Source organism: Prochlorococcus sp. G5PB11 (assembly GCF_059772425.1).
In genome coordinates, this window is record NZ_CM186287.1 from 1,792,112 (window position 1) to 1,847,919 (window position 55,808).

Here is a 55,808-nt window from a genome sequence, read left to right on the forward strand (position 1 = left end):
CATCAACTTGAATTGTCTGGCCAGTTATGTAAGCTGCTGATGGATCTGCTGCAAGAAATCTCACTGTTCCTGCAACGTCCTCAGGATTTCCGAATCGTCCAAGCGGAATAGCAGAAAGAATTGATTCACTGTTTAGATCCTTTGTCATATCAGTTGAAATAAAACCGGGTGCGACTGCATTTACAGTAATTCCTCTGCTTGCGAACTCTTTCGCAGCACTTTGCGTAAGACCTATTACTCCTGCCTTGGCTGCAGAATAATTTGCTTGCCCTGGGTTGCCCATTAACCCCACCACAGAAGTTATGTTGATAATCCTTCCTTTTTTTTGCTTCAACATTTGCCTAGAGACAGCTCTTGTACAATAAAAAACACCACTCAAGTTAAGATCTAAAACTTTCTGCCAATCGTTAGTTTTCATTCTCATAAGAAGTCCATCTTTAGTTATCCCTGCGTTATTGACCAAAACATCAATTGTATTATTTTTCCCCAAAACTGTTTTGATTAATTCATTTACCGAGTTTTCATCAGAAATATCAGCTTGAAGAGGGTATGCCTTCCCTCCAAAAGAGCTTATTTCTGCTACCACTTTATTTGCATTCTCCAAAGATGAAGAATAATTGATGATTACTTCTGCTCCCTCTTTTGCTAAAAGAATTGCAATAGCCTTACCAATACCCCTGCTAGCTCCAGTAACAATTGCAGTCTGACCTTCAAGTAATTTTGATAATGTCATAATTTTATGGTTTTAAAATTGTTAGAATCGAATACTTATTTTATTTAACTTACTATTGAGTCACTTGCTTTTTGAAAAGACTTTAAGCTAAGACACTAAAAATAGTCATTTTTACTGTCGAATATATTAAATAGATAATCAGTAGAGAGGAATTAGTTGTGCATTTGTTAATTGCTGCTGCAGGAAGTGGGAATCGAATGGGTGCTGATAGAAATAAACTCCTTTTGAATGTTGCAGGTAAAACGGTTTTAGAGTGGACTTTGAAAGCAGCTTTCGACTCTAAAACAATTACTTGGATTGGAATAATTGGACAACCGAAAGACAAAAATTCAATATGTTCAATTTTTGATAACTCAGTAAAGTCAATTCAATGGATTAATGGGGGATCAACAAGACAGCAGTCAGTTCAGTTGGGATTAGCTGCTCTTCCAAGTGATGCTAAGTCTGTCCTGATTCATGATGGAGCAAGATGCTTGGTGAAATCATTAGTTTTCGATGAAATCTCAAAGATTGTTTCCAAGGGTCAAGCTGTTATTGCCGCTTCAAAAGTAACGGACACAATTAAAAAGGTTGATAAAGATGGTGAGATTATTGAGAGCCCTCCTCGCTCAGATTTGTGGTCTGCGCAGACACCTCAGGGTTTTCCCGTAAACAAACTGAAGCATGCGCATAGTGAAGCAATTGCAAAAGGGTGGGATGTAACCGATGATGCATCCTTATTTGAACGATTGGAATTACCAGTGAAAATATATGATGCTGGACCTTCGAATATTAAAGTGACAACTCCATTTGATCTTGTGATTGCAGAGTCTTTATTGTCTACTTTAAAAGACTAAGACTCCCTAAGTCGCCATTCAAGATAGCTTGCCTACCTAGTGGAAGTGATGCATTCCCACAGCAATGCCCGATTGGCAAATTTGAAACAATTGGAATTTTAAGATCTTGTGTTCGATCTTTGAAAATATCAAGAAGCTCAAACGTCTTAGTTTCCTCGACGTCTATCTCGTTATCACAATAAGTAAACGAGCCAAAACCTAGTCCAGACAGCTGTTGTAAAACTCCAGCCAATCTTAAGTGAGTTAGCATTCTGTCGATTCTATACGGAGCCTCTCCTATATCTTCGATGATTAGTATTGATTTGTTGAAATTTGGTAGATGTTGAGTCCCTATCAAGTGAGTGAGTACAGTGAGGTTGCCAACTATTAGGTGCCCCTTTGAGATACCACCTCCCCATGGGTCTCCATAAATATCTGGTACAGAATTACCAAACAAAATGGATTTAAGTCTGTTTTTACTCCAGTCTGGTTCGGAACCCAAGGTTGTAATAAGGGGACCATGAACTCCTCCCTGAAACCCACCTGCGAGCCGTGCAAGAAGTATTGAAGTTAAATCAGAAAATCCAATCAACCAGCCTTCTCTCCATGGTTGTTTTTTTTCAAGCAATCTCGCCGATCCCCAGCCACCTCTAGCAAAAGCTAAAAGAGGGTAATGATTATTTGAGTGTAAGTTATTGAATCTAACTTCATCATTGCCTGCTAAATACCCCCATGATCTATCTATTGCATCGAAATCGTTGCATATTAAACCCCAATCCTCAAGGACTTTTATTCCGGATAGTAGATCTTCTTTTTTACTTATTGGCGAACTTGCGGCAACTATGTGGAAAAGATCGCCTTTTTTTAGAGGGGCAGTCATTTGCGAATATCGATAAAGAGATTGATTAAATAAGCTTGCTTAACACCATGCCGAGAAGTAAAAAGCTGCCAATTCGAACTTGATTGCTGAAATGCGAACCTGAACTTTTAATACCTTTTGGTTTTGAATTTAATAAGATGACCTCTCTTTGCATTGCCAATGTTGCTATCAACCAAAAAGGCCAAAACGTTAATCCTAAATTTGCTTTGAAAGCACCAAAAGCTAAAAAGAAACATGTTGAAAAGTAGCAAAAAGAAACGGTTTTTATTGACCCTTTACCAAGACTGATAGCGCTACTGTTTAGACCAATTAATTTGTCATCAATCTCATCGGCCATCGCGTAAACAGTATCAAAGCCAAAAGTCCAAAATATTGTTGCAAACCAACAAAACAACAATGGTAGCCCTCCTGCTAATGAGGATTCACTTGCTGCCCAGGGAATCAGAACTGAAAATCCCCAGCAAATTGAGAGAATAAGTTGGGGAAATTTAAACCATCTTTTTGCTGATGGATACAGAAGAATAAAAGGTAATGAAAGTGTTGCAAGTTGAAGGCATAAATTTCTACTTTCTGTCGGGATATATAAAACTACGATAAGACTAAAAAACAACATTGAAATTAATAGTATCCATGCAGCCTTAAGAGATACCTTCCCATTAGCTAATGGTCGTTCTTTTGTCCTCCTCACCTTTTTGTCAAATTTTCTGTCCCAAATATCATTTGCAATACATCCAGCACCACTTACAAATAATCCACCTAAAATTACTAATCTCAAAATAAATATGGATGGTGGAGCTGAGGGGGCTAACCAAAGAGACCAGCCAGCTGGAATTAGAAGTATCAATCTTCCGCTGGGTTTATTCCATCTAAGAAGTTGAAAATAATATCTCATTTTTTTTGCAAGAAGATTACTCACGAAAATTTAAATTGATAATCATTTATAAGGCCTTCTCAATGGGGTGCTGAGAGTGTCAGAGTATTGAGGTTAAACCTACTAATATATGTTAGGCGACTCAATAGATAATTCCTCTAAACGGAATATTATCGAATTGGATCTTGGGGAAAATCAAGAAACAGAGTTATGCCGTGTAGCAACAATAGATATTGGCACCAACTCAACGCATCTCTTAATTGCAAAGCTTGAGCCAAAATTAAATACTTTTAGTATTGAACTTGCTGAGAAATCAACAACAAGACTTGGCGAGAGAGATCCTGCTAATGGTGAACTTACATCCATTGCTATGACTAGGGCATTCTCAACATTAAAGAGATTTAAGGACTTATCAGAAAGCTATAAAGTTGAGAGCCTTCTTATTGCTGCTACAAGTGCGGTTCGAGAAGCACCAAATGGAAAAATCTTTATATCTGAGATAAAAAAGAAGATAGGCTTAGATGTTGAATTGATAAGCGGAGCAGAGGAAGCAAGATTGATTTATCTAGGTGTCCTTTCTGGGATGCAATTTGGGAATAAACCCCATTTAGTTCTTGATATTGGAGGAGGTTCGACAGAATTAATCCTTGCTGATAGATCTGAGGCTAGAGCATTAACAAGTACCAAGATTGGAGCAGTAAGATTACAAAGAGAATTTATTAAAAAAGATCCAATATCTTCTCAGACTGAATTATTTTTAAGGTCATTTATTAGAGGCTCTATGGAGTCTGCAATTGATAAGATATCTAAGAGGATTGAAGTAGGTGAAAAGCCCGTCTTAGTGGCAACTAGTGGAACTGCCATGGCTATTGGGGAATTAATATCTAACAAAGAAAATCATATTCAGTCAAAATTGCAAGGTTATAAAATTTCCAAAAATAATTTAGATATTATTGTAAGTCAATTAATAAAAATGACACCTTCTGAAAGGAGTAATTTATCCTCATTAAGTGAAAGAAGATCTGAGATTATTGTCCCGGGGGCTTTGATTTTGCAAACGATAATGAATATGGTGAATGTTAATGAGATTGTTTTAAGTGAAAGAGCACTACGTGAAGGTTTGGTAGTTGATTGGATGTGTCGTAATAATTATTTAAAAGATCAGTTGGGCTTTCAAGGGTCAATAAGAGAAAGAACAGTCATACATCAATCAAAAAGATTTGGTGTTAACTCAAAAAGATCAAAAAGAGTTTCGGAATTTGCTCTTGCTTTTTATGATAAGACCCGAGGGGTTTTGCATCATGATAATGGTGAAGGTAGAGATCTTTTGTGGGCAGCAGCAAGGCTTCATGCCTGTGGCAAACACATAAATATTGGAGCTTATCATAAGCATTCGTGGTATTTAATAAGGCATGGAGAACTCTTGGGCTACTCTCAAGCTGAGCATTTGATGGTCGCGGCTATTGCTAGGTATCACAGGAAAAGTTTTCCTAAAAAAAGACATGAATCTTGGCAATCTTTGATAGATGAAAGACATAAAAACTTAGTAAATGAAATGTCTTTACTCCTTCGTCTTTCTTGCGCTTTGGATAGAAGACCTGAACCTTTGATATCAAAGATAGTGATTGAAGCTAATAATAACAAAGTTGATATAGAATTAATTCCTAATGACTTAGGCCAGAATTTAGATCTTGAGAAATGGAGTTTTAAGAAGGCACTTTTACTAATCAAAAAAGTTAAAGATGTTGATATAAATATACTTTAAAAATATGTTTTTCTTTCCAATAACAAGATATTACTTTGCTGGGGATAATTGATTGAATCATTTTGAAAACTTTGTATATATTTTAGTGCAATTACTGAAGTAAATAATCCTAGGACTCCAGACAAAATAACAAAAACAAATGGGTTGAAATGTTTTTTCTTCCTTGCATTTTTCTTTTTAATTAATGGAGTCTGCTTCGCTACATTTTTTTTCTTGTCATTCAGTTCATCAAGAACAAAACTTGTATCTAAGTTCAATTTCTCAGCTATCCGTCGAACCATTGCTCTTATAAAAACCTTTTCAGGAAGTGATTGTTCATCACCTTCTTCAAGTGCGACCAATTGTTCTTTCCCAATTCTAAGTGATGAGGATAAATCCTCTACTGAAAGATTTCTCCCTTGCCTTGCTTCCCTTAGGAATTCACCAACTTTTTGTAAGGGAGATTTTTTATTTGCGATATAGGAATTATCGCTTTTGATGCCATCACTTTGTTCCAATTAAAAAACTTTTTATTGTTGATTTTATTCTAAAGGGTTTGTAAAGTCGTACATCTCAAAAAATAATTTAAATCTATCTTTGAATACTTGTGAAATAGGTTTATTACTTCTTTCACTTTAGTTAGGTCTAAATAAATGAGAATGTGTGGGACTATAAAGTTTTGATCTTTTATTAGCTTGCTTTAATGTTGGACTAATTATATATAACGTTGTTCTAATTAATTTTTTTTCTCTAGAGGTTTTTGCCATTTCAGTCAAAGGTATAACTTTTGTCCATTCGTCTGGCCAAGTTACTCTATAAGCAATAGCGACAGGAGTATTAGCAGGGTAATACTTTATAAGGATAGATTGAACTTCTTCTACATGTCTTGCACTTAGGTAAAGACATAAAGAAGACTGAATAGATGCTAGCTTTTGAAGGCTTTCCTTCTCTGGTTTACCTGTTCTGCCATCTGCTCTACTGAGTATTATTGTTTGTGTTAAATCTGGAATTGTTAGCTCGAATCCTAATTTTGCCGCTGTTGCTTGATAGGCACTTACTCCAGGAACTATTTCTACCTCAATACCTTCATCATTTAATCTACATATTTGTTCTGATATCGCTCCATATAAGCAAGGATCACCATCATGCAGACGAACAATTTTTTTACCTTCCCTGTGCTTTTTAATTAAGATTGAAATGATCTCCTCAAGAGTTAATGAACTTGTCTTTATTTTTTCACAATCATCTTTAACAATTTTTGTTATTTCTATAGGAATTAGAGAGTCTGTCCAAACCAAAACCTCAGCTGTTTTTAACCTTTCTTGAGCTCTGATTGTCATCAAGTCTAAAGCACCTGGACCAGCTCCGACAATTGAAATTGAACTCATATCTTTCTCTCATTAATTAATGAAGGATCGGGAAGTGCTTTTTTTGAAATATAAAGTCTCCATATCCCCAACAAACCAGCACTCATTAAAAATAAGCTAATTAATTGTGCCATTCGAACACCGCCTTCGCAAAAAGGGGCTGTTCCTCCTAAACAGAGAGGGTCTATTCTTAAGGCTTCTATCCAAACTCTTCCTAAGCTGTAGCTTATTAGATAAATGCAACTTAGGCTGCCAGAGGGCAGCCTAAGTTCATTGTTGTTTGACCTTTTAAAAAGAAAAATTAATGTTCCAAAAACAAAAATATTCCATAATGATTCATAAAGAAAGGTAGGGTGAAAATAAGTCTGTGAAGAGAATATTTCAGGTCTAAATTCATAAGGTATAAATAATTTCCAAGGTAAGTTAGTAGGAATTCCAAAAGCTTCGTTGTTAAAGAAATTTCCCCATCTACCTATTGCTTGGCCTAATGCAACTGAAGGAACTAAAACATCAATAACATCCCAAAAAGATTCTTTACGCCAACGGCAAAAAAATATTACGGATAATGTTCCCATTATCAGAGCACCATGAATTGCGATTCCTCCTCCCCATATCTCCATAGCAGTTGGTATTGGTATATTGAAATTGAAAAAATTAATTGAACTCCAGAAATTTCTACCTGTGTAGTTTTTCCATTCAAATGCTACATAATAAATTCTTGCACCGATTACTGAAGCCAGAACTAAAATAGGGAGTAAATCATTTATTAGACTTTTTTTTAATCCTTTTCTGGTTGCTAATTCACCAGATAGATTAAGGCCTATCAAAACTGAAATAGCTATTAATAAACCGTACCACTTCAATGAAAAAGGGCCTAGATGAACAAACTCTGGCCCAGGTGATCTAAGCGCTATTAATATATTCTCCATCAATTATTTGAATTTATATTCCTTCTGCAGCTTGTACTTTTTCTACCTGTTTCTTTTTAAGCACAAGCATTATTTGTGATAACCCAACTCCTATAAAGAAAATTATCATTCCAATAACTCTTGCTTTACTTTGTAGAACAATTTCTTTGTCAAGTTGACCAAAACCTCCAACGTTAGGGTCTTCAGTTAATCTTTCACCTTTCTCAATAGTTTCACCTTCTTTTATTAATAATGAAGTCCCTGCAGGAAGATTTTCAGTGAAACTTTCGCCTTCTTCATTGCTTAGATTAATTATTTTTGTTCCATCTTCATTAGTTTCTATTGAAGTGATTGTCCCTGAATTTGTTGCAGTGAATAAGTTATTATTGCTCTTTTCACCAGTCGGATAAACTTGACCTCTTCCTCTATTCCCTCCTACGTGTATTGAATACTTTCCAAAATTATAATTTTTGTCTTTTCTTGGATCAGGAGATAAAACAGGGAATACAATTTCCCTGTTTTGGTCTCCAGGTAAAGGACCTACTAAAAGTATATTTTCTTGTTCCTCGCTGTATTGAGTGAAGTAAACACCTTGTGTCTCTTCTTTTATTTCATCAGTCCATCTATCTTGAGGAGCAAGCTTAAATCCATCTGGAAGCATTACAACTGCTCCAACTTGGAGAGGAACTTTGCTTCCATCAGCTCCAATCTCTTGTAAGTCCTTTTTATAAGGTATCTCTACTACTGTTTTGAAAACACTGTCAGCAGCAACTGCCTGAGGTACTTCGGCTCTTGTAGGCATACTTGCCACATGACAATTAGCGCAAACAATTTTTCCCGTTGCCTCTCTGGGATTTTCGAATTTTTGTTGAGCCCAAAAAGGGTATGCCCAAGTTGGTTGAGGAACTATAAATATTGAAAACCCAAGAAAAACAGAGAAGAGAAAAAGTTTTAATGAAAGACTCATGGTTTTAGAAATAGTATTGAAGTTACTTTTCATTTATTGATCAACCCCACCAAGGATCAGTACCAGTTCGAAAATCAGTTTCTGTCCACTGACTTACGAGAACTTGGTCATCCTCAACTGAAACATGAGCTATTGCTAGAGATAATGGTGCTGGACCTCTAACTACTTTCCCTGTCGAATCGTATTGACTTCCATGACATGGACACATGTATTTATTTGCTCCGCTATTCCATGGAACTACACAACCTAGGTGAGTACAAATCGCATTAATTCCGTAACTAGTAATTGCATCTTCGCCTTCAACTATAAGGTAAGTCGGATCACCTTTAAGTCCTTGCACCAAGCTCCTATCACCAACTGGATGGGTTGATAACCAACCACTTGCACTTACATTATTACCTAGCTCATCCTTTGCATTCGTTCCACCGCTGCCGCCGCCTGCCCTATATGGGGTGAAATATTGAGCTACTGGATATAAAGCTCCTAAAGCTACCCCTGTAACCGTTCCAAAGGTAAGCAGATTCATGAACTGCCTTCTGCCCATTGAGGGCACATCTGCAGTTGTCATTTGTGTCATTACAGACGTTCACCTATACATAGATATTAGACCAGAATGGACACATAAAGGGTTATTAATCTCCGCTAAGACTAGGTTTTGAAATGAGTTTTGAATTTAATTCGTCAAATTCTGGTCGTTCCTCTTCTTTAACTCCACTGGAGCCAGAAGAAGTAATGCAGTGCTTAAGAAGGCGTTGGGGCGTAACATATGATTTGAGATTGTTAATAAAAAGAGACCGGATTTATTTACAAATGATGTGGGGGTTCTTAGAACAACAATCTTTCCCGCTGGATGAGGAGACTTATAAAGAAAATTTGAATCGAACCTTAGAAATTATTAATCGAGCAGGTCAATCTGATTTTGTAAGGAAATGGTTAAGAAATGTTCAAGCAAAACCAAGACTAGGCAGAGCTATAACTTTACCTTTGCCTATGGATCCGAGGATGGATGAATTTGTCCTTTGAGGTTTGTTGTTAAAGCAACTAACCCAATTCCAACAAAAAACAAAAAAGTTATCGATGTTGATAGAAGAAGCATTGTTATTGGATCAGTGGATGGAGTTAAAACAGCTCCTGCAATGGCTGAAGCCATAACAACTAATCTCCATGTAGATAACATCTTTTTCCAGGAAATTATTTCAAAGAAACCTAAAATAAATTGAAGAATTGGCAATTGGAAGGCTAACCCAGTTGAAAGCATAAGTAGAAGGACAAAATCTAAATATTTTTCTATTGACCAGATTGGCTCAACCACATCGGCACCATAACTTATTAAAAACCCTAAGGCTGCAGGTATCAAAGCTTTCCAGGCAAAGAAAATTCCTAAGAAAAATAAAATTGCTGAACCTGCAACTGAGGGAGCTATGAGAAGTTTCTCTTTTTTAGTTAGACCAGGAAGGATGAATTTTAAAAATTGGTAAAGGATGAATGGGAGAGAAATAGTAAGCCCGCCATAACCTGCAACTTTTATTGAAGTAAATAAAAATTCGCCCGGTGCTACCTGTAAAAATTGTATTTTTCCTGCGGGTATCTCTAATGCCTGTACAAGTTTCCTGACAAATAGTAAGCAAAAACCTGAAGATAGAAGAATTGCAATGAGACTCTTTAGTATCCTTTGGCGAAGTTCTTCTAGATGATCAACTAAAGGCATCTCAAGTGATTCAGATACCTCAATTGAACTCTCTTTTCCTTTTATCCTGATAGGAGGAGGAGCTTTAAAAATATTTTCTTTTTTGTTGGAGCTATTCAGGTTAATTTAGTTAATAGACTTATTTTAGTAGAAAATTGAGTTTTCAAGCATGTAATAAATTTTATCTAGATATTTAAAAAAATTATTTATATAAACTTTTGCTCATTAGTCAATAAGGGCAAATTAATTTATTTGGTTTTTGTTGGGTCTGGCAATATAAAAGGAGGGCAATCATTCAGCGATGATTCACCATAACTAGCATATTCTTTGTAGCCACCCATTTTTCCATTGGTTTTCATTAAAGCGCTGGTAAATGCTAATAAAAGGAAGACTGTTGGAGCTCCAATAATTAGTGCTGCTCCAAATGCATATCCAATTAAAAATTCGGGGAAAGAATGATTACCTAGAAATTCATGAGTCCCCAGCAAAAAGTCAATCATTTTTCATCTTGTCTAATGAAGTTGATATTAATTCATTGAAGTTCACTTGTGGTGGAAATATTTCTGTGCTCGCTCTGCTTTCCCCCAAATCACCTTGCCTCCTCTATGGCTAACCGTTCCAGGTAAGGCTCCTGAAATTCGTTGTAGATTTTCAATTGGGGTCATTATAATTGGAACTAACTTGTTACCTCGGGCCCTGCTACAAAAAGAAGCCAAATCAGCAGCTAATTGAATATCTTTTTCATCTGCAAGTCCATTTGATGATTTAAGTACAATGTGGCTTCCAGGTATTTCTTGAGCATGAAACCAAATATCTCCTTTTTTCCCTTTCTTTAAACTTATTAATTCGTTTTGCCTGTTGTTAGATCCTATTTGAATTGTTAGGCCGCTAGGACTTTGGATCTCTTTTATGTTTGATGAGCTTCCCTTCTTTTTACTTAATTGAAATTTAGAATTATTTTTTTTGATGCAAACATATTCTTCTACTTCTTCTTTAAGTTCAATAATTGAATCTAGTTTGTTTTTTAGATCCTCATTTTTTTCGTATATAAATGAATCAAGAAATGATTCACAGTATTCAATCTCTGATATTTTTTTCTTGTGGAAATCGATTCTATTCAAAATTGAATCCCTAGATCTTTTTTTCCTTTTAGCTTCTTTGAAGAGAGTTTGAGCTTCAATTATTTGCTTTTTGGTTGGAGATTGTAAGTTGAGAAGGTTTCTTGCCTTGCTTTGCATGGTTATATATTCAGAAATATTTTTAATTAGGAGTTTCTGAACATTTAGCTTCCTGATTTCATCAACTTTTGATTTCTCGAGATCTTGCTTTAGTTTTTCTCTAATAGAATTTATTTTTCTTTCTGCAATCTTATTTGAATAATAGATACTAAGTTTTAGCCCTATTTTTGTATCTTGAGGATTTGATTTTCTTTGCCCCCACACAATGAAATCAGTTGGGCCTTTGAAATTAATTGTGAAATTATTATTCTCAATATCTAATAGCCACTTTTTCCATTTTTTATATATTGCTTTCCATGTTTTTAATTCAATACTCGTTACTGGTTGATTTATAAGTTTAAGTGCATCGTTATAACTATTGCTTGCAATTTGTAATGTTAAAGCAGGACTTATTCCTTGATAAGTATCTTTAAGACTATTCTTAAATGTTGATGGTACTAAGCATATATTATTTTTCCATGAATAGAATGATTCAGAGTATTCAGGTGTTAATCCTTTAAGAGGTGGAGGTGACGTATAGATATCTCCTGTTCCTATTGGCCTTAATCTTGATTGACTCTCTTTTATTTTTTTTCCAAGTGTAATTACTTTACCTGTTCTGTCTAAAAGTAAAATATTACTGTGCCTACCCATCAGTTCAACTACCAATTCTTTTTCTATTTCCTCCCCAGGTCTACTAGAAAATCTAAACCTTACTATTCTTTCGAAACCATTTTGCTTTATTTCAACTAAAGCTAAATTGACTAATAAATGTTTTAATTGTTTCGCTAATGTGCTTTTTTCACCATATCTTTTTGGAGGCGGTATTGATACAATCCTTGGGGATTCAGCAAGCCAACTTATTTCTATCCATGTGAGTCTTTCAATGGTTCTAAATCCTAATTGAACAGTATTTGAATCAATTTGCTGTGCATTTTCAAATCGACTTGGAACTATATCTTGGCTAAGTTCAAATACAACCGCTTTAAGGGTTGTTAAGTCCATTATTTGAATTGGAACTTTGTTCATCTATCATCCTTTTAATTTAATAGATAATGTAATTAACCTTTGGTAGGTAAATTAGATATCATTCAGTTATGACTTGTTTAGGAAATCTTACTGTTATTACTGGCCCAAGCGGGGTAGGTAAAGGAACAATTGTTAGGAAAATCCTCGAAAGTCATAATGATGTATGGCTTTCAATTTCTGCTACTACTCGCCAGCCAAGATCTGGAGAAATAGAGGGAGAGCATTATTTTTTCTTAGAAAAGACAAATTTTCAAGAAATAATAGATAAAAAAGGTTTTCTGGAATGGGCTTCATTCTCAAATAACTTATATGGGACTCCCAAAAAAATAGTTAAAGAAAAAATAGAAGAAGGAACTAATGTTCTTCTTGAAATTGAATTAGAGGGTGCTCGACAAATTCGAAAATCTTTTCCTGAAGCATTACAAATATTTTTAGCACCACCAAATTTATCAGAACTTGAAAAAAGAATTAGAGGTAGAGGAACCGAGACTGAAGAATCTATTAGGGATCGTTTAGCAATAGCAAATAAAGAGCTTATGGCGAAAAAAGAGTTTGACGCAGTAGTTATCAATGAAGACATAGAAAAAGCCTTCAAGGAAATTGAAGGCCTAATGGGATTAAAAACTTAAATCTAATTAATTGGATTTTAAAAAGACATTGGGTGGAAAAGTAAGTCAGGAACAAATCTATTGAATTCAACAATGATACTTGCTGTAATAAAGATCCAAATTGTTGCTACCACTGGAGCGGATCTAAACCATTTGGTACGGAATAATTGAAACATGATTGAAAAATTTCAGGTGATTTTAAATTGATAAATAATTATTTATCATCTTGGACCATTAAGAGTGACATTATTGTCTCTTTCTCTTAGCTCACCATTCTTGCCCTCTCTATTAGCTTGTAAAGGCCAGGCAGCGCCTCTTTTTAAGCATTGCCAAGCTAAATCGGTGTCTATAATAATTTCGTATTCTGCAGCATTCTTTTTCCCCCTAACAGCTCTTACATATTCCCTTCCTGACCAACCAATAATTCCAGCTATGTAAATGAACATTACTCCTGGAATGAGAAGATCTCCCTCATGACCTCTGTTAAACCATGCACCCCAGGGCTCAATAGGAGGACCAATTATTAAATGAGGAAGTCCGTCATCGCCGCATAGAGCTTTGCTATATCTTTCAAATCTTTTTATTGCCTGATCTGTTGTAGCTGCGCTTGCTCTTTCTTGGAAACGGGCATTCTCAGAACAAGATACTAGAGCAGAAGCTGTAAAATCTGTAGGAGCTCTGTCAGCATTTAGTGCTGGTCCTGGCCTAGCGATAGCTACTGGTGCTATTCCTAAGAAAAGGAATGTTGAAAGCAGAATTGATAAAAGACGACTCATGAGTTCAGATTTTTATCTGTTGCCCTGTTTTAATGGGATTTCAGTATTAAACTTAGTGGATAACTAGCGATAAATGTCAATAATTTTATCCCTCGAAACAAGTTGTGACGAGTCCGCGGCAGCTTTAGTTTCTAATGAAAAAGGAAAAATTGATTTGTTGGCTAATGAAATAGCTTCACAAGTTGAGGAACACGCCAATTGGGGTGGGGTGGTTCCAGAAATTGCATCAAGAAGACATTTGGAAAATCTTCCATTTTTAATTGAAAAAGTTTTTGCAAAATCAAAACTACAGATAAAAAATATTGATGCGATAGCAGCAACTGTTACTCCAGGATTATCAGGTTCGCTTTTAGTTGGATCAATTACGGCGAGAACTTTAGCTAATTTGCATCAAATTCCATTTTTAGGAATACATCATTTGGAAGGCCATCTTTCATCAATTTATTTATCGGAAAATCATCCACAACCTCCTTTCCTAGTCTTATTGGTAAGTGGAGGTCATACTGAATTAATCAAAGTAGATGCTCAGCATAAGTATCAACGTCTTGGTAGAAGTCATGATGATGCGGCTGGTGAAGCTTTTGATAAGGTTGCTAGACTTCTAGGACTGTCTTATCCAGGGGGACCAGCTATTCAAAAAAAAGCTGAATCTGGAGATCCAAAAAAATTCTTATTTCCAAAAGGTAGAGTATCTAAGCCAGGCGGTGGTTTTTATCCATATGACTTTTCTTTTAGTGGTTTGAAAACTGCTGTTTTTCGCCAGATAGAAACGCTTAAGTCGGAAAACAAAAAATTACCAGTAGAAGATATTGCTGCGAGCTTTGAACAGGTGGTAGCTGAGGTTTTAGTCGAGAGGAGCCTGCGTTGTGCTCTTGATCAAGGTCTAAATTCTCTTGTTTTGGTTGGAGGGGTTGCGGCAAATGTGCGATTAAGGAAAATGATGATTTCCCAAGCATCTAAAAATTCAATTAACGTTGCTCTTGCCCCCATGGAATTTTGTACTGATAATGCTGCAATGATTGGGGCGGCAGCTTTGTTAAGATTATCATCAAATAGCACCAAAAGTTCAATGGAATTAGGTGTTTCAGCTCGATGGCCTCTAGAAAAATCTAATTTGCTTTATGATTCCAAGCCTCCTTTTTAATTAATACTTTGACGATTTAATTTTTTCTTATGTCTTTAAATAAAGGAAATGAAAAACATAAATCCACTAGGCCTGCAAGCTCAAGTGAAATTAATTCTTGGAAAAGAGGATTCACTCCTCAAGCTGAAATATGGAATGGTCGAATGGCTATTGCAGGTTTGATTATTTTATTGACTATTCTTCTAGGATCTAATTTGATTTTATCTAGCTAGAAAGATAGTTTAAATTAATAGTAATGATTTAGGGTTAAGTTTTTTTGTCATTTTGCTTATTTAGTAAATGCAGTTACTATCGATGGATCTTAAAAAGAGAATCTTTGACTGGTAATAAGACGGTAGTTTTTATCGGCTTAAATCCTTCAAATGCTAATTCATCTAAGAATGATAGGACTCTTACAAGGATAATTAATTTTTGTTCAAGATGGAATTATAAGAATATTTATGTAATAAATTTATTCGGGTTAATTACAAAGTCTCCTTTGCAGTTATCAAAAAGCAAAGATCCTATTGGCAGAAATAATGATTTAATTACTCTAGCAACATTACAGTTTTGGCAGAAAAATATTAATTGTGATTTGTGGTTGGGCTGGGGTGATAAAGGTCAATTAAATGGACGTGATCATGACGTACTAGAAATGATTAAACATATTTCAAATTTGAAGTCCACTGAAAATAATTGTCCTAAACGTATTTTAAGTTTGGGTCTAAGTAAGAAAGGAAACCCTTTGCATCCTCTTTATATGCCTAATGAATCATTTTTAAGACCATTTGGCCAGAAATTTTAAATTTTTTTGTCAGGTGTTTTTTAAATTAGAATGTATAAACAATATAAGGATTGAAAGTATTGCTATTGTAGAAGAATATGTAATTAAAACTATCTTATTAACTTATTTATTTTCTTAGGCAGATTTAATGGATACTCTCTTATGCCTTCATTGCTAGTTATTTATGACTCCTGAGAGGCTGGGCTTGCTCTGGGGGATCACAGTTTTTTCTGGGGCTGGAGCAAGACTGTTATCAGTCATAACAGGTCTTCCTGGGGTTGTTTTGTTATTGCTATCTGGGTTGTTGATAGGGAGATCAGGTCTTGGATTAGTTGAACCATTAGATCTTGGGAAGGGGTTGGAGACAATAGTAGGTTTGCTAGTAAGCCTTGTTTTATTTGATGGTGGTTTAAACCTTCGATTTCCTGGAGGTGCTATCAAGTCAATAGTTTTAAGAATTTCTTCAATAAGATTAATCATTTCATTAGCAGCTGGTTTCTTTGCTGCTCATTGGTTTTCTGGACTTGGCTGGTCAGTAGCAGGGGTTTACAGTGCAATTGTTCTTGCTACCGGACCAACAGTTGTAACTCCATTGGTTCGACAAATTCGACTTGCATCCCCACTAAGTGATGTTCTTGAAGCTGAAGGGTTGATACTCGAGCCTATTGGAGCAGTGCTGGCACTTTTGTTGTTAGAGCTTGTTGTTGGAGATTTGCATGGCTGGAGAGAGCTACTCTTTGGATTGCTTTCAAGGCTTGGAGGAGGAGTCTTATTTGGATCAATTGCAGGCCTTTTGCTTTCAGAAGGATTAAAACGCTTACGATCTGAGCCTTATATCGGGATCAGGTTGCAACTAACTCTTGGTGTCATCTTCTTGCTTTATGGAGTATGCGAATGGTTATTGCCTGAATCAGGATTGCCTGCATCTGTTGCAGCAGGATTTGTTGTAGGACAAAGGCCCTCTACAGAGGCGAATGAACTTGATAAATTAATTAGAGAATTAGCTCAGTTAGCAATTACTATGCTTTTCCCATTGTTGGCAGCAGATGTCTCATGGGGGGAATTGAGCCCTTTGGGATGGGGAGGTATCACTTGCGTGCTTTTTTTGATGATTGTAGTGAGACCAATTGCTGTATGGATAGCGACCTATGGATTACCTCTTGACAATAAACAAAGATTGTTTCTTGGTTGGTTGGCTCCCCGTGGAATAGTGACTGCAGCAGTTGCTTCTTTGTTTTCCATTAGATTGGAGCAGGCAGGTGTTTTAGGGGCTGGAAAACTTCAGGGATTAGTGTTTTTGACAATATTAATGACGGTAGGCATACAAGGTTTAACAGCTCAACCGTTAGCAAAAATGTTGGGTTTACTAGATGAAGATAAAGATTTAAATGAAGCGACTAATTCGGGTTCTATCTTTACTGAATCTTGAGAGTAGAAGCCAGCTTTGAATTAAATCAGGCCCATTAAGAGTTCCAAAAAGTGCTGCTCGAAGACTTTTCATCACAAGCCCTTTCTTCACTGAGCAGCTTTTTGTAGCTTGATTGATTAAATCAAGAGCTTCATCTTTGGTAGTTAATGAAGCATTTAAGCTTTCAAGTTTTTCAACAACAAACTTTAAAATTACTTTTGCTTCTTTTAGTTCCAATTGCTTCTTCCCGTCATTATTTAATTTGGGCTCTTCAAAAAAAGGTTTAGCTTGATCCACTCCATCATTTATGAGAACCATAGATGGTCCAATTAAATCTACGAGATGAATTCCCCATTCTTGACTTGGGATGTGCCATCCATTCTCTTTAAATAAAGGATTTAAATTTTCTAATAGTGTTTCGGCTGGCATTTCATGGATTACTTGAGAGTTTAGCCAGTTCAATTTATCCCAATCAAATTTTGCTGAGGCTTTATTAACCTTTTTAAAACTGAAAATTTCTGAGATTTCTGAGATTTTGAATCTCTCATTAATCCCCTCTGGAACAGACCAGCCAAGAAGAGTCATGTAGTTAGCCATCGCTTCAGATGTGTAACCCATTTTCTTGAATTCAGAGATTGAAGTAACCCCATCTCTTTTTGAAAGTTTTTTACCTTCAGAATTAAGAATTAAAGGAGTATGAGCGAAAATAGGAATTTTGAGATCTAGAGCTTCGTAAAGAAGAATTTGCTTTGCTGTATTCGCAAGATGATCTTCTCCCCTTATTACATGGGAAATGTTCATTGCTGAATCATCAGCTACAACAACTAAATTGTATAAGGGGTCACCAATTAAATCTGCTGGTGCTCTTCTCGCAATTACCATGTCACCGCCTAAATCTTTACCACTCCAAGTCATTTCACCTCTAATTAAGTCATTCCATGAAATTAATTTTTGATCACTGATTTTGAATCTGATAACGGGTTCTCTTCCTTCGTCTATGTATCTTGATTCTTGCTCTTTAGTTAAATTTCTGTGCCTATTATCGTATTTAGGAGCTAAACCACTTCTCCTTTGAGATTCTCTCATTTCATCTAGTTCCTCTTCTGAGGCGTAACACTTATAGGCAACCCCCTTATCGAGAAGAGTCTTTATGATTTGTTTGTGTTCTTTTATTCTCTCACTTTGAATGGTTGGGGATTCATCCCAGTTTATCCCTAGCCATTGGAGACCTTCATAGATATTTTTTATATATTCCAATTTAGATCTTTCTATATCAGTGTCTTCTATTCTCAGGAGAAAAGATCCACCTTCTTTTTTTGCAAATAGCCAATTAAAAAGTGCTGTTCTAGCCGTTCCTAGATGAAGTGTTCCTGTTGGACTTGGTGCCAGTCTTACCCTAACTGTCAATGCTCTAACTCAATTTAAATACGGGACCGACGGGATTCGAACCCGCAACTTCCGCCGTGACAGGGCGGTGCTCTAACCAGTTGAACTACGGTCCCAGTTTTAGGCTTTAAAAAGGATTCTTTCTTTCAAATGAAATCCTTTGAATTAACCCAAAGAGTATCATCCTATAAATGCCATCAAGTCAACCAAAGATTAATATTGTTGACTTTAGAACTATTTTTAGATGATTTTTCATCTAGCGGACTCCCTTTGAAAAGAAAGACGCCAGTGAAATAAAACCAAAAATCAGATGATTTGTTAAGGACGGAAACCAGCAGGCTCTATCAGCCTAACTTGATTACCACGAGCTGTGAACTCGCGTCCTTGGTCGCTTTGCACTACTACACGGCCACCTGATTTTACACGAATAACTCGAGCCCTGACCCAGCCTAATGCGGCTGACTCGAGAACTTTTACGACATCGCCAGGTTGAAGATCCAACTCCATTCTTTAAAAAAGTAACTGCAAAAAGGGTTTTCGAACGCGCCGTGGAGGACTTGAACCCCCGACATCAGGTTTTGGAGACCTGCGTTCTACCAACTGAACTAACGGCGCATTGTATATACCCTTTAAGTCATTGTTAACCAATGACTTTTGATTGAGGAGGCCGAAACCTCAGCGGTCGAAGCGCTGCTTTACGCGTGTGGCTTTGCCCACTCGCTCACGCAGGTAGAAAAGCTTCGCTCTTCTTACTTTACCTCGGCGTTCAACCTTAATGGATGCAACTTGAGGACTGTGAACCAGAAAAATTCTTTCAACGCCTATTCCTTGAAAAATTCGTCTTACTGTGATTGTTTGATGAATTCCGCCATGTCGCTTTGCTATTACAACACCTTCATAGGGCTGAACTCTTTCTTTATTACCTTCACTTATGCGGACTCCAACACGAACAGTATCACCAACATAAATATCAGGGAGATCTTTAGTTTGTTGTTCGTCTTCAAAAGCTTTAATTATTGCTGCAGGAGAGAGAGTTTTAATTGAAATTTTCTTTCCTTTAGGCTTTGTTTCAGAAGCATTTTTTACTCCAGAATCTTCTGGAGTACTTGATTCAACTTCAACTTGTACCTCTTCTGTAGAGGGTTCTTTAGAATCAACTGACATCACCAATTACTCTTGATTTGGCCGGAGTCATATTGTAACCGCTTGTTTCTCAAATTTAAAATTTTTGATGTATTGGTTCTTTAATCCCAATCTTCTCATTATTTTCGTATTTGGCATTTATTAAGCCATTGATTGATCGTTAAAGAAAAAAAATGAGTCTTTCAATCTTTCGTTATAATATACAAATTTTATTAAAGAAAAGAATTTTTCCAATAAAAATGTCCCTATCCATTTGATAATTTGCGTATTATTAATTTGTTAATAACAGTCAAATTTTGTGGTTTTTACTTTTTCCTTAAACAATGAAGCTTTTCTCTGATCTCCTTTCCTCATCAAATTCAAAAATACCTGTCAATAATGGTCCTGTTATTAAACAAAGGAGAGGAGTTGAAATTAAGTCTTCAAGAGAGATAGAAATTATGCGTAAATCTAGCAAAATAGTTGCAACTGTACTAAGTGAAATTAGAGATTTGGTTAAACCAGGAATGTCTACCTTTGATCTAGATAAATATGCGGAAAAACGAATAAGAGATCATGGTGCCAAGCCAAGTTTTAAAGGATACCATGGCTTCCCAGGTAGTATATGTTCAAGCATAAACAACGAGGTTGTTCATGGAATACCAAGTAAGAAGAAAATTATTAATGATGGAGATTTGCTAAAAGTAGATACAGGCGCTTTTTATAATGGTTACCATGGAGATAGTTGTATAACTATTTGTGTAGGAAATTCTTCAGATGAAGCAGTTGAACTAAGTAGAGTGGCTAAAGAAGCTTTGATGCTTGGAATAAAACAAATTAAACCACAAAATAAGCTTCTTGATATTGCAGGAGCGATTGAAGATTATGTGAAAGCTAATGGTTTCAGTGTTGTTGAAGATTATACCGGTCACGGTGTGGGAAGGAATCTTCATGAAGAACCCTCGGTATTTAATTTTAGAACTAATGATTTGCCTAATGTCAGTCTAAGAAAAGGTATGACAATTGCAGTAGAACCCATAATCAATTTTGGGTCGAAATACTGTAAGACTCTTCGTGATGGCTGGACTGTAATTACTAAAGATGGGAATCTATCTGCTCAGTGGGAACATACTGTATTGGTTACGGAAAACGGTTTTGAAATACTTACTGATAGAGGAGATTAATTATCTTCGAAAGAAACCATTAGGAGTATATTTTTTTTGTAAATCTTGAATACAATATTCTAATTAATTCAACGAATGGCATTAATAAATATGTAATGGGATTGGGAGATACTATGATTAAATAATCATCTTTTTCTGCTTTCTGAATTATTTTTTTTGCTACAAATTCAGGACTCAAAATTCCTTGTGGATTTAATTTTGATTTAAAAGGACCTAGTATTAATTTCCTGATTATAAATTGAGACCTTTTTTCCATTAATAATTTACTTTTTTTTAGGCTTACAAGTTCGCCAATTAGACGTTTTGTTATTTCATATGCTGGACTGAATGCTATTTGGATCTCTGCCTCTGATGTGTTTACCCATATTTCCTTTGAAGTGAACTTATTTAAATCAGTGTTTGATATTGCTAAATCCTCAAATATTTCTATTAATCTCCAATGACTGAGTGAATTTATTTCTATGGCTTTATTTATTTCATTTGAATCAATCATTCCTTTTGGATTAAATCCATGATTAAGTATCAAGATATCAATATTAGCAAGACTTTTTGAAAGTATTTCTTCTTTGCCGCAAGACCAGTAAATCCATTCGTTTGGTCTCTTCCTAAAAGGTTTTTCATTGTTTTTTTTGTTATGAGTTAAGCCAACAACATAAGCTCCTTGTGCTTTCAGCTCTTCAATTAGAGACCTGCCAAGACTCCCATTTGCCCCAGTTATGGCAATCTTCAAACCCTTAAACCTTGAGTTTTTGTACAAGTCTTTTTATTGAGTTGTATTGATTGTATCTCTTGCGAAAAATTACGAGTTAATGGAGAGTTTTTGTCTGATGAGAATTTTATTCAGATTAAGTGTTGAGAACTTTCTTAAAAAGCCTAAACTTATAAAGATATTAATCTCACATCAGGTCTTTAATTAATGAGCAAGACCTTTCTAATTGGATCATGTGAACCATTTAGTGGTAAATCTGCCTTAGTTCTTGGCATAGCAAGAAATTTAATCGCTTCAAATCATTTTGTTAGATTTGGTAAACCCTTAGCGACAAGTCTTGAGTTAAATGTCTCTGAAGGAGGAGACAATCAAGAGATGATTGATGATGACGTTAGGTTCGTTGGAGAGACTTTAAAACTGTCTGTTGAAAATTTAATTCCCTCGATTCAATTTTTGGGTGCCTCTACTGCCAGTAAAAGGATTCAATCAAAGAGCTTAGATCCTGGAATTGAATTTGATAAGTTAAAGCTATCTCTCGATTCTTCTGGTGATACTATCAATATTCTCGAGGCCGCAGGGAGTTTGCATGAGGGACTCTTGTATGGATTAAGTCTCAGTCAACTTGCAAAAGGTTTAAATGCTAAAGTTTTACTCGCTCATTTTTGGCAAGATAGTAGAAGTGTTGAAGCTTTGTTGGAGGCTAAAAATCAACTTGGTGATTATTTAAGTGGAGTTATCTTAAATGCTGTTAACCCTGATCAAATTAAAGATATCAAAGATAATGTAGTTCCATCGCTAAAGTCACTAGGCTTAGATGTTTTTGGGGTAATGCCTAGGTCCCCTTTGTTGAGGAGTGTCACGGTTGAAGAATTGGTGAGACGTTTAAATGCTCGAGTTGTTTGTTGCTCTGACAGGCTTGAGTTGATGGTAGAAACATTGAGCATAGGTGCGATGAGTGTTAATTCGGCAATGGAATTTTTTCGAAGAAGGCGTAATATGGCAGTAGTTACTGGCGCTGATCGAACAGATATCCAATTAGCGGCTTTGGAAGCTTCTACTCAATGTCTGATTTTGACAGGTGCTGGTGAACCACTACCACAATTAATCAATAGATCCGAAGAGTTAGATGTTCCATTGCTAAAAGTTGATAGAGATACACTCTCAACAGTTGAAGTTATTGAGCAAGCATTTGGCCATGTTCGTCTTCATGAAACAGTTAAAGCTACTTATGCTTTTCGGTTAGTTCAAGAACATTGTGACCTTGATCGAATCTTTAAAACTTTAGGAATTTCTTTTTGACTTCATGAATAGTGCTACCTTTAAATTATCTGAACTAGGATGTCCTTGAGTCGATCACTCGATCTTCCTGCATTGGGACGAGTTGATACTCTCGCTCAGGAATTGGCCTTGCTGAAAAACGAGGGAAAAAGAAGGATTGCTTTTTTAGGGAGTAGGCATGTGCCAGTTGTTTCGATTCACATAGTTGAATTAATAGCACGTTCTTTGGCTCAGGAGGGACATTCGATAATTACATCAGGTTCACAAGGGGTCAATGCGGCAGTAATTAGAGCTGTTTTAGATGTTAACCCCTCTCTCTTAACTGTTTTATTGCCTCAATCTCTCGATAGGCAGACTGCAGAGGTAAAGGATCTTCTTGGGAGCGTTTTACATTTAATAGAAAAAGAAGAAAATAATGATTTACCTTTGCCAATGGCAAGTAGTCTTTGTAATCAAGAAATTATTAATAGATGTGATCAATTGATTTGTTTTGCATTCCATGACAGTGAAACATTATTGAGTAGTTGTCATAGTGCTGAAGATATGGGAAAGATTGTCAGCCTTATGTTTTTTGATTAATTTAAAATCAAAGATAATGATTTATTTATAGTTATTTTTTAAGACTACAAAATATCTTTTAAATATATTTATAAGCAATTTCTCTTTTTGATAATAAAATGGTGGTAACAAATTGAAGTTTTTATGCCTTCTTCTTATTCTTTTGATGTAGTCTCAGAATTTGATCACCAGGAATTAGTAAATGCTATTGATCAATTGAGAAGAGAAGTCGATCAAAGATATGATCTTAAAGACTCAAAGACTAAAATAGATCTTAAAGAAAATGAATTATCTATTGTTTCTATAAGTGAGATGACGATTCAATCTGTAAAGGATATTTTATTGCAGAAGGCTACGAAAAGAAATTTATCATTAAAAATTTTCGATTTCCAAAAGATTGAAATTATTGGTGGGAATATGGTATCGCAAAATGTTTTATTGAGAAAAGGATTGTCTCAAGAAATTGCAAAGAAACTTAGTAAGTTAGTTCGAGATAACATAAAGAAAGTTTCTGCTTCAATACAAGGAGAAAGTTTGAGAATAACTGGTAAAAACAAAGATGATTTGCAAACTGCAATTAATTTACTCAAGAAACAGGAAGAGGATCTGGAAATAGCTCTTCAGTTTGAAAATTATAGATAGTAAAATGATAGTTTAAAACTTTGATTTTTATGATTCTTTATTATGGAAAAAACTATACAAAAACTTGCTAAGAAATCACTTGAATTTTCTGGAATGTCAACAAAAGAATTGGAAAGATCATGTTGGATGATTGTTCATGAACATAAGCACGGTACGATGCCTACAGAATATGATATTAGAGAGATTGATGAAGAACTTTATTTGGAGGTTTTAAGAACTGCTAAAGAGATGATTTAAGTAAAGAAAATGGAGTTTTTATTCATACAAGAACTCTTCTTGATCAATTAAAAAAATAAGTTGATTATTTTTTCTATCTAACAAACTTCACAATATTCTCCAAATCAACATAAAATCAACCTAGACAAGCTTTTTTATGACAACTCCATTTCGTAACGTGACTCCGAATGGACCTGGTGGCACAACAACTCTTCTACTAGTCCTCTCCTTTACTGGCTTTTTACTTCTTACTCAATCATTTTTTGTTGTTCCTGCTGGGCAGGTTTCAGTTGTGACAACATTAGGAAAAGTGAGTGGCGGATCTCGTAAGCCTGGTCTGAATTTCAAAGTACCTTTTGTCCAAAATACTTATCCTTTTAATGTTCAGACTCAGGTTAGACCTGAGAAGTTTGATTCATTAACTAAAGACTTGCAGGTTATTTCTGCAACTGCAACTGTAAAGTATGCTTTAAAACCTAGCGAAGCTGGAAGAGTATTTAAAACAATTTCTTACAACGATAGAGAGATTTACAATAGGATTATCCAACCATCACTTTTGAAAGCACTTAAGTCAGTTTTCTCAAAGTATGAATTAGTAACTATTGCAAGTTCCTGGAGTGATATCTCAGAATTAGTAGAAAAAACAGTGGCAGAAGAGCTTAATAAGTTTGACTATGTAGATGTCCAATCTCTTGATTTAACAGGTTTAACGATTGCAGATGAGTATCGAGCAGCAATTGAAGAAAAACAAATTGCTGAGCAAAAACTATTGAGAGCTCAAACTGAGGTCAAAATTGCTGAGCAAGAAGCTCTCAGATATGACACTTTAAATAAAAGTCTTGATGATCAAGTTCTTTTTAAATTGTTTTTAGATAAATGGAATGGTGAGACACAAGTTGTTCCATCCTTGCCTGGCAGTTCTTCAGGAAATGTTCCGGTTATTGTAGGAGGAAAGAATAGATAGTAATAACCAATAAAAAAAAGTCCAATTAAAGCAATATTTAATTGGACTTTTTTTTATGAGATTTCAGAAAAACTTTCTTGAAAAGCTTTTATTGTCGCGTTTATATCATCTTCAGAGTGAGCTAATGATGTAAAACCCGCTTCAAATGCACTTGGGGCTAAATAAACACCCTTCTCAAGCATCATTCTATGAATTTTACTGAATCGTTCAGTATCAGCAGATTTAGCTTCCTCAAAGTTCCGAACAGGGCCTTCACATAGATAAAAACCAAACATAGCGCTAATGCTCTGACCATGAATTGGAATATTTGATTCTTTTGCGGCAGTGAGGATTCCATCCAAAAGTTTTTTTGTAATAGCTTCTAATTTTTCGTATGTTCCTTCTTGTTTAAGCAGTTCAAGAGTTTTAATACCTGCTGTCATAGCAAGAGGATTTCCGCTCAAAGTACCTGCTTGATACATCGGTCCAGAAGGAGAAACCATAGACATGATTTCTTTGCGTCCCCCATAAGCGCCTACTGGAAGGCCTCCTCCGATTACTTTGCCCATAGTTGTCAAATCAGGAGTAACTCCAAAACGTTCCTGTGCTCCTCCGTAGCTGATTCGAAAACCAGTCATTACTTCATCAAAAACTAAAAGAGCCCCGTTCTCTTGAGTTACCTCTCTTAATCCTTCTAAGAATCCTGGTTCAGGTGTTATGAAGCCTGCATTCCCTACAACTGGCTCCAGTATGACTCCTGATATTGCATCAGGGTTTTCAGCAAATAGTTCTTTTACTGCTTCAAGATCGTTATAAGGAGCAGTAAGAGTATTAGCAGTAGTACTTCTTGGTACACCCGGTGAGTCAGGCAGACCGAGTGTTGCTACACCTGAGCCTGCCTTCACTAAAAACATGTCTGCATGTCCGTGATAGCAACCCTCAAATTTGATAACTTTATCTCTCCCGGTGAAGGCCCTCATCAAACGAAGAACAGCCATACATGCTTCGGTGCCACTATTTACAAAGCGGACCATTTCAACGCTTGGTACGGCATCTATGACCATTTCAGCGAGTTGGTTTTCAAGAACACAAGGTGCGCCAAAGCTAGTTCCTTTTTCCAGTGTTTCTTGAAGGGCCGCAATCACCTCAGGATGAGCATGGCCACAAATAGCTGGTCCCCAGCTACCCACATAGTCGATGTATCTGTTTCCATCAACATCCCAAGCATAGGGACCTTTGACTCGATCAAAAACGATTGGATCCCCTTCAACAGATTTGAAAGCTCTTACAGGTGAACTGACTCCACCAGGCATTAAATTTTTGGCAGAGCCAAAAATTTCTTCAGATCTTTTTGTGTTCAACGCGTCTGTCACAGCACCTCAGCTAATGAGCTCATAAACACAGTCAGCCATAATGGCCTAAAAGTGACTGATTCGTCTAAATTTTTGAATCTGTTCAGCATCTGGTTATTTTTTTTAATCTTTTAAGGAGCTTTTTTTTTCGTTGAGCTTGATCATAAAAACAAGTTGCAGACTGACTTCTTAAGAGGCTATGCCCTTTGAAAAAAATATTTTTTAGCAAATTGTAAATATTTGATTTGTTAATTCTGTGATGATATGAAAATAGAAAATAATCTAATTTTTTTAAAAGAAAAATTCATTTTCAGTTTCTGTTGGAGGCCAGCTGATATCGACAACTACAGGTGCATGGTCACTTGGCTTCTCTCTGGATCTTGTTTCTTTATCTATCCAGCAACTATTGGCACAACTAAGAATATCTTCTGTTAAGTAAATATGATCGATTCGCCAACCTTTGTCTCTTTCCCAGGCTGAATGGCGATAATCCCACCAAGACCAATTTTTCCCTCCAGGCTCAAAAATTCTAAAAACATCTTCTAATTCTCCTCCTAAAGCATCTTTAAGTAATTTTCTCTCTTTAGAAGAAGCCATAATTGATTCCTCAAAATTACTTGGGGTGTGTATATCTTTATCCTCAGGAGCAATATTAAAGTCTCCTAATAAACATATAGGTGTATGATTTAAATTTATTTTTCGTAGATAAGCATGTAATCCTTTTATCCATATTTCTTTATAAATAAATTTATCTGAATCTAATGATGATCCATTTGGAACATAAACATTTATAATTCTAATATCATTTATTTCAGCGCTTATAATTCTTTTTTGCTGACTTAAGACAGCTAAATCTTTGTAGTCTGAAATTACCGTATCAAAACCAAGCCGTATATCACTAATTGGGAATTTACTTATAATTGCCACTCCATTATAAGACTTTTGCCCAGAGATAGATACCTCATATCCAAGATTTGAGAAAATTTCAACTGGAAAAAATTGATCTTCTGTTTTTGTTTCTTGTAAGCAAAGAATGTCAACGTTGTTCGTGATGAGCCATTCTTTTACATGATCTATTCTTGAACGAATAGAATTTACATTCCATGTTGCAATAAGCAAGACTTAAAATTTCTATTACTTAAGTTATTATCATGTAAATTTGGACCAAAGTTAAGTTTTGAATCAAACTCGAAGTATTGTTCATCGTCAATTATTTTTGACTTTCGTTTTCTTAACACCAATTTTAATTACTGCAGGGCAAGTTATTTCCTCTCTAAAAATTACAAAAATTTCAGAAGTAAAAAATTATTCAATCGATGAGAAAAGAGATATTTACAATACTTTTGATGCAGAAAGTCAAGTTGATCAAGGTTTGCCTATTGATCCATTCGATTTAATGAATCGTCTAAAGCAAGCAGAAGCTATGGATGATGCAACAACTCCATCTGATGCACTCGATGAAGCTCTGAAGGCATTTGATCAGTCACATTATGAAAATGTCCCAAATGAATAAAATCAGAATAGTATTTGTAGGGATTTTGGTAAATTTAAGATTGGTCCTTAATGGGCAATTTATTAAATAGATGCAGAACCACCCAATCCCCTTGGTCACTGATCCATTGCAATACAGAGCAATTGGAATGGTTAGAGGTCTTTACAAGCCCAAAGATGATGACAATTTTACTCGTGGTAATCTCATTGATGATAAAGGTAATGAAATAGATTCAGTCCTGCTTGGAAGAGTTATAACGTTGATCCGTAATCATGTCTCTCTAGAAAAACCTCACCTGTGGGTTGTATATCCAAGATGTAGGAATAATAAAAATCTTCATTTACAAATCACAGGTATTTGGGAACCTAGCACTTTAAAAAAAGATCTTAAGGAGAAAGATGAATTGAATGAAGCCTCAATTTTTAAAGCTGATTCTGATGATTTATTGGAAGGTGATGATTATTTCTCAATAAGAGGAGAATTGGTTTTTACTAAGCCAGAAGATAAGGATTTAGTGGTAAAAATCCGTCAAAAGCCAAGAAATCAAAAAAAGAAAGCCATACCTTTTAAGGTCAATCTTAAAGGTGAAGTACCTATCAAATATTTAAAACATTTTATTAGCCTTGATGTTCGTCGTGTTGACTATCAACTTTTGGTTGAGGATTTTCAAATTATAGCTCCAGTTCTTCAACAAAATATGGATCATAAAAATAGAAAAAGACTTGAAAACAAAAATTAGTTTTTTGATTTATCTAAATCTATTCTGTGTATAAATATACTCATAAATGAAATCTATTTTTATTGATTGTTGTCTTGGAATATCTGGAGATATGCTTGCATCAGCATTATTAGATTTAGGTGTTCCATACTCTATTTTTTTGAATAACTTAGCAAGTTTAAATATAGATAAAAATTATAAATTAAAATTTAATCAAGGAGATAGTAATGGATTTAGAGGAATTGTCTGCATAAGAAATGAGAGTGAATTTAATGAATTACCTAGAAGTTTTAATGATATTAAAAACCTACTTCTTGAGTCAAGCTTGAATGATTATGTGAAAAAAAAATCTATTAGGGTTTTCGAAATTCTTGCCGAGGCAGAAGGAATTGTTCATGGGAATCAAATTACAGATGTTCATTTTCACGAACTAGGTTCAATTTGTTCCATCGTTGATATTGTTAATGTATGCTCGGCTATAGATTTTTTAAAACCAGACAATATTTATTTTTCAACTCCACCTTCTGGGAAAGGAATTGTATCTACCTTGCATGGCCCTTTGCCAGTTCCAGTCCCAACAGTTTTAGAGATAGCAAAACAATTTAACATCCCATTAATGTTTTTAAAAGATGAATATCTTGGTGAAATAACAACACCCACTGGTATTGCATTGATGGCAACCTTTGTAGATAAAGTAGGCCGTCCAGATAATATAATTATTAAAAAGATTGGTATCGGTTTAGGCAGTAAAAATCTCTCTAGACCTAATTTTTTACGCGTTCTGCTAATAGATTCGCACCAGAATTACAAAGAAAATAATGATAAGCCAGCATATGAGACCATAATTTGTCAGGAGGCTTGGATCGATGACTCTACCCCTGAAGATATTGCAATTTTAATAGAAAGATTAAGAGCTGCCGGTGCTATAGATGTGATTTGTTATTCGGTTGATATGAAAAAAAATAGAAAAGGTATATGCATAAAAGCTATTATCTACCCAAAACATCAAACCTTAATCAGGGAAGTTTGGTTTAAATATAGTACAACAATTGGAATAAGAGAAAATAAGATTAGTCGCTGGATCCTTCCAAGACGAAACCTGTGCTACAAAACTAAATTTGGGGAAGTCAATGTTAAACAAATTATGAGACCAAATGCCAAGACTTCAATAAAAATAGAACATGATGACTTGACCAAAATATCTTTGGAGACAGGAATTGGTATAGAAGAGATTCGCCAAAGATTATTTTTAGAATTATCAGAATTTCTTGATTTAGATGATTAGTCGAATTGATGCTTAATTTGAAAAAGGTTCAACTTGAAATAAACAGTTTTATATTTTGGATATTATCTAAAATTAATATAAAACTTTTAGTAACATTTATTTGCTTTGTATTTCTTGGAAATTCAATATATGGAAATTCCGAGTCTTTATCTAATCTGACAATTACTAGTCAAAAAATATTATGGCTAATATGGGGGCTTTTATTTAGCTTTTTAAGTGTAATTATTAATGCTTATGCATGGAAGCTTTTAATCGATAATATTGGCTGTAATACAAATAAGTTGGATATTGTAAAGTTATTTTTAGCTACAAATATATATAAATATTTGCCAGGTGGAATATGGCATTTTGTATCTAGATATAATATCTTGCGCTTGGAGCTTTCCAAAGAAAAATCAATTGAATCTATTTTATTAGAACCAATTTTAATGCTAGTTGCAGGCTTTATTTTTATACCTTTTAGAGGTTTTAATATTACTATTTATATACTTTGCTGGTCAACTACTCTCATTTTTTTGCCAGCATTTAGACAGTTCGTAGTCAAAAAATTGAAGGTAATGAAGGCAAAAATTTTTACTAATAATGATAATATTAAAGGCATAAAATTAGCACAAAATAATCAAAATAATCCAAGAACGATTTCTTATCCCTATAAGCCAATATTAGTGGAGACTATATTTGTTCTTTTCCGCTTCCTGGGCTTTTTATGTTGTTTAAATGCATTCTCTATTGGCTCATTAGTTTCTCATGGTGAATTAATATCTTACTTTTCCTTTGCATGGATTACTGGCCTTATAATCCCAGCGGCACCAGGAGGTTTAGGCGTGTTTGAATCTGTAATTCTATTTAGCCTTGGCTCATCACATTTTCCAGAAGCGCCTCTGATAGCTTCATTGCTTTGCTATCGCCTTGTTTCAACAATTTCTGATATGCTTGCAGCTTTAGTTTACCCTGTTAAAAGATTATTTAAAGTTTAAATATCTGTGTTAATTATTTCTGTTGTTTAGGCTGGGTATTAAGGCTAAAGAGGCTATTAACCCTAAGCAAATTATTATCAATGAAGGTAAAATAGATTCTGCCACTCTCTCATCACCCGCATATTGGAATATTCGTACTGAAAGAGTATCAAAATCGAAAGGTCTTAAAATAAAAGTTAAAGGTAATTCTTTTATTGTGTCCACAAAAACAAGAAGGATACCCACCAACATTGGTCCTTTGAGAAGTGGTAGATGTATCTTGACAAGGACATCTGACCAGTTCTTCCCAAGATTTATTGCTGCATTATCTATATTTGGTGAAATTCTCTCAAACCCAGCATCAAGACCACCTTTAGAAACAGCTAGGAATCTAATGCTATAACCCCATATCAGTAAGCTTAGTATATTTATTTGCCAAATACTTCCTTTAAAGGAAAGAAGAGCAAGAGCTAGAACAGATCCAGGGATTGCATAGCCAATACTGGATAAAAAGGTCAATATATTTAGCCATTTTTGATTATGCCATCGCTTAGAAATTGATAAAATCAATGATATGAATATCGTTACTAGTGAAACAGCTAAGGCTAAGCTAAAGCTCCTAATAGTTAATCCAATTAGATCTTTATTGAAGCCCTGATTCATTTGATCAATATTTATTGTTGCCCATGTAATTGGAATACCTAATGTAAACATTGGAGGAGTAAAGGTTATAACTTGAGCAAGTAATAGATTCATGCCTTTTAATTCCCATTTTGGCGAGTCTCCATTACTTACTCCCTCTGTCCATCGCTTACTTCTCTCTCTTGATTTGCGTTCAATTGCAACTAATAGAAAAACTATAATCAGAGCAAATAAGGCAAGAGCAATGGCACCTGAGGGCTCACCCTCCTCTACCCAACTCTCAAGTATTCCAGCAGAAATACTTGGAATATTTAAAAGTTGAACGGCACCTAATTCATTTATGATTTCCATCGCCATTAAAGCTAACCCAGCAGTGATTGAGGGAAGAGCTATTGGCAGAGATATTCTAAAAAAACTTTCCCAAGGACCTATACCAAGAGTTCTGCATGCCTCAATTTGTTTTCTACCACCTTTCTCAAAACTTTCAGAACATAGTAGAAATACATATGGATAGGTTGTGAATGCCATTATTATTACCCCCCAAAACAATCCTGTTATTCTGATGGAATTTATGCTGCCGAGGTCAATGAATGTAGCGGCCAAAAGATAAGCTGGAGTTGCGAAAGGAATTAGTTGGCAAATTCTAAGAATTTTTCGCCCTTTGAAATGGCAATTGGCTAAAATCCAACCATTAGCTACTCCTAAAAATCCTCCTAGAGTTAGAGAAAAAATTAATAATAAAAGTGTTCCTTTTATTTCATTAAGATTGTTTATCGTCAAATAGATAGATCCTTTTTTAATACCGTATAAAGCCTCTCCTGCGAGGGTGAATAACGGCAATAAAACAAAAAATGTTAATAGGACTACTAAGAACTTTAATATATAGCGACTATTTATCAATCCGATTAGTTTATAGATAAAGTTTATGCCTTTCTCTTTTTTTAAGATTTTTAAAGTGGATTTGATGTTGTTCAATTTATCTTTTTAAGTTGGTATTTTTTTGATTATTTGTCAATACATGCCTTTAATTGAGAGAGTATTTTCACTTTGTTTAATTCTTTACCAATAAAGACAAGTTGATTCTTTCTTTCTTCTCCCCAATCACTATCATCAATGGAAATTCTCTTGCCTGCGAGGTGGAAGACATGTCTTCTTTCGCTTTCTCTGAACCAAAGGATACCCTTAGCTCTAAAAACATTACTTTTTAATTGATTATCTAGAAAATATTGGAATTTCCTAAGAGATAAAGGTTCTTTAGTTTGAAAAGAAACAGAAAGAAAATCTTCAATTTTATTATCTTCTTCTGAGTGAACATGTTCATGTTCATGTTCATGTTCATGTTCATGTTCATGAGAGTTTTCATGATATGATTCTTCTTGATTTATAAGATCAGTTTCGAATAGACCCACGCTTAATAATAGATTTAGAGGAATATTTCCTTTAATACTTTTTAAAATCCTCACATCATTCTTTATTTCTTTTAACTTGGCTATGGTCTTTTCTATGTCTTTATTATTTACTAAATCACATTTGTTAAGAAGTAATATATCACCATAAATTACTTGGGATCTTCCTATGGAACTTTCGAAAGCGACATCATTAAAGTTCTCAGCATCTATTAAAGTTATAATAGAGTCTAGTCTTGTTTGATCTCTTAAATCACTTCCAAGTAATGTCATCGCAACTGGAAGAGGATCTGCTAATCCTGTGGTTTCAATTATAATATAGTCTAGGCTCTTGTTGGCATTAATTAACTTTTCTATTGCTTCTACTAACTCGCCATTTATAGAACAACAAATACATCCATTATTTAGCTCTATCATTTCTTCTTCAGTTTTAATTATTAACTCATTATCAATTCCTATCTCACCAAATTCATTAACTAATACAGCTGTTTTTATACCTTTCTGATTAGTAAGAATATGATTTAATAAAGTGGTTTTTCCTGAACCTAAAAATCCTGATATAATTGTAATCGGAATATTAGTTTTTGAGACTATATTTTTTTTAGAATCGGATTTAGTTGTTTTCATTTAAATAGTAGTAATTAATGATGCATTAGGGGTTGATTAATTTATCAATAGACTCAGCAAGTTTTATGTCGTTAGTTGTAATACCACCTTTATCGTGAGTAGTTAGATTGATCTTAACTTTATTATATGTATTTTGCCAATCTGGGTGATGATCCATCTTTTCAGATAAAAGAGCAACCTTACTCATAAAGCCAAAAGCATCTATAAAATTATCGAAATTAAATTCTTTCTTTATCGTATTATTATCTATTATCCAAGAGGGGTTGTTTTTTATAAAGTAATCTAGTTGATTTTTCTCTAATAAGGAAACCATGAGTTTTTTTTATTTAATTTTAATTTAAACCAAAATCACCAATAGCATGCAATTGTAATGATCTTGATTTATTTGATGTTCTATGTTCCCAAATATAGATTGCTTGCCATAAACCTATTTCTAATTTACCATTCAAAACACTGAAGTTTAAATTATTTGAAGTAAGCATTGTTCTGATATGAGCAGGCATATCGTCTAAGCCTTCTTCTGAATGAAGATATTTTATTTTTTTACTGGTTCTGTTATTTGGATAAAATCCCTCCTCTGGGACCATAGCTTTCATGTATGCTGAGAGGTCTTTGAGAACATTAATATCCGCATTTTCATTTATAATTAAACTACAGCTTGTATGCTTTAAAAAAATAAGAAGTATTCCTTTTTGAAACTTTTTACATTGGATCCAATGATGAATGTCTTGTGTGATATCAGTGAATCCTTGTCCATTCGTCTCGAAATCTAATGTTGATAAAATCTGTTCCATTCCTAATAAACTGTCTAACCAAACTATATTAAATATTAACAGGTTTGTTCTTTTTCTATTAAGTATAAAGTATTTTGAATTCGAGCTGATAAAAAAAAGATATATTGTTTTTCTTCAAATCATGAATAAATAATTTAAATCAGAAATTATGATTTAAATTATTTTAAATTGACCAAATACGAATCTGTTTTCATCAATTTGATATTAAGATTAAATAAATATCAAATGGAATACTTTGTCAAAGTCTGCTTGGCAGCTTTTGGGTGATTACCTAAAAGATACGCAGTTATTGGGATCTATACAAAACACTCTCTATTGGGATCAAAATACATCTATGCCTATTGCTGGCTCGACCTGGAGAGGAGAGCAATTAAGTCTTTTGGCTAAGCAACTTCATGCAAGACAAAGTTCTGAACAGTTCGAACTTTTAATAAAAGAAGCAAAATTCGAACTTCAAAATTTAAAAGAAAAAGACGATTTTGATTCACAACAAATTACAGATCGGTTTAGAAATATTGAGTTGCTTGAGCAAGATTTCAATAGACAAAAAAGTTTGGATCCGAAGTTGGTTGTTGAGCTTGCAACAGCAAAGGCTGAGGGTTATATGTTTTGGCAGGAAGCCAAGAAAAATAATGATTTCAAAAGCTTTTCACCAGCTCTCAAGAAATTAATTTCATTACGAACAGAACAATCCAATCAGCTCAGTGAAGAAAGAAGTTGCTGGGAGACACTTGCCCAACCTTTTGAACCGAACTTAACGATTAATCGTGTAAGCGAACTATTTGAACCTTTAAAAAAAAGATTACCAGAATTGATTCAGAAGGCTGCGACAATAACAAGTAAAAAGAGTAAGAAATGGGATTTAGCAATTAGCGATCAAGAAAAGCTCTGTCAGATACTCTTAAATGATTGGTCTAGGGATCCTTCTAATACAGCTATAGCCAAGTCTCCTCATCCATTCTCTATAACTTTGGGCCCGGATGATTATCGAATTACGACGCGAATAGTTAAAGGTCAGCCACTTTCTTGCTTATTGGCTACCGCACATGAGTGGGGACATTCTCTGTATGAACAAGGGTTACCATCGCAAAGTCACCAATGGTTTGCATGGCCGTTAGGTCAAGCAACCTCTATGGGTGTTCATGAGAGTCAATCTTTATTTTGGGAAAATAGAATTGCTAGGAGCTTTTCATTTGCAAAGTCTTTTTGGCATCATTTTGAGAATGCAGGTGCTCCAATTCACTCTGGGAATGATTTATGGATCAATCTAAATCCATTTACTCCAGGGTTGAATCGAGTAGAGGCCGATGAGCTTAGTTATGGGTTGCACATAATGATTAGGACTGACTTGGAAATTGATCTTCTCGAGAGAGGGCTTTCTGTAGAAGACCTGCCCAATGAATGGAATAAAAGGTATAGGAACCTTTTAGGTGTTTCGCCTGAAAATGATACTGAGGGATGCTTGCAAGATGTTCACTGGAGTGAAGGGATGTTTGGTTATTTCCCTTCTTATTTGCTGGGTCATCTTATTAGCGCTCAGCTAACAAAAACCCTGGAGGAAGATTTAGGAAAAATTGAAAATATAATTGCATCTAAGCAAATCAGTAAAATATTGGATTGGCTTCGCAGAAATGTTTATCATCATGGGAGAAGTTTGGATTCCGAGGAACTTGTAGAAAAGGTCTCAGGAACGACATTATCGCCAAATTATTTTCTTGAATACTTAGACAATAAACTTGAAAAGCTTTCTAAAATCTCTGAATAAAATAAAAATTTAGTTGTGCATATTTTTTTGTTGAAACTTTTCTAAATTATGTGCCACAACCACATTTAAATTAACTTCTTTGATTTACGATATAGGAACATAAATAAATACTATGGCTAACCTTGACCAGGCACCTAGCAGATCAATGCCTAATCTGCTTCATGTATTACCTGCGTTTGCCAATGAATCTGAACTTAGAGTTAATACAATTATTGAATTAAATTCAAATACCATAAATAAATACGAACTTATTACTGAAACTGGGCATTTAAAGCTTGATAGAGTTGGATATTCGTCCCTAGCATATCCTTTTGCTTATGGATGTCTCCCAAGGACATGGGATGAAGATGGTGATCCATTAGATATTGAAATTGTTGGTGTTACTGAACCGTTGATCCCAGGTTCAATTGTTGAGGCAAGGATAATAGGAATTATGACCTTTGATGATGGGGGTGAAGTTGACGACAAAGTAATTGGTGTAATAGCTGATGACAAGAGGATGGATCACATAAAAAGCTTTGAACAATTAGGGAAGCATTGGATCAAAGAAACAACTTATTATTGGGAGCATTATAAGGATCTTAAAAAACCAGGAACTTGTACTGTAAATGGTTTCTTTGATGTTGAAAAAGCAGTTCAGATTATTAAATCCTGCGAGGAGCGTTACTTATCTGAAATTGATCCTAAATTAATTAATTAAATTTTTCAATGATTTAGGCCCGTGCAGATTTGAATATTTCTTCTAATATCTCTCCAGCACCACGCCCTTTTAATTCATTAGCTAATTCTATTCCGATTTCCTCCGCAGAGCTTTTCGACCCTTTTTTTATATCTCTAATTAATCTTTTTCCATCTAAGCTTGCAACCATACCCTCAAGAGTTAATTCATTGTTGTTGATTTCAGTTCTTACGCCTATTGGAACTTGACATCCTCCTTCAAGTTCTCTGAGGAACGACCTTTCTGCTAAACATCTTTTAGATGTTGATTCGTGCTCAAGTGTTTTTAAAATATCTAGCACCTCTTGTTGACCATTTACACATTCAATGCCAAGAGCTCCTTGACCCACAGCATGAAGTGAAATATCTGTTGGTATTAACTGATGTATTCGATTAGCAAAACCAAGTCTTTGTAATCCAGCAGCAGCCAAGATTAGGCAGTCATATTCTCCTGAGTCAAGCTTCTCTAATCGTGTAATAACATTTCCTCGTACATCTTTGAAAACAAGACTTGGATAATGGTATCGCAATTGAGCAAGTCTTCTTAAGGAGCTAGTCCCTACCACAGATCCTTCTGGCAGAGTTTCTAGTTTGTAAATTTGATTTTTTTCATTAACGACTAACGCATCCGAAGGATCCTCCCTTTCTGTTATGCAGCCAAGAATTAATCCCTCTGGAAGGTTGGTAGGTAAATCTTTCAGTGAGTGGACTGCAATATCGGCACGACCAACAAGCATTTGAGCTTCAAGTTCTTTTGTGAACAGACCTTTATCTCCTATTTTTGCTAAGGCTACATCAAGTATTTTGTCACCCTGCGTAGCCATTGCTTCTATAGTAATAGTGAGATCAGGATGGGCCTTTTGGAGTTCATCTCGTACCCAGTTCGTCTGAACCATGGCCAGCTGGCTTCGGCGAGAGGCGATGCGCAGTTGGTCTAGTGTCATTAGCAAATATTTTCTATTTCTTTACCTTAAGCAGTCAACCTTACCAAATTAAAATTCTTGGAAAATAATTTAATAAGGTTAATGTGAAATGAGATTTACCATCTAGCAAGTCCCAGGCTTAGTAATCGCTGAGTAAAGTAAAGTTTGTGATTTTATTGTTTTAGTTTAGCTTGATATATTCTTTTAGTACCCCGTTTCTATTTGGATGACGGAGTTTTCTGAGAGCCTTAGCCTCTATTTGTCTTATCCTCTCTCTAGTTACATCAAAAATCTGTCCAATTTCTTCAAGGGTTTTCATTCTCCCATCATCTAAGCCATAACGAAGTCTTAGAACATCTCTTTCTCTAGGACTTAATGTAGCAAGAACACCCTCCAAATCCTCTCTTAGCAGGGTTTTTGCTACATCTTGTTCAGGATTTTCTATATCCGCTTCAATAAAATCACCAAGTCTAGAATCTTCTTCTTTCCCAATAGGAGTCTCTAAAGAAATGGGTAGTTGGGCACTTTTGGCAATAAATCTAAGTTTCTCAATTGTCATTTCCATGCTTTCCGCGATTTCTTCTTCGGTTGGTTTCCTTCCAAACTCTTGACTTAAAACTTTAGTGGTTTTTTTGATACGCGAAATTGTTTCATATAAATGCACAGGCAAACGAATTGTTCTGCTTTGATCTGCAATTGCTCTGGTGATAGCCTGTCTGATCCACCAGGTAGCGTAAGTTGAAAATTTATATCCTTTCTCATGGTCAAATTTCTCAGCTGCACGAATGAGACCAAGACTTCCTTCTTGGATAAGATCTTGAAAAGATAATCCTCTATTCATATATTTTTTTGCAATCGAAACTACTAATCGTAGGTTCGATTGCACCATTTTTTCTTTTGCTCGTCTACCAAGCATTAATCGCCGTCGAAAGCGAGTTAATGGCATCTCTGCAAGAGCTGCCCATTCTTTTACTGATGGGAAATGTCCATTCTCACTTTCAAATTGCGCGGCTTCTTCCTCTAATTGAAGAAGATCAGCTATCTTTCTTGCTAACTCGATTTCTTCGTCTGGCCTGAGAAGTCTTATACGACCAATTTCTTGTAAATAAACCCTAATCGAGTCTTCTGTGTAAACACCCTTTGGACCAATTTTGATACTTGCTAAAGCTTTGGCTGCTGCTTCTTGAGCACTAGATAGAACTGAGGCATTATCGTCATCATCATCATCATCTAGTTCGATATCTGCTTCAGGTACTTTATTTGCTTCAGCAATTAATTTATCCGCCTCTAGATCTAAATCAATTTTTAGATCATTCGAAGATTCTTGAGGAAGAGTTTGAGTTTCTTTAGTCACGTTTAATTTAGCAGCTGTTTTTTTAATTTTTTTGGAATTGTTGTTACTTTCCTGATTAAGAGAAATATTTTTAGATGTCTTTTTTTCCTTTAACATGGTTTTCCGGATGTTTTTGTGGTCTTTTGCAGAGCTCAGGTTATTACCCGAAAAATGGTGGAATCTCCTAGAGATGATATTTCAGGAAAAACTATTTAATTTTTAAAAATTCAACAAAAACACTCTAATTTGAGAATGTCCTCAATCGTGACAAATCTTGCGAAAAATCACATGACATCAATTTGGACTTGGAAATTATGAAGGATGTTTGTTGAGGAATGAAAATGTATAAGCAAGGATGTCAGGGGATTTCTCAGACCGGCTTATCTAAGAATTGGATTTTTCCTATTCTTGACAAAGCTTCTAGTCTTCCCTCTGGGTGGAATTTTGCAAGTTCCACAACAGCTTTAAAGCTGTTCACAATCCAATGGTAGAAAAAATTTCTGAAGTCGGCAAGTATTAAATAATGATATGAATCCTTTTATATTTGATATTTGGTTGCATGTAGGTCGTGAAGGACGATGTTTCTCTTATCTGGATGGAAATAATTTAGGAATTGATGTGGGCGATGTCGTAACAGTGCGTCTGAAAGGGCAACGCATGCAAGGGCTGGTAGTTAATAAGATGGAAAAAAATATAACTAATTCAAAAGGAAACTCTGAAAATATTTCATTCAATAATGTGGAAACATTAGTTCAAAAAGCAGCTATCAAAAAAGAATGGAGAGAGTGGTTAGAGGAAATTGCTCGTGAATTGTATGTAAGTGATTTCCAGATGCTTAAGACCGCGTTACCTCCTGGTTGGTTGGGAAGGTCAAAACTATCGAATAGACCTAAAAAACTTTGGTGGGTGAAATTGGCGAGCAAGAATCATCAGGGAAAGATATCTCCTAGACAGGTTGAGTTAAAGAAAATTTTACTTACAAATGGAGGAGGGAAATGGCAAAAAGATTTAGAGGCTGAAGGGTTTTCTTCTTTATTGATTAGAAAATTTGTTTCGGCTGGTTGCGGAGAAAGAGAAAAACGTCTGTTTCTCTCAAATACTTTTGCTGATGAAGAATCTAATGAAAAGATGAAGGTGAACATTGAGGAACCTCAACTTCTAACATTAGAACAAAAATCAGCAAAAGAAAAATATGAGTCTCTTCCAAATGGATCAGTTCTTTTGCTTTGGGGTGTCACTGGATCTGGGAAGACAGAAGTATACCTACAAACTGTAGCTCTTGAGTTGTCTGAAAGTAGACATTGTCTTGTTCTCACGCCTGAAATTGGTTTGGTGCCACAATTGGTTGATCGCTTTCGAAAAAGATTTGGATTAAATGTTTTTGAGTATCATAGTAATTGTTCTAATAGAGAGAAAATTCATGCATGGAAGAGATCTTTGCAGACTACAAAACCAAGTGTATTTATAGGTACTCGCTCAGCTGTCTTTTTACCATTATCGAACTTAGGATTGATCGTGCTTGATGAAGAACATGATAGCTCTTATAAGCAACAATCTCCTATGCCTTGCTACCATGCAAGAGAGTTGGCAATTCATCGGGCAAAAAGAATTGGAGCTAAAGTAATACTTGGAACTGCAACTCCTTCACTAAATGTTTGGAAAAATATAAAACCCAATGGCAATGTGGTTGTTGCGAAATTAAGCCAACGGATTTTGAATCGTAAAGCTCCAACTGTCAATATTGTTGATATGCGGGAGGAATTAGCTATTGGAAATCGAAGTTTGATTAGTAGATATTTAAAACAACAGCTTTTGATGATAAAAGAGAGCGGCAATCAAGCTATCATTCTAGTCCCTAGACGCGGATATAGTAGTTTTTTAAGTTGCCGTAGTTGTGGAGAGGTTGTTCAATGTCCTCATTGTGATGTTGCGCTAACTGTACATCGTTCGAAAGATGGGATTGAATGGCTACGTTGTCATTGGTGTGACTTTCGTTCGAGCATTAGTGATAAATGTGGAGAATGTGGCTCAAATGCTTTTAAACCGTTTGGTACCGGGACACAAAGAGTTATGGATCATCTAGAAAGAGAACTTGAGGGTATAAGTCTACTAAGGTTTGATAGGGATACAACTAGAGGCCGTGATGGCCATAGATTGTTGTTAGAAAGATTCGCTAATGGTGACGCCGATATCTTGGTTGGCACTCAGATGTTGTCTAAGGGTATGGATTTACCAAAAGTAACTCTAGCCGTCGTCCTGGCGGCAGATGGTTTATTGCATCGCCCTGATTTAATGGCTACTGAAGAAACTCTTCAACTTTTTATGCAATTGGCTGGTCGTGCTGGACGTGGTGAGAAGCCTGGGAAGGTTGTAGTGCAAACTTATTGTCCTGAACATCCTGTTATTCGTCATTTAATTGACGGAAGGTACGAAGAATTCTTGAAGAAAGAAGAAAAGATCAGAAGAGAAGCTGCGATGGTTCCATACAGTCGGGCCTGCTTGTTAAGGTTCTCTGGCGAATCTTCAGAGTTGACATCACAGGGAGCATTTCATGTCTTATCAAAAATCAATCATGCTTGTAGTCAAAAAGGTTGGAAATTGGTCGGTCCAGCACCTTCACTGGTTGAGAGAGTTGCAGGTAAAAGCCGTTGGCAACTTCTTTTGTACGGTCCTCAATCAAGTCAGATCCCACTTGCCTATGGACCTGAATTATGGAAAGATTTACCAAAAGGAGTGAATCTTTCTATTGATCCTGATCCAGTACAATTATGAGTTTTTATCTTGATTAAGGTGGTAGTTCCGGGAAGCCGAACCCCATTTGGAGGCGGAATCTTTGAAGGGATAAGCTCAGCAAAGTTAAAGCAATTATCAAGATAATCCCAATTGAAATTTGGTTCCATTCCCAATTTGAAATTTCAAGTTGGTTAATCTCACCAATCTCAAGAGGTAAGAATGCTGAGCCTTCTTTAAAGCTGGTTTCAAGAGGTTTGGTCCTGAAATTATTTTTATTACCAACGTCGTTAATGATTATGTTTATTTTTAATCCAGGGATTTTTGGGATTTCTTTTAAATCAAGATAAATTTTAAAATTTTGACTTGTGCCAATTAACCAGTTTTTGTTGTTTGTAATTATTTCAGGTTTATTTATATTGAACCCGCTAGTTTTCGCGGCTACTGAAGCTATTTGTTGAAGTAATTTATTTGCTTCTTCAAAACGAATAGTTGGTGATTCAAAATGCTGTGTTCCCTCCTTGGTCTGGAGTCTTAAAATGCTATTCTTTTTTGTAAGATTATTTTCAAATTCCATCTGCCATGGAATTAATTTACCAGAGTTGCTATCTATATCAAGTGAAAACTTGAGTCGATCAGGACCAGTAATACTCAAGTTGGTTGACATGTTTACGCAACCACTAAGAAAAAAAGTTAATAATAAAATAATTAATAAAGCTGTTATTGAAAATCCAAAGTCCAAACTTTTCGTTGTACCAGTTGGAGGATGGTAAATTCTCTCTTTCTTCTTTTTCGCTCTTTTAAATGACGATTTTAGAGATGGCTCCATCTCTATCTTTGGTATTTCTACAGACCAGTTTGAAGGCCTTGGTAATTGTGGAGCTTCGAGTATTGATAAAAGCTGTTTGGCTTGTTGACGGACACTTTCTTTTTTATTATGAATTAATGTTTGGCAAACATTGATCGCTTTTTGTTCATCACCTTTGCCCATGTAGGCAGTAACTATAATTAGTCTAAGCTGTCCTCCTATTGCTGTCTCTGCTTTGCATTCTAGGAGTAGAGGGTTAACTATTTTTATACAAAAACCATAGTCACCTTTATCGAGGGCCGCTTCAGCAGCTTTTATAACTGAAGCTATATCTGGCATTTAACCTCTACCCGTAACCATTGTTCCAATACCTGCATCAGTGAAAAGTTCTAATAGAAGTGCGTGAGGAGTTCTTCCGTCAATGATATGAGCAGCCTTTACCCCTTGGGCAAGAGAACGAATACAACATTCAACTTTTGGTTTCATACCTGCTTTTACTATCCCTCTATCAATTAATTCTCTGGCTTCCGATAGACGTATCTTTTCTATTAAGGAAGAAGGATCATTTTCATTCATTAAGATGCCAGGAGTATCTGTTAGAAGGATTAATTTTTCTGCACCAAGTGCTGCCGCAAGCTCTCCAGAAACAGTATCAGCATTGATATTGTGTGATCTACCATCAGAAGAGTTGGCAACACTAGAAATGACTGGGATGTAACCTTCTTGAAGAAGAGGGCTTAGTATCTTTATATTTACTTTCGCAACTTCTCCCACATGACCATGACTTCCATCTCCAAGCGTTCTTGCCTCAACAAGTCCACCATCTATTCCACATAGCCCAACAGCTAAGCTTCCGTGATTGTTGATTCCGCCTACTATCTGCTTATTTACTCTTCCAGCAAGAACCATTTCTACTACATCCATAGTCTTGGTATCAGTAATTCGCAAACCATCATGGAAAACTGGCATTATTCCTAATTTTTCCAACCAATGGTTTATTTCTGGCCCTCCCCCGTGAATGACTACTATTTGTACGCCAACAGATGAAAGAAGAGCTAGATCTCTAAAAACTGCATTTTGAAGAGTTTTGTCTGTCATTGCTGAGCCACCATATTTGACTACGATCCTTTTATTTTCAAAACGCTGAATATAAGGAAGCGCCTCGCTTAAGACAGAGACTCTTATTGAATCCTTGTCCGAAAAAGTTTTATTGGAATTCTTACTGGATTTAGCTTGTTGCTCTTCTTTATTCATTTTCTTGTGGATTTTCTTCTTGTTTTTGCGGAAGTAGGGTTAAATCTAATTCACCGGGTGTGGGGCAAAATAGTTCAGCGCGCATACCTTTAGCAAAGAATCTTCCTAAACGCTCTTTTTGAGCATTCCATCTTTCTAAAGATACGCCAGCCATTTCAAATCTCATTCGTATTCCATAATTACCATCTTTAACCAATTCTTCTACTTCTTTAAGCTGGGGAGGAGTGTCTATATCCCAAAGCTTTAATACTCTTAGAGATGCTTCAAGCTGGCAAGATTGACCATAGCGCCATCTGGTCACATCTTTAACTAGTTTTCCTAGTTCTTCAGGAGCTTTATCTCTCTCTGATGCAAACTTAGATGCAGGAACTACTCTTAGGGCAGGGGGAACTTCCGTGGTTTTCAATGATATACCTATCAGGAATATAGGTACTCCATAAAAGAAAGTTGGTACACTGAGATTTGTTGCATCAGTGAAATAGGCTGTTAGTCCTATTAGAGAAAGGGATGCTCCTCCTATGGTGATGAGGCTTGCCGGTGAAAGAAGTTTATTCATGAGTGTAATTTTGGCTAAAATCTGGGGCAGATGGGTTTTCAGGAGACAGTCTCATGGCCTCACACCAAAAACAATTTTCTGAATTAACTGAACTTGTTGAGAAATTAAACAAGGATAGAGCGTGGATCCTTGAACAATTAGATAGAGGTACCTGGCCTGAATTTAGACCTGATCTGGCTGCTTTGGAGAGAGAATTAGGTCAGCTTTTAACTAGGGCTACAGAATACATTGAAGAAAATTGTTGATTTTTCAGAATGGAATGTCATCAGTATCTGGTACTAATGGCGAACTGTCCCATTTAATCCCTTCGTTATTTAAAGAATTTGCGGAATCGCTTTTTAGGTTCTGTTGAGTTTTAGAAGGTGCTGAAATATTTGGACTAGAAGAAAAAGGGTGAATTCTTGAAAGAGTAAACTCAGCTCGCTTCTCTTTAGTTCCATCAGGTCGAGGAACAGTATTCATTCTTAGGCGTCCTTCGATTACTAATCTAGAATTGACTTGAACTGTATTTTGAAGTTCTTCTGCTAATTTTCCCCAGCCAACTACTTTTAGTGCGCAGGCAGGGTCGTCAGCACGGAGACTGTCAAATTCAACTTCTAATTCAGCTAGCGGAGTTTTGTTGTCTTGGGTAAAACGAACTGTTGGGGCTTTTTTTACCAGGACCTCAAGCATGCAATGGTTCATTTTTTTTTCCTTTAGCTATTGTGGTTTATCTTGATTGATACAAGGGAAAAATGCCAGCCTCATCTTTGGTTGTTAACAGGAACAGTCGAAGGTCATATTTTTGCTAAGTCTTTATTGAAAGAAGGCTGGAAAATTACTGTGAGCGTTGTTTCAGATAGAGCCTCAATTCCCTATGAAAAATTAAACTTAGAGGAAATATTGGTTGGGGCCTTGACTACTGAGCAAGAGATCCAGGATGTCATATTAAAGGCAAGAGTTAATCACAATGGATTTGATTGTGTCATTGATCTGACTCATCCGTTCGCTATAAACATTACAGGGGCAATCTCAAAAGTTTGTAGGAAACTAGGTCAACCTTTCATAAGGTATGAAAGGGCTATTGATAATATTTCAAATGCATTTTTAATAAAAAAATTTACTGATTTGGGAAATTATGAACTAACTAATAAATCTATTTTGCTCGCTTTAGGTGTAAGACATCTCAAAGAAGCACTAACTATTGTAAGGAATTCAGGAGCTGAAGTTTATGCAAGAGTTTTAGCTAATCCAGAAAGTATAAAAATGACTTTGTCTTCATCAATTCCAGAAGAAAATTTTGCGGTATTAAACCCTTTAGTTTCTAGTGATGGGAAAATTGAAAAAGCACTTATTAGGAAATGGAATATTGATGGAGTCGTTTGCAGGCAATCAGGAGGGAAAAATGAAATCTTATGGCACCAAATTTGCTCAAGTATGAGTATTAATCTTTGGCTATTGGAAAGACCTTTTAAATTTAAATATATTAATTCAATAGATAGTTATGAAAAATTAATTAAAAGATTAAAATCTATTAATATGGAGTAATAAGAATTTAGAGATTATGTCTTTATCTGATTTTAATCAAAAACTTTATTTAATTATAACTACTGAGGTAGATAAAAAAAATGCGACTAAAATAGCTAATTTACTCTTGAGCGAGAAATTAATACCTTGTGTGAGTTTTAAAAATATCGAATCACATTTTTGGTGGGAAGGTGATATTGTTCAGGCAAAAGAGGTGCAATTATTGATTAAGTGTAGAGAGGAAAATGTAAATAAAGTTATTGGTAAGATCTCTGATTGTCACAGTTACGATGTGCCAGAAATAATTTATTTCCCTGTTTCAGCCAATAATAAATTCCATAATTGGATAAATTCTATTTGAGTTTTAAATGTTTATTTTTCCAAATTTGAACTGACCAATTGTAAAAGATCAGTATTTGATCGAGATCCTAATTGTGTAACTATGTGTCCTGCACAAATAGATCCAATTTTTGCAGATATTTCTGGATCTAGACCATCTGCAAGCCCTTTCAAGAATCCTCCAGCATAAAGATCTCCTGCACCTGTGGTATCAATAGCTTTACCAAAAATGAAAGAATCTATATTTCTTTCCTTGCCATTTGAAATTAGAATTGATCCTTTTTCCCCAATTGTGATTGCCGCAAGGTCACATTTGTTTTTCAATTTCTCAATGGCTGCATTTAAAGAAGATGTTTTATATAAAGTTGTTATTTCATCTTCGTTGGCAAATAAAATATCGACATAGTCTGCTACTAGTTTTACAAAACTTTCGCGGTGTCTAATCACACAAAATGAATCAGAGAGGGATAAGGCAACCTTTCGACCTGAATTTTTAGCTATTTCTGCAGCTTTGATAAATGCCCTTTTGGCGGCTGAGTTGTCCCAAAGGTACCCCTCTAAATATAGTATTTTTGCCTTCTTGACCGCTGAGAGATCCAGATCATTAGGTTCTAATAAAACTGATGCGCCTAAATAGGTGCACATCGTTCTCTGAGCATCGGGAGTGATAAAAATAATGCACCTTGCAGTAGACGGACCAATGGATGATGTGGGTGTTTTGAAAATGGTCCCAGTTTTTGATATCTCTTCCGTAAAGATTTCTCCTAGGTTGTCATTTCTGACCCTCCCAATGAAGGCTGCCCTCCCCCCTAATTCGGCTATGCATGCCAATGAATTTGCCACAGAGCCTCCTGATCTCTGAATTCTATTAGTAGTAATTTCATAAAGTTCTTTAGCTTTATTTTCATCAATCAATGTCATTGACCCTTTTTTGAGAGACAGTCTTTCAAGGAGAGAATCGTCTGTAGTTGTTAATACGTCTACAATTGCATTGCCAATGCCTACTATGTCTAGAGAGGGATTATTTGTCTTATTGGTCATCAAGTAAATTTAAAAAACATAAGTGCATCATTACTCGCTCCCTAAGAATTTAAAAGAGCCCTTTTTGGTCCGTGAATGGGGTCCTCAATAACAATTGTTTGATCTCTATTAGCTCCTAGCGAAACAATTGCTATAGGGACTTCCATTAGTTCAGCCAGGAACCGCAAGTAACTCATTGCAGCAGGAGGTAGGTCCTCTAGGCTTCGGCAATTCTCCGTAGAACTTTTCCAGCCAGAAAGCTTTTTAAATATGGGGGTGCATTTTTCAAAATCTTCAACACTACTTGGGAAATAATCAATTCTTGTGCCATCTAATTCATAAGCGACACAAACATGAATTTCATCAAGTTCATCTAAAACGTCTAATTTAGTAATAGCAAGACAATCCAAACCATTCACCTCAACTGCATATTTACCAATTACCCCATCAAACCAGCCACATCTTCTCCTTCGTCCAGTGGTTGTTCCAAATTCACCACCTCTATTACAAAGCTGATCATTAATACTTCCTTTTAATTCGGTTGGGAAAGGTCCCTCTCCAACTCTGGTTGTATATGCTTTGGCGACACCAATAACTCTGTCTATGAGAGTAGGACCCACTCCTGCACCAATGCAGGCGCCTCCTGATACGGGATTAGAGGAAGTTACATAAGGGTAGGTCCCATGATCAAGATCTAAAAGAGTTCCTTGAGCTCCCTCGAATAAGATATTTTTCTTCTTTCTTGCTGCTTGATGAATTGTTCTGTTGCAGTCAACAATATGTTTTTCTAGCTGTTTCCCATAATCAAGATATTCTTCAACTATTTCATCAATGATTAATGGCTCAATTCCGTAAATCTTTTCTAGGAGACCATTCTTTTCTGCTAACGGGACCTTTAATCTTTCTTGAAGTTTTTCTCTGCTCAGTAGATCAATAATTCTTATCCCATTCCTTTGTGACTTGTCGGCATAAGTTGGCCCGATTCCCCTGCCAGTAGTACCAATTTTTTGGAGACCTCTTGTTTGCTCCATTGCCATATCTAGAAGCCGATGATAGGGCATCGTTACATGAGCTGTTGAGGCTAGTTTTAGCCCTGAGATATCAATGTCGTTATCTTTAAGCATTTTTATTTCTTTAATCATCACTTTGGGATCAACAACCGTTCCCGATCCAATAAGACAAATCGTATCTTGATACAAAATCCCAGAGGGGATTAAATGCAATTTAAGGACTTTGTCCTCTACAACAATTGTATGACCGGCGTTAACACCACCTTGATAGCGAACAACTACATCTGCGGAGCGACTGAGCAAATCGGTGATTTTGCCTTTACCTTCATCACCCCATTGCGCTCCTATGACTACAACATTTGCCAAGGAAGAAAATTCGGCTCGAAACCGATTTACTTTAGAAGAGATAACATTTGCAGATGGCCATACCCTGAGTCAAAGAATTGAATTAAAGATTATCTTTAATCTTCTCTAAGTACCAATTTCTCTGCTTTAGAAAGTTCTTGATTTAATCTTTCTTTGAGCTTTTCTGGTACTGGTCTATTCGCGAAAGTTTTGTAATGACCTGATAAAGCATTTAACGCAGTTTGCATTGTTGTGAAGGTCGTGGACGTATTTACTTGAGACCGATTCCTATATCTTGAAATGTAATCGCTTATTAGAAAAACAGCTTCTTTTTCTTCCTCTGACAGGCCTTTATCTTCTTTGGGTAAAGTTATGGTCTCCTTTAGAACAGAAGAGACTGAAATAGTGTCTTTAGCAAAATCGCCAGTCATGAGTGTTTTAGCTGCATTTACTTCTGAGGCGAATTGGAAGAGTATGAGGCAGAAGCCAAGGCAGATAGCCAAAGCTGCCCTCACCAACCTGATGGAGAGGTGATGAAAGGCAGAAATCATTTTTTTTTTGCAGTTACCTAAGACTCTAGAGTCCTTTGGGCTGAATTTATAGTTTTTTAGTATTTAATTCTTCAGAAAGTTTTTTAAAAACCGTATTTAAATCTAATGACTCTGTAGTTTTAGTTCTTCTGTTGTGTAACTCGACTAGTCCAGAACTGGCTTCTCTACCAACAACAATTCTCCACGGGATACCAATAAGGTCTGCGTCTTTAAACTTTATGCCAGCTCTCTCGTCCCTATCGTCAAGTAAAGCATCAACTCGATTTTTTATTAATTTTTGATAGATCTCTTCTGCTAAGCATGTTTGTTCGGTATTTTTCATGTTGGCAATAATTATTATTGCTTCAAATGGGGCAATTGATACTGGCCAAATAATACCTGAATCATCGTGATTTTGCTCTACTGCAGCTTGCGCTAGTCTGGATATACCAATTCCATAGCACCCCATCCAAAAGTGTTCTTCTATACCTTCATCGTTGGTGAAAGTTGCATTTAATGATTTTGAATACTTTTTTCCTAATTGAAATATATGACCTATTTCTATGCCTCTACATTCTTTTAATGTTTGTGTTTTGTCATGGACACACATGTCTCCTGGTTTAGCTTTTCTTATATCACATATCAGCTGTTGAGTATTAATTAAATCCCAATTATAAAATATTTTATGTTCGTCTTTGATATTATTTCCACATATAAAACTTTTAAGATCTTTTATGGAATTGTCAGAAATTCTTATAAATTTTCTTTCCCACCTTTCTGCTTTAGATAATATCTTGTCACTAAGATCAGGTCCTATAAATCCGAATGGAATATTAGTTATACTTTGCTTCTGTATATCTTCGTTTGAAATGATTTTAATCTCTATTATATTTTGTTGTAAGTTTTTAGATATTTCGTTTAAAAGTTTAATATCATTTACTTCTTGATCCCCCCTAATACTAACTAGCACTGGATATTGCTTTTCATTATCACATGTCGCTAGATAAAATAATACTTTTATAATTTGACTTGGGTGGAAATTGTTGTGGTTGCACAATTCCTCTATGGTTTTTTGATTAGGGGTCTTAATTATAGATGGTTTGTTTGGTTCTAGTAACTCTCCTTTTTCGATAATGGATACAGCTTTTTCTTGATTGGCCCCATATTTACCATCAGAACTTATTAAAATTAAATCTTCTCCAGATTCTGCCGTAACCATGAATTCTTGAGATGCTGCACCTCCGATAGCCCCACTATCTGCATCGACACAAACAAAATCTAGACCACATTTAGTAAATATATTTTTATAGGCATTTTTCATCTCAGAATAAGTTAATTGAAGATTACTCTCATTTTCATGAAAGGAGTAAGCATCCTTCATAATGAATTCTCTACTTCTCATTAATCCAAATCTTGGCCTTATTTCATCTCTAAATTTTGTTTGAATTTGGAATATATTGATTGGTAATTGTTTGTAGGAGTGAATAGTTTGAGAAATTATTTGAGTAATTACTTCCTCATGAGTTGGTCCTAGTCCAAATTCTTTGTCCTGTCTATCTTTAAGGCTAAACATAATACCTTCTCCTTCTGTATATGATTTCCACCTTCCGCTTTTTTCCCATATTTCCGATGGCTGAAGTTGAGGGAGAAGCGCTTGAAGGCAACCTTTCGCCGATAACTCTTCTTCAACAATTAAGCTTATTTTTTTTATAACCCTCCACAGCAATGGCATGTAAGCATAAATACCTCCAGCTAAGCGTTTAATGAAACCGCCTCTTATCAATAACTGATGCGAAATTATATTGGCTTCAGCAGGGACGTCTCTGAGAGTGATCAGCATTAGGCGGGAGACGCGCATAAGCCTAAAATTTAAATCTTTATGAGACTAGTACTTTGAGCGATGACCGTAAGAATATCTATATTAATTGTGCGGGAATCATGTTGTTTTTTTAAAGTGTCTAAATGTACATGGTGTTAATTTGATTCCTCTGCTAACTTCCTCTCATGTTTTCTAGAAGCTTTCTTTCGCAATGTTTAACGGGTCAGTAAATTCAGGAACAAATGGAAGATCCGAGGAGTCTTTAGGTAAAGGATTTAATACAGCTTCTACCCCAAGTGATTCATTATTGACTATTGATGAAGTCCAGAAAACATTAAATAGATCTAGAGCTTCTGTATATAGATATACAAACACTGACACTAGAAATTTAAACCCTCCATTTAATCCTAGAAAACTAAATACTGAATTTAGAAGTGATCAAAAAGATCAATTGCTTTTTCATCCCAATGAAGTTGCTAGATTTGCAAAAGACATACTCAGAATTAAAGAAGTAACTGTAGAAATATTTAATACACCATCATCCGAAACTCAAAATATTTTAAATGCAATACTTGATGAGTTGAGATTGATAAGAAATAAACTTGATGGACAATCTGATAATAATCATGCTATTCCGAATCATTTACAGGATACTGATAGAAAGGCTGCTTAGTTATTCTTAGATGTGGGATAATATCTATATAATTTAAATTTTTTTCTGTTAATTGATTTTCTCACATTCGACTAATGGTTTATCTATTCTTAATTTTAAATGGATTTAGAACCACATTTAATTGATAAGCAATCTTCTGACCTAGATCCTCCATTGCTAAACAAAGAAACAGATCAATTATCTTCTAATGATGAAGATCCTTATAGTTTTAATAGCACCTCAACTTCTTTAATTGGTTTAGCAATAGTATTTGTAATGCTTGGAATACCATTACTTGCTGTCATTAGTGAAAGACCAGAGACAACGAAAAGCTTACCGACCTCAATAAATCAAAATGGACCTGAGTGATCTGCCTCCATCACCCTCGCCTGGATTAGTAAATCTTGTTGTCGAGATTCCTGCTGGCAGTAGAAATAAATACGAATATTTCAGCTCTGCAGGGATTATGGCTCTTGATAGAGTGTTGCACTCTTCAGTGAGATATCCATTTGATTATGGATTTATTCCAAATACTCTTGCTGAGGATGGAGCACCCCTTGATGCAATGGTCGTTATGGAAGAACCAACTTTCGCAGGTTGCTTGATAAAGGCAAGACCTATAGGAGTTCTTGATATGCATGATTCAGGGGCTTACGATGGCAAACTTTTATGTGTACCTACTGCAGATCCAAGACAAAGAGAGATTAATACTATCAAGCAAATAGCTCAGAACCAATTGGAGGATGTGGCTGAGTTTTTTAGAACTTACAAAAGTTTAGAAGGAAGGGTTATCGTAATAGACGGATGGAGAGACTACGATGCTGTTGATGACTTATTAAACAGCTGTATAGAAGCACATCAATCTGATATGACGCGTAAATAACTATTTTAGACTTACTATCTGGATAAAATAGTTTTTAATACGCCTCTAAAACTTGAAATTATTTAGTTATTCCTCATGCTCAACATGTCGCAGAGCGATTAAGTGGCTTAATAACAATGAAATTGCCTTTGAGTTAATTGATCTTTTAAAATCTCCCCCGTCTAAAGAAATGTTTATCTCAGCAAGTGAACTATATGGTCATAGAAAATATCTTATAAATACAAGTGGGGTTATATATCGCTCTATTGGTTCGGATGTTGTTAAAAAAATGACTGATAATGAATTGTTTGATCAACTTTGTATGGAACCTAGATTGATAAAGAGACCATTTTTATATAAGTCCAGTAAATGCTTTTTAGTAGGATTCAAAGAAGAAAAGTGGGCTGAAAAATTACTTTGAAATTCACATGAGGACTGTCATTGACTGAAAATAAGTAGTCTTTACAAATAAAGTAAACTATATATTTATTTTTGAGAAACAAGTGCAAGATAACAATTCAGACTCAAGCAAGGAAACTAAAAATTGTTGGTGGTACGCCTTTTTTGATACTTGGGGACCTATATCTTTAACTGTTCTTTTATATGTAGGTTTTCGTCATTTTATAGCAGAAGCTAGATATATTCCCTCGGGCTCGATGCTGCCAGGATTGAAAGTGAATGATCGACTAATTATTGAAAAACTTTCTTTGCGCAAACGGTCTCCTTCCCGAGGAGAAATAGTAGTTTTTAACTCACCATATTCCTTTGATGAGATATTGATATCTAATAGAAAGAAACAACTTCCGTCTAAACTTGAATGCTCATTAAGGACCTTCCCCTTGATTTCCTGGATCCCCACTCTCTCTGATCGTGCTTGTGATGCATATATCAAAAGGGTAGTTGCTGTAGGAGGAGATCGTCTTTTGATTAATGATAAGGGAGAAATTGTTTTGAACAGTAGATCAATCAACGAACCATATGTTGAATCGTTCTGCCCAAGCAAACCTAAATTTAATCTATGTCGCTCCATGACTACAACTGTTCCCAAAGGACATGTGTTTGTATTGGGCGATAACAGAGCTAATAGCTGGGATAGTCGTTTTTGGCCAGCAGGGGGGTTCTTACCCCAGACAGAAATAATTGGAAAAGCAACCTGGCGTTTTTGGCCTGTTAGTCGTTTTGGTAAGCTTGATTAATAAGCCCACAATCTATAACTTTCCCTAATATTTTTTTGTCTTTTAGCGGCTGATTGGTTGCTGTAGTTAAAATTTTTTCTTCATTAGATTGGTACCATTCTTTGTCGGGGTCAAATAATAACCAACGGTTACTATTTAAACTTAATTTTTCCTCAGCTTGGTTCAAGAATTTAGAGGGCCCAAAGCTAATTTTCTCCCATAATTTCTCCACTTCCCATCCTGATTTTCTAACTAATTGATCCCAAAGCAAGGGTAGAACAAGGTTATAGCAACTGATTCCTTTTTTTCTTTTGTTTGCAGGTAATTTGGTCTCGGAGTCATCTGTGGGAGTGGAGTGAACAGATATTGCTGCTAAAACATTTTCCTCTAAACCCTCTATGAGTGAGGCTCTATCTATGGGGGATCCTAACGAAGGCGTTACACTCCATCCAGTATCAAAAGGAGAAAGACTTGAGTTGTCATTGACTAAATGCCACCAAAAAATAGTTGCCATTGGCTTTGAGGGTGCATTCTTAAGTATTGCAACCCCTTCAGCTGTTGAAATGTTCATTAGCCTTAGTGAAATTTCAGGATATTGCTTATGAAGTTCAAGTAATTGGACTAGAGGGATGGTTTCGCTTTCAACAGGATCAAGAGGCCAGCCTGCTCTAAGTGTATATACACTTTGTCTAGACATTCCTCCTGCTTGCAGTGATTTATCTCTTGGTGCAAGAAGCACAGGGGATTTTTTCATCTCTCCAATTGAAAAACCTTGCTTAAGAAGCTCTATAGGAGGCATGAAATCGTCATCACTTAACCCTATGGCTCCATTTTGTAGTATCTCAGAATGTTTTGAAAAGTTAACTCCCTTTCCGCCCAGACTAAAGCCTCCCCATAAGTGTATTAAAACCTCACTTTTGATAGCCTTTAAAGAAATGATCGACTCAATGTGATCTCTCCATAAATCACCTCTAGGGAGGATACCTAACTGGCCATAACCAGAGAATGTTGCTTTTTCTATAAGTGTGTAGATATTTTCTTCTTTACCATGAAAAGGAGATTCCAAAAATGAATGAGGATCAACAAGACAAGGGGCTAAAAGCATATTTTTGGCTTGCCGAGGCTTGATTCCTAAAAGTTTTGCATTGTGAAGAGCCTTTTTGCCGAATGCTTTAATCACACCATCTTTGATTAAAACAGGTTCTCTTTTTAAAGATGATCCAGCCTGTTCAAGGATTTGAATATTTTCAAAGAAATAACTACTAGTCATAAATTACAGTGCTCCGGCAGCGGTTGAGTCGATAATCCCTCCCAAATGTGAAGTGATATTTAGGCAGGTGATTTGAGCTGGTTGGCCTTCTTCTTCTGAGAGATCAATGACTGTAATGCCACCATTACCTTGTTTTATCATCCAAATTTTTGATGGCATCAATCCTAAAAGATGACAAAGAATGGTTTTGTTAACTGCATCATGAGCCACAACCAATGCAGTTTCTTCGTTCTTTAGATCTTTGCAGATCTCATTCCAACCACTAATTGATCTGATTGAGACTTCGTTTATATTTTCTCCATCTGGCATTTGAACTTTTTCAGGAGAGGTTTTCCATGTTTTAAGAAGATCAGGCCAGTCGGAACTGATTTCAGACTCCAACTTCCCTTCCCATTTACCGTGACCGATCTCTTTGAGGCTATCTTTAAGAGAAATTTCGACTCCGGGATGTTCATTTAGAATTATCTGTGCTGTTTCTTTTGGCCTTGATAGCGAACTACTAAAAGCTTTTTGTATAATACTATTTTTTAAAAATGCGCTCGCCGCCTTGGCTTGAAATTTCCCATTTTGATTTAAGGGAATATCAATTTGTCCTTGGAATCGCCCCTGTTTATTCCAATCTGTTTCACCATGCCTGACTAAAATAATTCTTTTTTTTCTACCTTTTTTGGGAATGTTAGGGTGTAAATGAGCGATATTATTGAGACATTGAATTTGGACTTGTCTATCTTCCCAATTATTAAAAGTAATATTAAAAATGGAGATTGAGGTATTGTCTAACTTCAATCTTCTAAATCCTTTTGATGGCTCATTAATTAATTTAAGTATCAAGCATCTGAGAATTGCATTATGGGCAACTATCAAAATAGTTTTTTTAGAGCCTGAATAGGTATTAAATAAGTACTTTAAAAAATGTTCAGCTTGATATAAGAGTTCTTTAATTGGCTGAAACTTTGTACCGTCGTCT

General features: G+C 35.5%; 64 protein-coding genes and 2 tRNA genes (2 of these 66 running past the window's edge). 29 read left to right on the forward strand and 37 right to left on the reverse strand.

The window, feature by feature from the left end; all coding sequences use genetic code 11:
• On the reverse strand, positions 1-733 hold the 5' portion of the coding sequence (gene fabG, locus AC6EI0_RS10340; RefSeq protein ID WP_498522424.1) for a 3-oxoacyl-[acyl-carrier-protein] reductase. 20 nt of this gene lie to the left of the window's left edge; the window shows 733 of its 753 coding nt (coding positions 1-733); it begins with the start codon at positions 731-733; the stop codon falls past the left edge of the window.
• A 158-nt stretch (positions 734-891) separates the two neighbouring features.
• On the opposite strand from fabG, the gene ispD reads away from it, so the two are divergent.
• Complete coding sequence (gene ispD, locus AC6EI0_RS10345; RefSeq protein ID WP_498522425.1) at positions 892-1,569, forward strand: 2-C-methyl-D-erythritol 4-phosphate cytidylyltransferase; 678 nt, start codon at positions 892-894, stop codon at positions 1,567-1,569.
• Here the strand turns inward: ispD and AC6EI0_RS10350 are convergent.
• On the reverse strand, positions 1,553-2,428 hold the full coding sequence (locus AC6EI0_RS10350; protein WP_498522426.1) for a S66 peptidase family protein: 876 nt from the start codon (positions 2,426-2,428) through the stop codon (positions 1,553-1,555). The two genes, ispD and AC6EI0_RS10350, sit on opposite strands and share 17 nt — an antisense overlap.
• 25 nt (positions 2,429-2,453) lie before the next feature.
• The gene (locus AC6EI0_RS10355; protein WP_498523541.1) at positions 2,454-3,320 is read right to left on the reverse strand and encodes a 4-hydroxybenzoate polyprenyltransferase; all 867 of its coding nucleotides are present in this window, start codon (positions 3,318-3,320) and stop codon (positions 2,454-2,456) included.
• Positions 3,321-3,429: 109 nt separating this feature from the next.
• Here AC6EI0_RS10355 and AC6EI0_RS10360 point away from each other — a divergent pair, with 109 nt between their 5' ends.
• Positions 3,430-5,064, forward strand: a complete 1,635-nt coding sequence (locus AC6EI0_RS10360; protein ID WP_498522428.1) for a Ppx/GppA phosphatase family protein — start codon at positions 3,430-3,432, stop codon at positions 5,062-5,064.
• On the opposite strand, the gene AC6EI0_RS10365 is transcribed toward AC6EI0_RS10360, so the two are convergent.
• The 5 genes from AC6EI0_RS10365 to petC form a co-directional block, all read right to left on the reverse strand.
• Entirely contained in the window at positions 5,061-5,561 is a 501-nt protein-coding gene (locus tag AC6EI0_RS10365; protein ID WP_498522429.1) for a helix-turn-helix domain-containing protein, read from the reverse strand. The two genes, AC6EI0_RS10360 and AC6EI0_RS10365, sit on opposite strands and share 4 nt — an antisense overlap.
• Before the next feature lie 117 nt (positions 5,562-5,678).
• Complete coding sequence (gene cobM / locus AC6EI0_RS10370) at positions 5,679-6,431, reverse strand: precorrin-4 C(11)-methyltransferase (RefSeq protein ID WP_498522430.1); 753 nt, start codon at positions 6,429-6,431, stop codon at positions 5,679-5,681.
• A complete protein-coding gene (gene lgt / locus AC6EI0_RS10375; RefSeq protein ID WP_498522431.1) occupies positions 6,428-7,339 on the reverse strand; it encodes a prolipoprotein diacylglyceryl transferase in 912 nt (303 codons plus the stop codon). Before lgt ends, cobM begins: the two co-directional genes overlap by 4 nt.
• A gap of 13 nt (positions 7,340-7,352) precedes the next feature.
• On the reverse strand, positions 7,353-8,318 hold the full coding sequence (petA, locus tag AC6EI0_RS10380; RefSeq protein ID WP_498522432.1) for a cytochrome f: 966 nt from the start codon (positions 8,316-8,318) through the stop codon (positions 7,353-7,355).
• Between the two features lie 7 nt (positions 8,319-8,325).
• Positions 8,326-8,862 carry a cytochrome b6-f complex iron-sulfur subunit gene (gene petC, locus AC6EI0_RS10385; RefSeq protein ID WP_498506820.1) on the reverse strand — a complete coding sequence of 179 codons (537 nt, stop codon included), beginning with the start codon at positions 8,860-8,862 and terminating at the stop codon, positions 8,326-8,328.
• Between the two features lie 83 nt (positions 8,863-8,945).
• Between petC and AC6EI0_RS10390 the strand changes: the two genes are divergently transcribed.
• Positions 8,946-9,308, forward strand: coding sequence for a DUF3067 family protein (locus tag AC6EI0_RS10390; protein WP_498522433.1), 363 nt, complete (start codon positions 8,946-8,948; stop codon positions 9,306-9,308).
• Here AC6EI0_RS10390 and tatC read toward each other — a convergent pair.
• From tatC to AC6EI0_RS10405, 3 genes are all read right to left on the reverse strand, one after another.
• Positions 9,274-9,993, reverse strand: a complete 720-nt coding sequence (tatC, locus tag AC6EI0_RS10395) for a twin-arginine translocase subunit TatC (RefSeq protein WP_498522434.1) — start codon at positions 9,991-9,993, stop codon at positions 9,274-9,276. The two genes, AC6EI0_RS10390 and tatC, sit on opposite strands and share 35 nt — an antisense overlap.
• Positions 9,994-10,220: 227 nt before the next feature.
• The gene (locus tag AC6EI0_RS10400) at positions 10,221-10,472 is read right to left on the reverse strand and encodes a hypothetical protein (protein ID WP_498462311.1); all 252 of its coding nucleotides are present in this window, start codon (positions 10,470-10,472) and stop codon (positions 10,221-10,223) included.
• A 42-nt stretch (positions 10,473-10,514) separates the two neighbouring features.
• A complete protein-coding gene (locus tag AC6EI0_RS10405; RefSeq protein WP_498522435.1) occupies positions 10,515-12,218 on the reverse strand; it encodes an Rqc2 family fibronectin-binding protein in 1,704 nt (567 codons plus the stop codon).
• A 68-nt stretch (positions 12,219-12,286) separates the two neighbouring features.
• Between AC6EI0_RS10405 and gmk the strand changes: the two genes are divergently transcribed.
• A complete protein-coding gene (gene gmk / locus AC6EI0_RS10410; protein ID WP_498522436.1) occupies positions 12,287-12,847 on the forward strand; it encodes a guanylate kinase in 561 nt (186 codons plus the stop codon).
• Between the two features lie 17 nt (positions 12,848-12,864).
• On the opposite strand, the gene psaJ is transcribed toward gmk, so the two are convergent.
• Both psaJ and AC6EI0_RS10420 read right to left on the reverse strand, forming a co-directional pair.
• The gene (gene psaJ, locus AC6EI0_RS10415; RefSeq protein ID WP_498462314.1) at positions 12,865-13,002 is read right to left on the reverse strand and encodes a photosystem I reaction center subunit IX; all 138 of its coding nucleotides are present in this window, start codon (positions 13,000-13,002) and stop codon (positions 12,865-12,867) included.
• Positions 13,003-13,047: 45 nt separating this feature from the next.
• Positions 13,048-13,602, reverse strand: coding sequence for a Photosystem I reaction center subunit III (locus AC6EI0_RS10420; protein WP_498522437.1), 555 nt, complete (start codon positions 13,600-13,602; stop codon positions 13,048-13,050).
• Between the two features lie 73 nt (positions 13,603-13,675).
• On the opposite strand from AC6EI0_RS10420, the gene tsaD reads away from it, so the two are divergent.
• The 4 genes from tsaD (at position 13,676) to AC6EI0_RS10440 (ending at position 16,938) form a co-directional block, all read left to right on the forward strand.
• The gene (gene tsaD, locus AC6EI0_RS10425; RefSeq protein WP_498522438.1) at positions 13,676-14,746 is read left to right on the forward strand and encodes a tRNA (adenosine(37)-N6)-threonylcarbamoyltransferase complex transferase subunit TsaD; all 1,071 of its coding nucleotides are present in this window, start codon (positions 13,676-13,678) and stop codon (positions 14,744-14,746) included.
• A 29-nt stretch (positions 14,747-14,775) separates the two neighbouring features.
• Positions 14,776-14,958 carry a high light inducible protein gene (locus AC6EI0_RS10430; protein ID WP_498522439.1) on the forward strand — a complete coding sequence of 61 codons (183 nt, stop codon included), beginning with the start codon at positions 14,776-14,778 and terminating at the stop codon, positions 14,956-14,958.
• Positions 14,959-15,062: 104 nt separating this feature from the next.
• Entirely contained in the window at positions 15,063-15,530 is a 468-nt protein-coding gene (locus AC6EI0_RS10435) for a DUF1643 domain-containing protein (RefSeq protein WP_498522440.1), read from the forward strand.
• Between the two features lie 163 nt (positions 15,531-15,693).
• Complete coding sequence (locus AC6EI0_RS10440) at positions 15,694-16,938, forward strand: cation:proton antiporter (protein WP_498506830.1); 1,245 nt, start codon at positions 15,694-15,696, stop codon at positions 16,936-16,938.
• Here AC6EI0_RS10440 and gltX read toward each other — a convergent pair.
• From gltX to rplS, 5 genes are all read right to left on the reverse strand, one after another.
• On the reverse strand, positions 16,894-18,324 hold the full coding sequence (gene gltX, locus AC6EI0_RS10445) for a glutamate--tRNA ligase (RefSeq protein ID WP_498522441.1): 1,431 nt from the start codon (positions 18,322-18,324) through the stop codon (positions 16,894-16,896). The genes AC6EI0_RS10440 and gltX overlap by 45 nt on opposite strands.
• Before the next feature lie 21 nt (positions 18,325-18,345).
• Positions 18,346-18,419: transfer RNA gene (locus AC6EI0_RS10450), tRNA-Asp, on the reverse strand.
• Between the two features lie 202 nt (positions 18,420-18,621).
• Entirely contained in the window at positions 18,622-18,810 is a 189-nt protein-coding gene (locus tag AC6EI0_RS10455; protein ID WP_006043540.1) for an SH3 domain-containing protein, read from the reverse strand.
• A gap of 35 nt (positions 18,811-18,845) precedes the next feature.
• A tRNA-Trp gene (locus AC6EI0_RS10460) sits at positions 18,846-18,918 on the reverse strand.
• 60 nt (positions 18,919-18,978) lie between these two features.
• Positions 18,979-19,467, reverse strand: a complete 489-nt coding sequence (gene rplS / locus AC6EI0_RS10465) for a 50S ribosomal protein L19 (protein WP_498522442.1) — start codon at positions 19,465-19,467, stop codon at positions 18,979-18,981.
• A gap of 302 nt (positions 19,468-19,769) precedes the next feature.
• On the opposite strand from rplS, the gene map reads away from it, so the two are divergent.
• Positions 19,770-20,609: a type I methionyl aminopeptidase gene (gene map, locus AC6EI0_RS10470; RefSeq protein WP_498522443.1), complete on the forward strand. Its 840-nt coding sequence runs from the start codon at positions 19,770-19,772 to the stop codon at positions 20,607-20,609.
• Positions 20,610-20,628: 19 nt separating this feature from the next.
• Here map and AC6EI0_RS10475 read toward each other — a convergent pair whose 3' ends face one another.
• Entirely contained in the window at positions 20,629-21,339 is a 711-nt protein-coding gene (locus tag AC6EI0_RS10475; protein ID WP_498522444.1) for an SDR family oxidoreductase, read from the reverse strand.
• Between the two features lie 186 nt (positions 21,340-21,525).
• Here AC6EI0_RS10475 and AC6EI0_RS10480 point away from each other — a divergent pair, with 186 nt between their 5' ends.
• From AC6EI0_RS10480 to AC6EI0_RS10500, 5 genes are all read left to right on the forward strand, one after another.
• The gene (locus AC6EI0_RS10480; RefSeq protein ID WP_498522445.1) at positions 21,526-22,617 is read left to right on the forward strand and encodes a phosphotransacetylase family protein; all 1,092 of its coding nucleotides are present in this window, start codon (positions 21,526-21,528) and stop codon (positions 22,615-22,617) included.
• Positions 22,618-22,656: 39 nt separating this feature from the next.
• On the forward strand, positions 22,657-23,175 hold the full coding sequence (locus AC6EI0_RS10485) for a DNA recombination-mediator protein A (protein ID WP_413682807.1): 519 nt from the start codon (positions 22,657-22,659) through the stop codon (positions 23,173-23,175).
• Positions 23,176-23,298: 123 nt separating this feature from the next.
• The gene (locus AC6EI0_RS10490; protein WP_498522446.1) at positions 23,299-23,796 is read left to right on the forward strand and encodes a YajQ family cyclic di-GMP-binding protein; all 498 of its coding nucleotides are present in this window, start codon (positions 23,299-23,301) and stop codon (positions 23,794-23,796) included.
• A gap of 42 nt (positions 23,797-23,838) precedes the next feature.
• Positions 23,839-24,033, forward strand: coding sequence for a DUF8662 family protein (locus AC6EI0_RS10495; protein WP_498522447.1), 195 nt, complete (start codon positions 23,839-23,841; stop codon positions 24,031-24,033).
• A gap of 136 nt (positions 24,034-24,169) precedes the next feature.
• Positions 24,170-24,976, forward strand: coding sequence for a prohibitin family protein (locus tag AC6EI0_RS10500; protein WP_498520548.1), 807 nt, complete (start codon positions 24,170-24,172; stop codon positions 24,974-24,976).
• Between the two features lie 53 nt (positions 24,977-25,029).
• Here AC6EI0_RS10500 and hemL read toward each other — a convergent pair whose 3' ends face one another.
• Positions 25,030-26,268: a glutamate-1-semialdehyde 2,1-aminomutase gene (gene hemL, locus AC6EI0_RS10505; RefSeq protein ID WP_498508223.1), complete on the reverse strand. Its 1,239-nt coding sequence runs from the start codon at positions 26,266-26,268 to the stop codon at positions 25,030-25,032.
• Positions 26,269-26,598: 330 nt separating this feature from the next.
• On the reverse strand, positions 26,599-27,426 hold the full coding sequence (xth, locus tag AC6EI0_RS10510) for an exodeoxyribonuclease III (protein WP_498522448.1): 828 nt from the start codon (positions 27,424-27,426) through the stop codon (positions 26,599-26,601).
• A 58-nt stretch (positions 27,427-27,484) separates the two neighbouring features.
• Between xth and AC6EI0_RS10515 the strand changes: the two genes are divergently transcribed.
• The 4 genes from AC6EI0_RS10515 (at position 27,485) to AC6EI0_RS10530 (ending at position 30,779) form a co-directional block, all read left to right on the forward strand.
• Positions 27,485-27,820, forward strand: coding sequence for a hypothetical protein (locus tag AC6EI0_RS10515; protein ID WP_498522449.1), 336 nt, complete (start codon positions 27,485-27,487; stop codon positions 27,818-27,820).
• Between the two features lie 70 nt (positions 27,821-27,890).
• On the forward strand, positions 27,891-28,538 hold the full coding sequence (gene patR / locus AC6EI0_RS10520; protein WP_498522450.1) for a heterocyst master regulator PatR: 648 nt from the start codon (positions 27,891-27,893) through the stop codon (positions 28,536-28,538).
• 46 nt (positions 28,539-28,584) lie between these two features.
• Positions 28,585-29,802 carry a nickel pincer cofactor biosynthesis protein LarC gene (larC, locus tag AC6EI0_RS10525; RefSeq protein ID WP_498522451.1) on the forward strand — a complete coding sequence of 406 codons (1,218 nt, stop codon included), beginning with the start codon at positions 28,585-28,587 and terminating at the stop codon, positions 29,800-29,802.
• 8 nt (positions 29,803-29,810) lie between these two features.
• Positions 29,811-30,779, forward strand: coding sequence for a lysylphosphatidylglycerol synthase transmembrane domain-containing protein (locus tag AC6EI0_RS10530; protein WP_498522452.1), 969 nt, complete (start codon positions 29,811-29,813; stop codon positions 30,777-30,779).
• 9 nt (positions 30,780-30,788) lie between these two features.
• Here AC6EI0_RS10530 and AC6EI0_RS10535 read toward each other — a convergent pair whose 3' ends face one another.
• Genes AC6EI0_RS10535 through AC6EI0_RS10550 form a run of 4 tightly spaced genes read right to left on the reverse strand, consistent with a single transcriptional unit; the run spans position 30,789 to position 34,227 of the window.
• Positions 30,789-32,348, reverse strand: a complete 1,560-nt coding sequence (locus AC6EI0_RS10535; protein ID WP_498523542.1) for an ABC transporter permease — start codon at positions 32,346-32,348, stop codon at positions 30,789-30,791.
• A gap of 56 nt (positions 32,349-32,404) precedes the next feature.
• A complete protein-coding gene (locus AC6EI0_RS10540) occupies positions 32,405-33,433 on the reverse strand; it encodes a CobW family GTP-binding protein (protein WP_498522453.1) in 1,029 nt (342 codons plus the stop codon).
• A gap of 25 nt (positions 33,434-33,458) precedes the next feature.
• Positions 33,459-33,746: a 4a-hydroxytetrahydrobiopterin dehydratase gene (locus tag AC6EI0_RS10545; protein WP_498520555.1), complete on the reverse strand. Its 288-nt coding sequence runs from the start codon at positions 33,744-33,746 to the stop codon at positions 33,459-33,461.
• A gap of 19 nt (positions 33,747-33,765) precedes the next feature.
• Entirely contained in the window at positions 33,766-34,227 is a 462-nt protein-coding gene (locus AC6EI0_RS10550) for a secondary thiamine-phosphate synthase enzyme YjbQ (protein WP_498522454.1), read from the reverse strand.
• 235 nt (positions 34,228-34,462) lie between these two features.
• Between AC6EI0_RS10550 and AC6EI0_RS10555 the strand changes: the two genes are divergently transcribed.
• Both AC6EI0_RS10555 and AC6EI0_RS10560 read left to right on the forward strand, forming a co-directional pair.
• Positions 34,463-35,992: a carboxypeptidase M32 gene (locus AC6EI0_RS10555; RefSeq protein WP_498522455.1), complete on the forward strand. Its 1,530-nt coding sequence runs from the start codon at positions 34,463-34,465 to the stop codon at positions 35,990-35,992.
• Positions 35,993-36,104: 112 nt separating this feature from the next.
• Positions 36,105-36,692 (forward strand): inorganic diphosphatase, encoded by a 588-nt coding sequence (locus AC6EI0_RS10560; RefSeq protein ID WP_498522456.1) that lies wholly within the window; start codon positions 36,105-36,107, stop codon positions 36,690-36,692.
• A gap of 13 nt (positions 36,693-36,705) precedes the next feature.
• On the opposite strand, the gene hemC is transcribed toward AC6EI0_RS10560, so the two are convergent.
• Positions 36,706-37,653 carry a hydroxymethylbilane synthase gene (gene hemC / locus AC6EI0_RS10565; RefSeq protein WP_498522457.1) on the reverse strand — a complete coding sequence of 316 codons (948 nt, stop codon included), beginning with the start codon at positions 37,651-37,653 and terminating at the stop codon, positions 36,706-36,708.
• A gap of 160 nt (positions 37,654-37,813) precedes the next feature.
• Complete coding sequence (gene rpoD, locus AC6EI0_RS10570; protein WP_498522458.1) at positions 37,814-39,082, reverse strand: RNA polymerase sigma factor RpoD; 1,269 nt, start codon at positions 39,080-39,082, stop codon at positions 37,814-37,816.
• A gap of 411 nt (positions 39,083-39,493) precedes the next feature.
• Between rpoD and priA the strand changes: the two genes are divergently transcribed.
• Positions 39,494-41,737 (forward strand): replication restart helicase PriA, encoded by a 2,244-nt coding sequence (gene priA, locus AC6EI0_RS10575; RefSeq protein ID WP_498522459.1) that lies wholly within the window; start codon positions 39,494-39,496, stop codon positions 41,735-41,737.
• A gap of 13 nt (positions 41,738-41,750) precedes the next feature.
• Here the strand turns inward: priA and AC6EI0_RS10580 are convergent, their stop codons facing one another.
• Genes AC6EI0_RS10580 through AC6EI0_RS10590 form a run of 3 tightly spaced genes read right to left on the reverse strand, consistent with a single transcriptional unit; the run spans position 41,751 to position 44,313 of the window.
• On the reverse strand, positions 41,751-42,842 hold the full coding sequence (locus tag AC6EI0_RS10580) for a DUF3153 domain-containing protein (RefSeq protein WP_498522460.1): 1,092 nt from the start codon (positions 42,840-42,842) through the stop codon (positions 41,751-41,753).
• Positions 42,843-43,757 (reverse strand): acetylglutamate kinase, encoded by a 915-nt coding sequence (argB, locus tag AC6EI0_RS10585; protein ID WP_498522461.1) that lies wholly within the window; start codon positions 43,755-43,757, stop codon positions 42,843-42,845.
• Positions 43,750-44,313, reverse strand: a complete 564-nt coding sequence (locus AC6EI0_RS10590; RefSeq protein ID WP_498522462.1) for a DUF2854 domain-containing protein — start codon at positions 44,311-44,313, stop codon at positions 43,750-43,752. Before AC6EI0_RS10590 ends, argB begins: the two co-directional genes overlap by 8 nt.
• A 53-nt stretch (positions 44,314-44,366) precedes the next feature.
• Here AC6EI0_RS10590 and AC6EI0_RS10595 point away from each other — a divergent pair, with 53 nt between their 5' ends.
• Complete coding sequence (locus AC6EI0_RS10595) at positions 44,367-44,558, forward strand: DUF8666 family protein (protein ID WP_498462345.1); 192 nt, start codon at positions 44,367-44,369, stop codon at positions 44,556-44,558.
• A gap of 4 nt (positions 44,559-44,562) precedes the next feature.
• Here the strand turns inward: AC6EI0_RS10595 and AC6EI0_RS10600 are convergent, their stop codons facing one another.
• Positions 44,563-44,997, reverse strand: coding sequence for a single-stranded DNA-binding protein (locus AC6EI0_RS10600; protein ID WP_498522463.1), 435 nt, complete (start codon positions 44,995-44,997; stop codon positions 44,563-44,565).
• Positions 44,998-45,027: 30 nt separating this feature from the next.
• Here AC6EI0_RS10600 and AC6EI0_RS10605 point away from each other — a divergent pair, with 30 nt between their 5' ends.
• Together AC6EI0_RS10605 and cutA are read left to right on the forward strand one after the other, a co-directional pair.
• Positions 45,028-45,840, forward strand: a complete 813-nt coding sequence (locus AC6EI0_RS10605; protein WP_498522464.1) for a precorrin-6A/cobalt-precorrin-6A reductase — start codon at positions 45,028-45,030, stop codon at positions 45,838-45,840.
• Positions 45,841-45,856: 16 nt separating this feature from the next.
• Complete coding sequence (cutA, locus tag AC6EI0_RS10610) at positions 45,857-46,180, forward strand: divalent-cation tolerance protein CutA (RefSeq protein WP_498522465.1); 324 nt, start codon at positions 45,857-45,859, stop codon at positions 46,178-46,180.
• Between the two features lie 11 nt (positions 46,181-46,191).
• On the opposite strand, the gene AC6EI0_RS10615 is transcribed toward cutA, so the two are convergent.
• The 4 genes from AC6EI0_RS10615 to AC6EI0_RS10630 all read right to left on the reverse strand — a co-directional run bounded on the left by AC6EI0_RS10615 (position 46,192) and on the right by AC6EI0_RS10630 (position 50,921).
• Positions 46,192-47,199 carry an adenosine kinase gene (locus tag AC6EI0_RS10615; RefSeq protein WP_498522466.1) on the reverse strand — a complete coding sequence of 336 codons (1,008 nt, stop codon included), beginning with the start codon at positions 47,197-47,199 and terminating at the stop codon, positions 46,192-46,194.
• A 41-nt stretch (positions 47,200-47,240) separates the two neighbouring features.
• Positions 47,241-48,554, reverse strand: coding sequence for an adenylosuccinate synthase (locus tag AC6EI0_RS10620; protein ID WP_498522467.1), 1,314 nt, complete (start codon positions 48,552-48,554; stop codon positions 47,241-47,243).
• Positions 48,555-48,649: 95 nt separating this feature from the next.
• The gene (gene psb27, locus AC6EI0_RS10625; RefSeq protein WP_498522468.1) at positions 48,650-49,084 is read right to left on the reverse strand and encodes a photosystem II protein Psb27; all 435 of its coding nucleotides are present in this window, start codon (positions 49,082-49,084) and stop codon (positions 48,650-48,652) included.
• Between the two features lie 46 nt (positions 49,085-49,130).
• Entirely contained in the window at positions 49,131-50,921 is a 1,791-nt protein-coding gene (locus AC6EI0_RS10630; RefSeq protein WP_498522469.1) for a proline--tRNA ligase, read from the reverse strand.
• A 172-nt stretch (positions 50,922-51,093) separates the two neighbouring features.
• Between AC6EI0_RS10630 and AC6EI0_RS10635 the strand changes: the two genes are divergently transcribed.
• The 5 genes from AC6EI0_RS10635 (at position 51,094) to lepB (ending at position 53,592) form a co-directional block, all read left to right on the forward strand.
• On the forward strand, positions 51,094-51,555 hold the full coding sequence (locus AC6EI0_RS10635; protein WP_498522470.1) for a DUF8631 domain-containing protein: 462 nt from the start codon (positions 51,094-51,096) through the stop codon (positions 51,553-51,555).
• Positions 51,556-51,654: 99 nt separating this feature from the next.
• Positions 51,655-51,903, forward strand: coding sequence for a hypothetical protein (locus tag AC6EI0_RS10640; RefSeq protein WP_498522471.1), 249 nt, complete (start codon positions 51,655-51,657; stop codon positions 51,901-51,903).
• Positions 51,890-52,417 (forward strand): inorganic diphosphatase, encoded by a 528-nt coding sequence (locus AC6EI0_RS10645; RefSeq protein WP_498520573.1) that lies wholly within the window; start codon positions 51,890-51,892, stop codon positions 52,415-52,417. Before AC6EI0_RS10640 ends, AC6EI0_RS10645 begins: the two co-directional genes overlap by 14 nt.
• 52 nt (positions 52,418-52,469) lie before the next feature.
• Positions 52,470-52,817, forward strand: coding sequence for a Spx/MgsR family RNA polymerase-binding regulatory protein (locus AC6EI0_RS10650; protein ID WP_498522472.1), 348 nt, complete (start codon positions 52,470-52,472; stop codon positions 52,815-52,817).
• 160 nt (positions 52,818-52,977) lie between these two features.
• On the forward strand, positions 52,978-53,592 hold the full coding sequence (lepB, locus tag AC6EI0_RS10655; RefSeq protein ID WP_498523543.1) for a signal peptidase I: 615 nt from the start codon (positions 52,978-52,980) through the stop codon (positions 53,590-53,592).
• Here lepB and AC6EI0_RS10660 read toward each other — a convergent pair.
• Positions 53,567-54,841, reverse strand: coding sequence for an amidohydrolase family protein (locus AC6EI0_RS10660; protein ID WP_498522473.1), 1,275 nt, complete (start codon positions 54,839-54,841; stop codon positions 53,567-53,569). The two genes, lepB and AC6EI0_RS10660, sit on opposite strands and share 26 nt — an antisense overlap.
• Before the next feature lie 3 nt (positions 54,842-54,844).
• A protein-coding gene (locus AC6EI0_RS10665) for a histidine phosphatase family protein (RefSeq protein WP_498522474.1) crosses the window boundary here: on the reverse strand, positions 54,845-55,808 show its 3' portion. Its footprint extends 365 nt past the window's final position; 964 of the gene's 1,329 nt are visible here — the last part of the coding sequence; the start codon falls outside the window, past its right edge; its stop codon occupies positions 54,845-54,847.

What these genes read in the sequence shown, in the direction of transcription:
- AC6EI0_RS10355 (WP_498523541.1), bottom strand. Translation starts at nt 3,320, where the DNA reads ATGAGATATTATTTTCAACTTCTTAGATGGAATAAACCCAGCGGAAGA.
- petA (WP_498522432.1), bottom strand. Translation starts at nt 8,318, where the DNA reads ATGAAAAGTAACTTCAATACTATTTCTAAAACCATGAGTCTTTCATTA.
- cutA (WP_498522465.1), top strand. Translation starts at nt 45,857, where the DNA reads ATGTCTTTATCTGATTTTAATCAAAAACTTTATTTAATTATAACTACT.
- AC6EI0_RS10490 (WP_498522446.1), top strand. Translation starts at nt 23,299, where the DNA reads ATGCCTTCTTCTTATTCTTTTGATGTAGTCTCAGAATTTGATCACCAG.
- AC6EI0_RS10495 (WP_498522447.1), top strand. Translation starts at nt 23,839, where the DNA reads ATGGAAAAAACTATACAAAAACTTGCTAAGAAATCACTTGAATTTTCT.
- AC6EI0_RS10550 (WP_498522454.1), bottom strand. Translation starts at nt 34,227, where the DNA reads ATGGAACAGATTTTATCAACATTAGATTTCGAGACGAATGGACAAGGA.
- argB (WP_498522461.1), bottom strand. Translation starts at nt 43,757, where the DNA reads ATGAATAAAGAAGAGCAACAAGCTAAATCCAGTAAGAATTCCAATAAA.
- lgt (WP_498522431.1), bottom strand. Translation starts at nt 7,339, where the DNA reads ATGGAGAATATATTAATAGCGCTTAGATCACCTGGGCCAGAGTTTGTT.
- AC6EI0_RS10630 (WP_498522469.1), bottom strand. Translation starts at nt 50,921, where the DNA reads ATGCGCGTCTCCCGCCTAATGCTGATCACTCTCAGAGACGTCCCTGCT.
- larC (WP_498522451.1), top strand. Translation starts at nt 28,585, where the DNA reads ATGAAATCTATTTTTATTGATTGTTGTCTTGGAATATCTGGAGATATG.
- patR (WP_498522450.1), top strand. Translation starts at nt 27,891, where the DNA reads ATGCAGAACCACCCAATCCCCTTGGTCACTGATCCATTGCAATACAGA.
- AC6EI0_RS10635 (WP_498522470.1), top strand. Translation starts at nt 51,094, where the DNA reads ATGTTTAACGGGTCAGTAAATTCAGGAACAAATGGAAGATCCGAGGAG.
- priA (WP_498522459.1), top strand. Translation starts at nt 39,494, where the DNA reads ATGAATCCTTTTATATTTGATATTTGGTTGCATGTAGGTCGTGAAGGA.
- AC6EI0_RS10405 (WP_498522435.1), bottom strand. Translation starts at nt 12,218, where the DNA reads ATGAACAAAGTTCCAATTCAAATAATGGACTTAACAACCCTTAAAGCG.
- AC6EI0_RS10530 (WP_498522452.1), top strand. Translation starts at nt 29,811, where the DNA reads ATGCTTAATTTGAAAAAGGTTCAACTTGAAATAAACAGTTTTATATTT.
- tatC (WP_498522434.1), bottom strand. Translation starts at nt 9,993, where the DNA reads ATGCCTTTAGTTGATCATCTAGAAGAACTTCGCCAAAGGATACTAAAG.
- AC6EI0_RS10455 (WP_006043540.1), bottom strand. Translation starts at nt 18,810, where the DNA reads ATGGAGTTGGATCTTCAACCTGGCGATGTCGTAAAAGTTCTCGAGTCA.
- AC6EI0_RS10660 (WP_498522473.1), bottom strand. Translation starts at nt 54,841, where the DNA reads ATGACTAGTAGTTATTTCTTTGAAAATATTCAAATCCTTGAACAGGCT.
- AC6EI0_RS10640 (WP_498522471.1), top strand. Translation starts at nt 51,655, where the DNA reads ATGGATTTAGAACCACATTTAATTGATAAGCAATCTTCTGACCTAGAT.
- tsaD (WP_498522438.1), top strand. Translation starts at nt 13,676, where the DNA reads ATGTCAATAATTTTATCCCTCGAAACAAGTTGTGACGAGTCCGCGGCA.
- AC6EI0_RS10480 (WP_498522445.1), top strand. Translation starts at nt 21,526, where the DNA reads ATGAGCAAGACCTTTCTAATTGGATCATGTGAACCATTTAGTGGTAAA.
- rplS (WP_498522442.1), bottom strand. Translation starts at nt 19,467, where the DNA reads ATGTCAGTTGATTCTAAAGAACCCTCTACAGAAGAGGTACAAGTTGAA.
- petC (WP_498506820.1), bottom strand. Translation starts at nt 8,862, where the DNA reads ATGACACAAATGACAACTGCAGATGTGCCCTCAATGGGCAGAAGGCAG.
- hemL (WP_498508223.1), bottom strand. Translation starts at nt 26,268, where the DNA reads ATGCCTGGTGGAGTCAGTTCACCTGTAAGAGCTTTCAAATCTGTTGAA.
- cobM (WP_498522430.1), bottom strand. Translation starts at nt 6,431, where the DNA reads ATGAGTTCAATTTCAATTGTCGGAGCTGGTCCAGGTGCTTTAGACTTG.
- AC6EI0_RS10360 (WP_498522428.1), top strand. Translation starts at nt 3,430, where the DNA reads ATGTTAGGCGACTCAATAGATAATTCCTCTAAACGGAATATTATCGAA.
- AC6EI0_RS10500 (WP_498520548.1), top strand. Translation starts at nt 24,170, where the DNA reads ATGACAACTCCATTTCGTAACGTGACTCCGAATGGACCTGGTGGCACA.
- AC6EI0_RS10615 (WP_498522466.1), bottom strand. Translation starts at nt 47,199, where the DNA reads ATGACCAATAAGACAAATAATCCCTCTCTAGACATAGTAGGCATTGGC.
- AC6EI0_RS10590 (WP_498522462.1), bottom strand. Translation starts at nt 44,313, where the DNA reads ATGAATAAACTTCTTTCACCGGCAAGCCTCATCACCATAGGAGGAGCA.
- AC6EI0_RS10595 (WP_498462345.1), top strand. Translation starts at nt 44,367, where the DNA reads ATGGCCTCACACCAAAAACAATTTTCTGAATTAACTGAACTTGTTGAG.
- AC6EI0_RS10545 (WP_498520555.1), bottom strand. Translation starts at nt 33,746, where the DNA reads ATGGTTTCCTTATTAGAGAAAAATCAACTAGATTACTTTATAAAAAAC.
- AC6EI0_RS10540 (WP_498522453.1), bottom strand. Translation starts at nt 33,433, where the DNA reads ATGAAAACAACTAAATCCGATTCTAAAAAAAATATAGTCTCAAAAACT.
- AC6EI0_RS10390 (WP_498522433.1), top strand. Translation starts at nt 8,946, where the DNA reads ATGAGTTTTGAATTTAATTCGTCAAATTCTGGTCGTTCCTCTTCTTTA.
- AC6EI0_RS10560 (WP_498522456.1), top strand. Translation starts at nt 36,105, where the DNA reads ATGGCTAACCTTGACCAGGCACCTAGCAGATCAATGCCTAATCTGCTT.
- rpoD (WP_498522458.1), bottom strand. Translation starts at nt 39,082, where the DNA reads ATGTTAAAGGAAAAAAAGACATCTAAAAATATTTCTCTTAATCAGGAA.
- hemC (WP_498522457.1), bottom strand. Translation starts at nt 37,653, where the DNA reads ATGACACTAGACCAACTGCGCATCGCCTCTCGCCGAAGCCAGCTGGCC.
- AC6EI0_RS10350 (WP_498522426.1), bottom strand. Translation starts at nt 2,428, where the DNA reads ATGACTGCCCCTCTAAAAAAAGGCGATCTTTTCCACATAGTTGCCGCA.
- map (WP_498522443.1), top strand. Translation starts at nt 19,770, where the DNA reads ATGAAGCTTTTCTCTGATCTCCTTTCCTCATCAAATTCAAAAATACCT.
- AC6EI0_RS10430 (WP_498522439.1), top strand. Translation starts at nt 14,776, where the DNA reads ATGTCTTTAAATAAAGGAAATGAAAAACATAAATCCACTAGGCCTGCA.
- AC6EI0_RS10580 (WP_498522460.1), bottom strand. Translation starts at nt 42,842, where the DNA reads ATGCCAGATATAGCTTCAGTTATAAAAGCTGCTGAAGCGGCCCTCGAT.
- AC6EI0_RS10440 (WP_498506830.1), top strand. Translation starts at nt 15,694, where the DNA reads ATGACTCCTGAGAGGCTGGGCTTGCTCTGGGGGATCACAGTTTTTTCT.
- AC6EI0_RS10420 (WP_498522437.1), bottom strand. Translation starts at nt 13,602, where the DNA reads ATGAGTCGTCTTTTATCAATTCTGCTTTCAACATTCCTTTTCTTAGGA.
- gmk (WP_498522436.1), top strand. Translation starts at nt 12,287, where the DNA reads ATGACTTGTTTAGGAAATCTTACTGTTATTACTGGCCCAAGCGGGGTA.
- AC6EI0_RS10485 (WP_413682807.1), top strand. Translation starts at nt 22,657, where the DNA reads ATGTCCTTGAGTCGATCACTCGATCTTCCTGCATTGGGACGAGTTGAT.
- psb27 (WP_498522468.1), bottom strand. Translation starts at nt 49,084, where the DNA reads ATGATTTCTGCCTTTCATCACCTCTCCATCAGGTTGGTGAGGGCAGCT.
- AC6EI0_RS10600 (WP_498522463.1), bottom strand. Translation starts at nt 44,997, where the DNA reads ATGAACCATTGCATGCTTGAGGTCCTGGTAAAAAAAGCCCCAACAGTT.
- AC6EI0_RS10400 (WP_498462311.1), bottom strand. Translation starts at nt 10,472, where the DNA reads ATGATTGACTTTTTGCTGGGGACTCATGAATTTCTAGGTAATCATTCT.
- AC6EI0_RS10645 (WP_498520573.1), top strand. Translation starts at nt 51,890, where the DNA reads ATGGACCTGAGTGATCTGCCTCCATCACCCTCGCCTGGATTAGTAAAT.
- psaJ (WP_498462314.1), bottom strand. Translation starts at nt 13,002, where the DNA reads ATGTTTCAATTATTCCGTACCAAATGGTTTAGATCCGCTCCAGTGGTA.